The organism is Ruegeria sp. AD9 (assembly GCF_056542305.1).
This window is the reverse complement of record NZ_JBQFZP010000009.1, coordinates 1-57,671: the sequence shown is the minus strand read 5'-3', so window position 1 is coordinate 57,671 and position 57,671 is coordinate 1. Positions and strand designations below refer to the sequence as shown.

47 protein-coding genes (1 of these 47 running past the window's edge) are annotated in these 57,671 nt (G+C 59.2%); 19 read left to right on the top strand and 28 right to left on the bottom strand.

Annotation, left to right across the window (positions count from 1 at the left end; all coding sequences use genetic code 11):
- Positions 1-922, bottom strand: partial view of a magnesium transporter gene (gene mgtE, locus ACR0AM_RS13970; RefSeq protein ID WP_480474518.1) — the 5' portion only. The gene continues 443 nt to the left of window position 1, outside the view; 922 of the gene's 1,365 nt are visible here — the first part of the coding sequence; it begins with the start codon at positions 920-922; its stop codon lies off the left edge, out of view.
- Between the two features lie 96 nt (positions 923-1,018).
- On the opposite strand from mgtE, the gene ACR0AM_RS13965 reads away from it, so the two are divergent.
- Genes ACR0AM_RS13965 through ACR0AM_RS13950 form a run of 4 tightly spaced genes read left to right on the top strand, consistent with a single transcriptional unit; the run spans position 1,019 to position 3,745 of the window.
- Positions 1,019-1,297 carry a hypothetical protein gene (locus tag ACR0AM_RS13965; RefSeq protein WP_480474516.1) on the top strand — a complete coding sequence of 93 codons (279 nt, stop codon included), beginning with the start codon at positions 1,019-1,021 and terminating at the stop codon, positions 1,295-1,297.
- Between the two features lie 5 nt (positions 1,298-1,302).
- Positions 1,303-1,803: an ATP-dependent zinc protease family protein gene (locus tag ACR0AM_RS13960; RefSeq protein WP_480474514.1), complete on the top strand. Its 501-nt coding sequence runs from the start codon at positions 1,303-1,305 to the stop codon at positions 1,801-1,803.
- The gene (gene rimK / locus ACR0AM_RS13955; RefSeq protein WP_480474512.1) at positions 1,800-2,705 is read left to right on the top strand and encodes a 30S ribosomal protein S6--L-glutamate ligase; all 906 of its coding nucleotides are present in this window, start codon (positions 1,800-1,802) and stop codon (positions 2,703-2,705) included. Before ACR0AM_RS13960 ends, rimK begins: the two co-directional genes overlap by 4 nt.
- Positions 2,706-2,710: 5 nt before the next feature.
- Positions 2,711-3,745, top strand: a complete 1,035-nt coding sequence (locus tag ACR0AM_RS13950) for a succinylglutamate desuccinylase/aspartoacylase family protein (protein WP_480623220.1) — start codon at positions 2,711-2,713, stop codon at positions 3,743-3,745.
- A gap of 49 nt (positions 3,746-3,794) precedes the next feature.
- On the opposite strand, the gene ACR0AM_RS13945 is transcribed toward ACR0AM_RS13950, so the two are convergent.
- Both ACR0AM_RS13945 and ACR0AM_RS13940 read right to left on the bottom strand, forming a co-directional pair.
- Entirely contained in the window at positions 3,795-4,118 is a 324-nt protein-coding gene (locus ACR0AM_RS13945; protein ID WP_480623219.1) for an SPW repeat domain-containing protein, read from the bottom strand.
- A 60-nt stretch (positions 4,119-4,178) separates the two neighbouring features.
- The gene (locus tag ACR0AM_RS13940; RefSeq protein ID WP_480623218.1) at positions 4,179-4,427 is read right to left on the bottom strand and encodes an EF-hand domain-containing protein; all 249 of its coding nucleotides are present in this window, start codon (positions 4,425-4,427) and stop codon (positions 4,179-4,181) included.
- Between the two features lie 256 nt (positions 4,428-4,683).
- On the opposite strand from ACR0AM_RS13940, the gene ACR0AM_RS13935 reads away from it, so the two are divergent.
- Positions 4,684-5,550 (top strand): LysR family transcriptional regulator, encoded by an 867-nt coding sequence (locus ACR0AM_RS13935; protein WP_480494973.1) that lies wholly within the window; start codon positions 4,684-4,686, stop codon positions 5,548-5,550.
- Positions 5,551-5,888: 338 nt separating this feature from the next.
- Here ACR0AM_RS13935 and ACR0AM_RS13930 read toward each other — a convergent pair whose 3' ends face one another.
- The 4 genes from ACR0AM_RS13930 to ACR0AM_RS13915 all read right to left on the bottom strand — a co-directional run bounded on the left by ACR0AM_RS13930 (position 5,889) and on the right by ACR0AM_RS13915 (position 9,709).
- A complete protein-coding gene (locus ACR0AM_RS13930) occupies positions 5,889-6,533 on the bottom strand; it encodes a queuosine precursor transporter (protein WP_480494975.1) in 645 nt (214 codons plus the stop codon).
- 91 nt (positions 6,534-6,624) lie between these two features.
- Entirely contained in the window at positions 6,625-7,509 is an 885-nt protein-coding gene (locus tag ACR0AM_RS13925) for an esterase-like activity of phytase family protein (RefSeq protein WP_480623217.1), read from the bottom strand.
- Complete coding sequence (gene mepA, locus ACR0AM_RS13920) at positions 7,482-8,345, bottom strand: penicillin-insensitive murein endopeptidase (RefSeq protein ID WP_480474498.1); 864 nt, start codon at positions 8,343-8,345, stop codon at positions 7,482-7,484. The genes ACR0AM_RS13925 and mepA overlap by 28 nt, the downstream gene beginning before the upstream one ends.
- Positions 8,342-9,709 (bottom strand): MFS transporter, encoded by a 1,368-nt coding sequence (locus ACR0AM_RS13915; protein WP_480474496.1) that lies wholly within the window; start codon positions 9,707-9,709, stop codon positions 8,342-8,344. The genes mepA and ACR0AM_RS13915 overlap by 4 nt, the downstream gene beginning before the upstream one ends.
- A gap of 129 nt (positions 9,710-9,838) precedes the next feature.
- Between ACR0AM_RS13915 and ACR0AM_RS13910 the strand changes: the two genes are divergently transcribed.
- From ACR0AM_RS13910 to yaaA, 3 genes are all read left to right on the top strand, one after another.
- Entirely contained in the window at positions 9,839-10,126 is a 288-nt protein-coding gene (locus tag ACR0AM_RS13910) for a YggT family protein (protein WP_170382138.1), read from the top strand.
- Positions 10,127-10,204: 78 nt separating this feature from the next.
- The gene (gene recQ / locus ACR0AM_RS13905) at positions 10,205-12,244 is read left to right on the top strand and encodes a DNA helicase RecQ (protein ID WP_480623216.1); all 2,040 of its coding nucleotides are present in this window, start codon (positions 10,205-10,207) and stop codon (positions 12,242-12,244) included.
- Positions 12,245-12,276: 32 nt separating this feature from the next.
- A complete protein-coding gene (gene yaaA, locus ACR0AM_RS13900) occupies positions 12,277-13,047 on the top strand; it encodes a peroxide stress protein YaaA (RefSeq protein WP_480623215.1) in 771 nt (256 codons plus the stop codon).
- Positions 13,048-13,055: 8 nt separating this feature from the next.
- Here the strand turns inward: yaaA and ACR0AM_RS13895 are convergent, their stop codons facing one another.
- Positions 13,056-15,353: a response regulator gene (locus ACR0AM_RS13895; protein ID WP_480623214.1), complete on the bottom strand. Its 2,298-nt coding sequence runs from the start codon at positions 15,351-15,353 to the stop codon at positions 13,056-13,058.
- Positions 15,354-15,468: 115 nt separating this feature from the next.
- Between ACR0AM_RS13895 and ACR0AM_RS13890 the strand changes: the two genes are divergently transcribed.
- Together ACR0AM_RS13890 and pbpC are read left to right on the top strand one after the other, a co-directional pair.
- The gene (locus tag ACR0AM_RS13890) at positions 15,469-20,895 is read left to right on the top strand and encodes an alpha-2-macroglobulin family protein (protein WP_480623213.1); all 5,427 of its coding nucleotides are present in this window, start codon (positions 15,469-15,471) and stop codon (positions 20,893-20,895) included.
- A 36-nt stretch (positions 20,896-20,931) separates the two neighbouring features.
- Positions 20,932-22,989, top strand: coding sequence for a penicillin-binding protein 1C (pbpC, locus tag ACR0AM_RS13885; protein ID WP_480623212.1), 2,058 nt, complete (start codon positions 20,932-20,934; stop codon positions 22,987-22,989).
- Positions 22,990-23,009: 20 nt separating this feature from the next.
- On the opposite strand, the gene ACR0AM_RS13880 is transcribed toward pbpC, so the two are convergent.
- From ACR0AM_RS13880 to ACR0AM_RS13865, 4 genes are read right to left on the bottom strand one after another with little or no spacing between them, the layout of a single operon-like run.
- Complete coding sequence (locus ACR0AM_RS13880) at positions 23,010-25,052, bottom strand: hypothetical protein (RefSeq protein WP_480623211.1); 2,043 nt, start codon at positions 25,050-25,052, stop codon at positions 23,010-23,012.
- Positions 25,049-27,811: a DUF4159 domain-containing protein gene (locus tag ACR0AM_RS13875; protein ID WP_480623210.1), complete on the bottom strand. Its 2,763-nt coding sequence runs from the start codon at positions 27,809-27,811 to the stop codon at positions 25,049-25,051. Before ACR0AM_RS13875 ends, ACR0AM_RS13880 begins: the two co-directional genes overlap by 4 nt.
- Positions 27,808-28,683, bottom strand: a complete 876-nt coding sequence (locus tag ACR0AM_RS13870; protein ID WP_480623209.1) for a DUF58 domain-containing protein — start codon at positions 28,681-28,683, stop codon at positions 27,808-27,810. Before ACR0AM_RS13870 ends, ACR0AM_RS13875 begins: the two co-directional genes overlap by 4 nt.
- Entirely contained in the window at positions 28,680-29,687 is a 1,008-nt protein-coding gene (locus tag ACR0AM_RS13865) for an AAA family ATPase (RefSeq protein WP_480474483.1), read from the bottom strand. The genes ACR0AM_RS13870 and ACR0AM_RS13865 overlap by 4 nt, the downstream gene beginning before the upstream one ends.
- 64 nt (positions 29,688-29,751) lie before the next feature.
- Between ACR0AM_RS13865 and ACR0AM_RS13860 the strand changes: the two genes are divergently transcribed.
- Entirely contained in the window at positions 29,752-30,327 is a 576-nt protein-coding gene (locus ACR0AM_RS13860) for a DUF1285 domain-containing protein (RefSeq protein WP_480623208.1), read from the top strand.
- On the opposite strand, the gene ACR0AM_RS13855 is transcribed toward ACR0AM_RS13860, so the two are convergent.
- Entirely contained in the window at positions 30,310-31,164 is an 855-nt protein-coding gene (locus ACR0AM_RS13855) for a DMT family transporter (RefSeq protein ID WP_480474480.1), read from the bottom strand. The two genes, ACR0AM_RS13860 and ACR0AM_RS13855, sit on opposite strands and share 18 nt — an antisense overlap.
- Before the next feature lie 268 nt (positions 31,165-31,432).
- On the opposite strand from ACR0AM_RS13855, the gene ACR0AM_RS13850 reads away from it, so the two are divergent.
- Together ACR0AM_RS13850 and ACR0AM_RS13845 are read left to right on the top strand one after the other, a co-directional pair.
- On the top strand, positions 31,433-32,188 hold the full coding sequence (locus tag ACR0AM_RS13850) for a hydroxypyruvate isomerase family protein (protein WP_480474478.1): 756 nt from the start codon (positions 31,433-31,435) through the stop codon (positions 32,186-32,188).
- A gap of 62 nt (positions 32,189-32,250) precedes the next feature.
- The gene (locus ACR0AM_RS13845) at positions 32,251-32,481 is read left to right on the top strand and encodes a DUF2798 domain-containing protein (protein WP_480474477.1); all 231 of its coding nucleotides are present in this window, start codon (positions 32,251-32,253) and stop codon (positions 32,479-32,481) included.
- A 43-nt stretch (positions 32,482-32,524) separates the two neighbouring features.
- Here the strand turns inward: ACR0AM_RS13845 and polA are convergent, their stop codons facing one another.
- Both polA and ACR0AM_RS13835 read right to left on the bottom strand, forming a co-directional pair.
- Positions 32,525-35,326, bottom strand: a complete 2,802-nt coding sequence (polA, locus tag ACR0AM_RS13840; RefSeq protein ID WP_480623207.1) for a DNA polymerase I — start codon at positions 35,324-35,326, stop codon at positions 32,525-32,527.
- 126 nt (positions 35,327-35,452) lie between these two features.
- Positions 35,453-35,632 carry a zinc-finger domain-containing protein gene (locus ACR0AM_RS13835; RefSeq protein ID WP_480623206.1) on the bottom strand — a complete coding sequence of 60 codons (180 nt, stop codon included), beginning with the start codon at positions 35,630-35,632 and terminating at the stop codon, positions 35,453-35,455.
- A gap of 87 nt (positions 35,633-35,719) precedes the next feature.
- Between ACR0AM_RS13835 and ACR0AM_RS13830 the strand changes: the two genes are divergently transcribed.
- Positions 35,720-36,712, top strand: coding sequence for an ABC transporter ATP-binding protein (locus ACR0AM_RS13830; protein WP_480555160.1), 993 nt, complete (start codon positions 35,720-35,722; stop codon positions 36,710-36,712).
- On the opposite strand, the gene ACR0AM_RS13825 is transcribed toward ACR0AM_RS13830, so the two are convergent.
- Positions 36,709-37,173: a DUF1203 domain-containing protein gene (locus ACR0AM_RS13825; RefSeq protein WP_480623205.1), complete on the bottom strand. Its 465-nt coding sequence runs from the start codon at positions 37,171-37,173 to the stop codon at positions 36,709-36,711. The two genes, ACR0AM_RS13830 and ACR0AM_RS13825, sit on opposite strands and share 4 nt — an antisense overlap.
- Before the next feature lie 110 nt (positions 37,174-37,283).
- Between ACR0AM_RS13825 and ACR0AM_RS13820 the strand changes: the two genes are divergently transcribed.
- The 3 genes from ACR0AM_RS13820 to ACR0AM_RS13810 all read left to right on the top strand — a co-directional run bounded on the left by ACR0AM_RS13820 (position 37,284) and on the right by ACR0AM_RS13810 (position 41,756).
- Positions 37,284-40,202, top strand: coding sequence for an error-prone DNA polymerase (locus ACR0AM_RS13820; RefSeq protein ID WP_480623204.1), 2,919 nt, complete (start codon positions 37,284-37,286; stop codon positions 40,200-40,202).
- Between the two features lie 48 nt (positions 40,203-40,250).
- A complete protein-coding gene (locus ACR0AM_RS13815; RefSeq protein WP_480474472.1) occupies positions 40,251-40,664 on the top strand; it encodes a group III truncated hemoglobin in 414 nt (137 codons plus the stop codon).
- Between the two features lie 153 nt (positions 40,665-40,817).
- Positions 40,818-41,756, top strand: a complete 939-nt coding sequence (locus ACR0AM_RS13810; protein ID WP_480494993.1) for a DMT family transporter — start codon at positions 40,818-40,820, stop codon at positions 41,754-41,756.
- A gap of 44 nt (positions 41,757-41,800) precedes the next feature.
- On the opposite strand, the gene ACR0AM_RS13805 is transcribed toward ACR0AM_RS13810, so the two are convergent.
- Both ACR0AM_RS13805 and ACR0AM_RS13800 read right to left on the bottom strand, forming a co-directional pair.
- Positions 41,801-42,526, bottom strand: coding sequence for an NYN domain-containing protein (locus ACR0AM_RS13805; protein WP_480519540.1), 726 nt, complete (start codon positions 42,524-42,526; stop codon positions 41,801-41,803).
- Positions 42,527-42,621: 95 nt separating this feature from the next.
- Positions 42,622-43,734, bottom strand: coding sequence for an S-(hydroxymethyl)glutathione dehydrogenase/class III alcohol dehydrogenase (locus tag ACR0AM_RS13800; RefSeq protein ID WP_480623203.1), 1,113 nt, complete (start codon positions 43,732-43,734; stop codon positions 42,622-42,624).
- 130 nt (positions 43,735-43,864) lie between these two features.
- On the opposite strand from ACR0AM_RS13800, the gene ACR0AM_RS13795 reads away from it, so the two are divergent.
- The gene (locus ACR0AM_RS13795; RefSeq protein ID WP_480474470.1) at positions 43,865-44,155 is read left to right on the top strand and encodes an I78 family peptidase inhibitor; all 291 of its coding nucleotides are present in this window, start codon (positions 43,865-43,867) and stop codon (positions 44,153-44,155) included.
- Between the two features lie 66 nt (positions 44,156-44,221).
- On the top strand, positions 44,222-45,874 hold the full coding sequence (locus tag ACR0AM_RS13790; protein WP_480623202.1) for a DUF6504 family protein: 1,653 nt from the start codon (positions 44,222-44,224) through the stop codon (positions 45,872-45,874).
- 570 nt (positions 45,875-46,444) lie between these two features.
- Here ACR0AM_RS13790 and ACR0AM_RS13785 read toward each other — a convergent pair.
- From ACR0AM_RS13785 to ACR0AM_RS13740, 10 genes are all read right to left on the bottom strand, one after another.
- Complete coding sequence (locus ACR0AM_RS13785) at positions 46,445-46,897, bottom strand: SRPBCC family protein (protein WP_480474467.1); 453 nt, start codon at positions 46,895-46,897, stop codon at positions 46,445-46,447.
- A gap of 99 nt (positions 46,898-46,996) precedes the next feature.
- Positions 46,997-47,809: an XdhC family protein gene (locus ACR0AM_RS13780; protein WP_480623201.1), complete on the bottom strand. Its 813-nt coding sequence runs from the start codon at positions 47,807-47,809 to the stop codon at positions 46,997-46,999.
- 13 nt (positions 47,810-47,822) lie between these two features.
- Positions 47,823-49,013 (bottom strand): vWA domain-containing protein, encoded by a 1,191-nt coding sequence (locus ACR0AM_RS13775; RefSeq protein WP_480623272.1) that lies wholly within the window; start codon positions 49,011-49,013, stop codon positions 47,823-47,825.
- The gene (locus tag ACR0AM_RS13770) at positions 49,013-49,879 is read right to left on the bottom strand and encodes an AAA family ATPase (protein ID WP_480519530.1); all 867 of its coding nucleotides are present in this window, start codon (positions 49,877-49,879) and stop codon (positions 49,013-49,015) included. The genes ACR0AM_RS13775 and ACR0AM_RS13770 overlap by 1 nt, the downstream gene beginning before the upstream one ends.
- 104 nt (positions 49,880-49,983) lie before the next feature.
- Positions 49,984-52,401, bottom strand: coding sequence for an aerobic carbon-monoxide dehydrogenase large subunit (locus ACR0AM_RS13765; protein WP_480623200.1), 2,418 nt, complete (start codon positions 52,399-52,401; stop codon positions 49,984-49,986).
- Positions 52,398-52,892, bottom strand: coding sequence for a (2Fe-2S)-binding protein (locus ACR0AM_RS13760; RefSeq protein ID WP_480519526.1), 495 nt, complete (start codon positions 52,890-52,892; stop codon positions 52,398-52,400). Before ACR0AM_RS13760 ends, ACR0AM_RS13765 begins: the two co-directional genes overlap by 4 nt.
- 14 nt (positions 52,893-52,906) lie before the next feature.
- Complete coding sequence (locus ACR0AM_RS13755) at positions 52,907-53,740, bottom strand: FAD binding domain-containing protein (protein ID WP_480623199.1); 834 nt, start codon at positions 53,738-53,740, stop codon at positions 52,907-52,909.
- Between the two features lie 139 nt (positions 53,741-53,879).
- Positions 53,880-54,977 (bottom strand): MHYT domain-containing protein, encoded by a 1,098-nt coding sequence (locus ACR0AM_RS13750; protein WP_480495010.1) that lies wholly within the window; start codon positions 54,975-54,977, stop codon positions 53,880-53,882.
- An 85-nt stretch (positions 54,978-55,062) separates the two neighbouring features.
- Positions 55,063-56,556 carry a heme biosynthesis HemY N-terminal domain-containing protein gene (locus ACR0AM_RS13745; RefSeq protein WP_480623198.1) on the bottom strand — a complete coding sequence of 498 codons (1,494 nt, stop codon included), beginning with the start codon at positions 56,554-56,556 and terminating at the stop codon, positions 55,063-55,065.
- Between the two features lie 10 nt (positions 56,557-56,566).
- The coding region (locus tag ACR0AM_RS13740; protein ID WP_480623197.1) for a COG4223 family protein at positions 56,567-57,671 on the bottom strand (1,105 nt) is incomplete at its 5' end.

The following is a 57,671-nucleotide window of genomic DNA, read 5'->3' as shown; positions in this document are numbered from 1 at the left end:
AGGCGGCAATCACGCTGGCCGCGATTACGTTGAGCACGATGTTGGCCGACAGCCATTGAAGCCGCCGCCGCGCCCTGAGCGGCAAAGGCATCGATCGCAGTTCGTCTCCAAAGACACCATGGCGTTTCAGGCTTGCCGATTCCGCGCGCTTCAGCAGGGCCTCATTCACGGCAGAGCGGGAAACGACACCCACAAGATTCCCGTCCGTTTCGACAACCGGCAACCCAAGAAAAGGGTGCTCATCGAAAAGGTCCTCCAGTTCTTCCAGCGGCATGCTGGCCGGAACCGTGATAGGGGGCACCATGATATCGGTGAGTTTGATGCTTCGCCGTGTGGACAGCAGGCTGCGCAAGGACAGCACCCCGACAGGCACGCCATCGGAATTCAAAACGTAGGGGTGCTGGCCACGGTAACGTTCAAGGTCGTACTCTTCATGAGCGAAACGCCGCAGAACCTTTCCGACTGTATCGCCATCGGAAAAGGTGAAGGCTTCGGCCACCATCAGACCACCGGCGACATCGTCGTCATATTCAACCAGTCGCCGGACATCCGCCGCATCTTCCGGGTCCATCCGGGCAAGGATCGCTTCTGCATCGGCGTCTTCAAGTTCCCCGATGACATCCGCCTGAATGTCGGAATCCAGCTCGAGGATAATTTCGGCGGCCTGTTCGGAAACCATGCGCTCAACAAGATCGACCGCCAGCGCGTTTGGCGCTTCTTCGACCAGTTCGGCCGCACGTTCCGGTGGCAGCAACGAGAGCGCGGCGCTTCGCTGGTCAACGGGCAGGTTGAGCAATTCCCGCAAGGCATCGCTGAGCGAAAGCGGATCAAGCAGGTCTGCCAGCGCCGCCCCGTCGCGATTTTCCAACGCCAGCTGAAGCTGCGTCCCTGTTTCCCTTGGTAAGGAGTCCGTATCGCTCATCCGCCGACCTGTGGGGGTAAAAGTTTCTTACTTTCACCCATATAACAGAAAATATTTGCCTATAGACAAAAAAATTTCTGATTTGTAAGAAAGTGCATGCAGGAAAATGACTGGATATCAGCCGCAGCCGAACGTCTGGCCGCCTTGTACGATCAGGAGTTTGGCGGCAAGGTCAGCGGACGGTATCGCATTCCGGACAAGCTGGTGCGTCGGATCGCCAGGCGCAGGCGTTTGTATGAAACAGATATCCGCGCCCTGTCGATCGCGCTTTTTGAACTTGGGTACGTGTTAATCGATATGGATAGTTTTTACGTTGTAATGAGCGCGAATTCGTTTGTGAATTACCGGCGCGCCAATGATGACAGCGTGGCTTAGTCGCCATGGTCAAACAAACAGGATACCCCGAAGTCATAGGATGGCGCGAGCGGATCAGCCTGCCTGATTTCGGGATCGAGCATATTCCTGCAAAGATAGACACAGGTGCCAGAACCGCAGCCCTGCATGCCGTGGACCAGACCGTGTTCGAGGTTGATGGCGAACGATGGGTCGAGTTCATGATCCCGGTCCATAACCGCCGGTCATCGGGCCGGGTGCGTACGCGGGTTGTAGACGAGCGGGAAATCAAGAACACTGGTGGCATTCCGGAACGCCGGTTGATCGTCAGAACACAGCTTCTGCTTGGACGGCATCGGTGGCTAATCGACGTTTCGCTGGCCAATCGCGCGAGGATGGAGTTTGATCTGATCCTTGGCCGTACCGCCATTCGCAGGCGTGGGATCCTTGTCGATCCCGGCCACTCATATCTTCTGGATGCACGAAAAGACCCGAAAAAGATGAAGAGCAAGACAAGATCCAAGGACGCAGAAGGACGACATCAATGAAGCTTGTCATGCTTGCCCGAAATCCAAACCTGTATTCCCACCAGCGTCTGAAAGAGGCTGCTGAACAACGCGGGCACCAGTTGGATATCGTGAACACGCTACGCTGTTACATGAATATCGCGTCGCGCCGACCCGAGGTTTATTACGACGGTAAGAAGCTTGGGCGCTATGACGCGGTGATCCCACGGATCGGCGCTTCGGTCACATTCTATGGGCTGGCCGTGTTGCGGCAGTTCGAAATCATGGGTGTCTTTCCGCTCAACGAGTCGGTTGCAATTGGCAGATCCCGTGACAAGTTGCGGTCCATGCAGCTGATGGCACGTGACGGGATCGGATTGCCAGTCACCACCTTCGCGCATGACCCGAAACAGACCGACGAAGTTCTCAAACTGGCAGGGGACGCTCCGCTGGTGGTCAAGCTGCTGGAGGGCACGCAGGGCATCGGCGTGGTGCTTGCGGATTCAAACCGATCGGCAAAATCCGTGGTTGAGGCGTTTCGCGGTGCCAAGGTCAACATCATGGTACAGGAGTTCATCAAGGAAGCAGGCGGCACGGATATTCGTGCGCTTGTGGTCGGTGGAAAGGTGATCGCGGCGATGCAACGAAAAGGGGCAGAGGGCGAGTTCAGATCAAACCTGCATCGGGGTGGCAGCGCCAAGCCCATCAGAATCTCGCCCGAGGAACGCTCGACAGCCGTGCGTGCGGCCAAAGCGATGGGCCTGAATGTCTGTGGTGTCGATATGCTGCGGGCCAATCACGGTGCCGTGGTCATGGAAGTGAACTCCTCACCCGGGCTTGAAGGTGTTGAAAAGGCCACCGGCATCGATGTTGCGGGCAAAATCATCGAATTTCTCGAAAAGAATGCGGCCAAAGGCAACACGAAGACACGAGGCCGTGGGTAGAGGCGATGCGCGGTCCCTTTGAAATCGGGGGTTATCGCGTACCGCCCGGTACACGAACCACTCTGGATTTGCCGGTCAGCGTGCTGTCGGATCATACCCCAGTGAGCATGTCAGTACACGTGGTTCACGGCCGCCGCCCCGGGCCGGTCCTGTTCGTCAGTGCCGCCGTTCACGGCGATGAGGTGATCGGCGTGGAGATCGCACGGCGGCTGCTTCGGGCGCCACAGCTTGACAAGCTTGCGGGTACCTTGCTGGTTATCCCGATCGTGAATGCCTTTGGTTTCATGACACATTCCCGATACCTTCCTGACAGGCGCGACCTGAACCGATCCTTCCCCGGCAGCGAAGGAGGGTCGCTGGCCGGTCGGCTGGCGCATCTTTTCATGACCGAGATCGTCGAGCGGTCGGACCTGGGGATTGATCTTCATTCTGCCGCGATACACCGCACCAATCTGCCGCAGATCCGCGTCTCTCCGGCTTCGGATGTCACCCTCAAATACGCTGATGCGTTCGGTGCGCCTGTTGTGCTGATTTCAAAGCTGCGCGACGGGTCACTGCGCAAGGCCGCGCAAGAGCGTGGTGTGGATATCCTGCTGTTCGAGGGTGGTGAGGGTCTGCGTTTCGACGAACTGCCTGCGCGGGCGGGGGTTGCAGGCATCCTTCGGGTGATGAACGCAAAGGGAATGGTTGCCAAGCGTGGCATCGCCGCTGTGCGCGAAAAGCCTGTCCATGTCAGGTCAAGTTCGTGGATGCGCGCGCCCGCCGGTGGCCTGTTGCGGACTTTCAAAGCCGCCGGAGAATACGTCGCCGCTGGTGACCTGCTTGGACGCATTTCCGACCCGTTCGGAGAACTCAGGACCGATATCATCTGCGAAACCACGGGTATCATCGTTGGGCGTACAAATCTGCCTGTCGTTCATGAAGGCGACGCGTTGTTTCATATTGCTGAAACGACTGGTTCGGATGTCGAAATGCGGGTCGATACGATTGCCAGCCAGCTTGACGGCGATCCGATGTTCGATGAGGACGAGATCATTTAGATTTTGGAGCCAAAAGAAAACGCGGGGCAGTTGCCCGCCCCGCGCCAGCCTACAGGATCGCACGCAATCTGTTGCTCGCCAGCGCCTCCCAAGCGGCGAGCGCGATCAGCGCAGATCCCGTGAGCCAAGCATTTCCCACTGCCACACCATGACCGGTAAAATGCAGCACCTCCGGCGCGGCGATCAGTATTGCCCCGACCGCCAATACCGGAGCCACCCGTGCGAGAAGGTGGCCCCGGCCGCTAGCGCCTGACATGACCAACACACCAATACCGATCGTCATGAAGGCGAGCGACTCACGGTCAGACGAACCGTGAGCTAGGGTTTTCTGGCTGAACAGTACAAATGGGGACAGCACTAACCAGATACCCATCCCGGCAAGCATCCACCTGTAGGGTGGAGAGGGGTTTCTCATGTTCTTGGCAACCCCGGCTTATTCGTCACCTTTGGGATCAGGAAGCAACTCGGCTTCGATCGCGGCGACCATTTCTTCGTCATTGACGAAACCATCGGCATCCGTGTCAATTTCGGCAAAGCTCTCACTGGTAATATCGGGGTACTTTGTCTGTAGCTCGGTCAGCGAAGCCAGACCATCACCGTCCGTGTCCAGTCCTACCGGCAAGGCAGCGGCCGGAAGGGCAAGGAATGACGCGAGCAGAGCAACAACAGAAACTCGACTCATTTTGTTCTCCATCAGGGAATGGGCGGTTTACCCATTGAGGGGTTGGTGCAGCGCTAGGGTGTCGGAGGCTTATCTAAGGCAGACAGATTGCACCTGTTCCGCAGATCGGGTTGTCCACTTTGCGATGAAAACTGTTGATTGGCGGTCCGATCCGGTGGGGGCACTTTCGCGCTACAAAGCGTATATCGCACATTCGCATAGCGTTGAATAACGAATTTATATCGCCAATAATATCGAATATTCAAATAGGTGAACGATGGATATTGAACTCGCCCGAACCTTCCTTGCGGTCGTTGAAACCGGCACTTTTCTTGATGCGGCGGACAAGGTCCATGTTACGCAATCGACCGTTAGCATGCGAATCCGAACGCTCGAACAACAGCTTGGACAGCCCGTGTTTGAACGCAGCAAGTCTGGTGCGACCTTGACCATTGCCGGGCGGCATTTCCTCAAACATGCACAGGTTCTGGTGCGAACGTGGACCCAGGCCAAGCTGGATGCCGGTCTGCCTGCCTCGATGGCAGCTGCTTTGGAAATCGGCGCAACACCAAGCCTTTGGGACGGCTATCTGATCAACGCCCTTCCCGAGTTGATGGCGGCACTACCTGACGTCGCTATCCGGGCGACAGCGGCCCCGTCGGAAACACTCACGCGCGAGATCGAGGAAGGCAACCTGGATCTTGCCATCATGTACCGGCCGCGAAACGCACCTGGCTTGACCGCGCTCCAGCTTTTCGAGGACGAGTTTGTCCTTGTCAGCAGCGGCCCGGAAGCCCTCCCCGCTGATCTGGGTAACGCTTATATCCTGATAGACTGGGGCCCGGAGTTTCGCGCCGATCATATGCTGAACTTTCCAGGGCTTGATGCGCCGCGCCTTCAGTTGGGCATAGGCACCCTCGGCCTGCAATATCTTCGGTCGGTTCCCTCGGCCGGATATTTCCCAAGGCGCGTTGTCGAACCGGAACTTTGCAACGGGTGGCTCAAGCTGGTCGAAACGGCACCCAGATTCGCTTATGCCGCCTATGTCGTGTTCGATGAAAGTGAGGAAGAAGGATATCCAGGTCAGGCCGCTCGGCAGCTTTGCCAGACATCAAGTGCACGCGGCCAGGCACCGAAGCTTTGACAACACGTATTCACGCCTTTGCCGCGATCGGGTTCTAACATTGGATCGAACTCAGCCAGCCCCAGCGCATAGTGAATTTTGACCACCCCCAGAAGGTGACGGGAACAAAAAGGGCCGCCCCAGCAGGACGGCCCTTCGAAAGTTCAGGAGGTCGGGTCGGTTAGATCAATCGACCAGCCGGAGCGAGCGCTCCGCCAAGGGCTGCCCTAACGGGCGATCCCCCCGGTTGTTCCGACACCTCTCTCCAATCTCTTTCTTGACACTGGATCACCTCCTTTTCTATCTGTTGCGGTTGAAAAGAAGCGTGCCACAAGTTGTGCCATTCTCAAAGCGTTTTTTTACACAGGCTGCGCAGTCAGCCGCGCAACGATCACCTTGAACGGGATCAGGGCGATCAGCGCCAGTGAAAGCTTCACCATCCAGTCCGCAAAAGCCAGCGTCACCCAAAGCGGTGCCATCGGGCCGGACAGCATGAAAGGAACAGGTTCCCACGCCCAGTTGATTGCAGCGTCGGCATTGGCGCCGAAGAAGGTGACCGAAGCCGAAAAGGCAAGCGTGAAGAAGATCGCGGTATCCAGTGCCGACCCTACCAGCGTCGACACCAGCGGCGCACGCCACCAGCGACCACCGCGTAGGGAATTGAACACGGTAACATCCGTCAGTTGCGCGATCAGGAAAGCGGTTCCCGATGCAACGGCGATGCGCAGCGGTACGGCAGCATAGGTGAACCCGTCACCCTGCAACATGATCTGGCTGCCGATCAGCGAACAGATGACACCGGTGACAAATCCGGCAAACACGACCTTGCGGGCCGGACCAACGCCATAGACGCGGTTCATGATGTCAGTGACCAGAAAGGCCAGCGGATAGGTGAAAGCACCCCAAGTCAGCAGCCCGTCAAGGATCAGGAACTGGACCAGAATGTTCGAGGCCACAACAATGGCGGCCATGGCAATAATGCCGGGAATAAAGTTACGTTGCATGTTTTGATGCCCGTTTTGACAAGGTAGCGGCGACTTGGCCAAGGGACCGTCCCAAGGCAAGCCGTGCCTTTAGACCTTTGCCTGCGCCCTGTCAATCGGGCAGCAGGTATTCCACAAGTTCGGTCCGCTGCACCGCCAGAAAGTTGTCATCAGAGATCATCGTGGCGCGCAACAGGCCCTGCCCGTCGCGCCAGACCGACAATCCTTCGAGGTTGTCATGCGCGCCCGTTCCGGTTTCGAACAGGGTTTCCTCGGCGCCTGGGTTCTCGTTTACCACGACCCATCGCCGCAGTCGTGATCGGAAACCGACCAAGGATACCTTGCGTTCCAAAACGTAAAACCGCCCATCGGGACCGAAATCCGCGGCAACGGGTTTAAAGCCGCCACGCTGTGGCAGAACAAACGGGGTCGACCATGTGTCGCCATTCCAACGGTAAACCGGAATGTCCCCCTTAGCGGTGCGGTTCTTTTCCGGCAAAGTGTAAAGCCAGCCGCGTCCATCAATGGCCAGAGCTTCGAAAGAACCATTTTCGGCAAGGTTCCGGAACGCATTCGGGCGTGGCAATACGCGCGCGCTGGAGCCCGGCGCAAGGTAATAGGCGACACGGTGCACCCCTTCGAACGAGATGAATATCCCGCTATCCGGCGTCACTGCGATCCCTTCGGAGTCACCTACGCCGCCTTTCATGATGTGTCCTTGGCTGGACAGCACCGGCCATTGACCAAGAACGTGAATATCCGCGATCTGGCCTTCGCTCCGCTCAATCAGCGCAGTCACGATCCGCGCCCGGTCGCTAAGCGCAATCATATGGCGTCCGTCGTCCGAGATGTGAATCGCTGAAAACCCGCCAAACCAGCTTGCTGGATACCGCCAAACGAAACTATTCAGGTGGGCTGCGGATTTCACATCCAGCGCGGCGGCCACCGGGGCAAGAAACAGCGCTACACTCAGTTGGATTGCAAAACGGCGGAGCATTGTTGCGGCAAGTCGGACAGAACGTATTCCCGGCGTTTCTTCGGCGGCGGCGCATTCGGATCGGGTGGCGGCGGGTTCAGGATGTTGTGTACCCATTGACGGGCCTCAGCGCAGCCATCGCCCTTGGGGGGTGGGTCTTGATTCACGCAGCCCTTTGACCCTCTGGGACAGTTCAGTCGCACGTGGAAATGATAGTGATGTCCCCACCAGGGCCTAATCTTGCGCAGATAGTCGCGGTTCCCCTTTTCATCGTCGCACATCTGAACCTTGGCCCCAGGAAACACGAAGATCCGGGCGACGCGCTTGTCTTTTGCCGCTTCGCGCAACAGCGCATGATGCTGCTTGGTCCAGTTTCCGTTGACGTAAGCGCCATTGGAACGACGAAGAGAGATGGACGAGATATTTTCGCGCGACTTGCGGCTCAGGCGCATGTTATCGCCGGGCAACATCCAGACATCGATGTCCAGCCCCAACTGATGACTGCGATGGCCCGAGGTCATCGGCCCGCCGCGTGGCTGGCTGATATCCCCTATATAGAGACCGTTCCATCCCGGCTGGCTGGCTGCAAACCTGCTGAGGTCCTGAACGTAGTCAATCGTCTGCGGATGCCCCCAGTTGCGATTGCGCGACAAGCGCATTGCCTGCCATGTAGGCCCCGTTTCAGGCAGTTGAATTGCCCCCGCAGCACATCCGCGCGAATAACTGCCGAAAGCGGCCGGTTTTTGCTGGGAAGCTTGTTTCTGCGCCCCGAACAACTGCTTTGCCAGCGGTTCTGCCGCCGCAGTGCCTGCAAAAGCAAGCGCAGCCAAAACGATCAAAAAGCGTTTTATTTTCATCTGCTCTGATCCCCTTCAGGTCTCACCCAGCGCATCAGGAATAGACCCAGAATAAACAACAGAACGATGGGTGACACCCCCAGACGAGCGCTACCGGTCACCGTGGTTGCGATCCCGATCAGAAGTGGCGCAGCAAAGGCGGTGGCACGACCCGACAGACCATAAAGGCCAAAGCTCTCGACGGGGGTTGCCGGGTCCGTATGCCGGACCATCATCGACCGGCTACAGGACTGTAGAATGCCGCCCATGCCTCCGATCAGGATACCGCAGCCAAAGAAAACCACATCCGGCAAGCCTGACCCTTCGGACATGGCGATACCGAAAATCTGGGACCGGTCCATTGAGACGATGGTGATGCAGACAAGGATCAACACCCAGATCGCAACGATAATCACGGGCTTGGGGCCATATTTCTTATCCAGTTTGCCGCCCACCCAGGAAAAGGCCGCTGCGGCCAGAACGCTGACGATGCCGAAAACACCGATCTTGATCAGGTCCCATTCCAACACCAGCCGGGCATAGACCCCGCCAAAACTGTAAAGCCCGTTCAGCGCATCCCGATAGAACATGGATGAGCCCAGGTAACTGGCCAAACTGGTGCGATGGCGCAGGTTAGACACTGATTTTGCCAACAGTCGCAGCGCCTCGGCAACGCTGCCCTTTTTGTTTTTCGGTTCGTCGTCATGGACCCAAAGGAAGTAGGGCACCATGAACAGAATGAACCACCCAGCAGTAAACGGGCCAACAAAGCGCGTGCCCTGCTGTTGCGACGCATCCAGCCCAAACAAGGGGTCCATTCCGATCAGCGTTTTGCCGTTGGCCTGCTCCACAAACAGCGCAAGCATGATCGCCAGCGAGATCAGGCCACCGAAATAGCCAAAAGCAAAGCCCGAGCCGGAGATTTCGCCCACTTCGCTGTCATCACCCAGATCGGGCAGTTGGGAATTGATGAAAATCAGGGCGTACTCCGCACCGATGAAACCCAGACCGAAGGCAGACAGCATCAACCACATGTTCGAGCCATCGGGCATCGTGTACCAAAGCGCGCCGGAACCTACGGCGTACATCACGGAAAAGGCGAATATCCAGGGGATGCGCCGACCCGACACATCAGCCATCGCCCCCATCAGCGGCGCACCGAAGGCAATAATCAAACCGACTATGGTCATGCAGTTGGCCCAGACCACCTGTGCCTGTGCGTCTGCAGACCCTGCGTCCAGGCCGGATGCCAGATAATACTCCGCAGCGACGCCTGCGAAATAAGGGCCGAACACGAACGTTACCAAAAGGGTGTGATAGGGCTGACTGGCCCAATCGAAGAACCACCAGCCCCAGATACGCCTGCGCTTGGATATTTCTGCCATTTCTGCCCCTGTTTTCTTGTTGCGGTCATAAAACGGGGCTTTGGGGCAATTCGCAAGCGCAGAGTTCAGCCTACTTGCTCTTTGCTGAAAGGGTGCTTAGGTCTCGTCCAACAAGAAAACGGAGACCCCATGCTGTCGCTGATCCAAATCCTGCTGCTGATTCTGGACATTGTCTGGTTCATCATTCTGGCCCATGTGATCATGAGCTGGCTGATCAACTTTCAGGTGCTCAACCTGCACCAACAACTGGTCGCACAAATCTGGTACGGGTTAAATCGCATTTTAGAGCCTATTTACGGGCCGATCCGCCGCGTTCTACCTAATATGGGTGGGTTGGATTTGACCCCGCTGGTGGTGCTGATCGGCGTCTATGCCTTGCGGATCATCCTAATCAACAACGCGCCCTATTTCTACTGACCACTTGTTCACTGAATCTTAGTATGTGATTGTCCTGTCTTAAGAGCAGATAAACCTTAAAACAGGGCGCCCCCGCATATGTTCGACGCCGCACCCCTGCTGCGAGATGTCTTTGGATTCGACGCCTTCCGCCCTGGGCAGGAAGAGATTGTCGACGCCGTGAAGGCAGGTGAAAACGTGCTGGCGATCATGCCCACGGGTGGCGGTAAATCCTTATGTTTTCAACTGCCTGCCCTGCTCCGCGACGGGGTGACGGTGGTTATATCTCCACTCATAGCCCTGATGCGCGATCAGGTACGCGGCTTGCAAGAGGCCGGGGTCGAGGCCGGTGCGCTGACATCCGGCAACACGCCCGAGGAAACCGAGGCCGTTTGGGATGCGCTGGAGGACGGGCGGCTGAAGCTGCTTTACATGGCGCCCGAACGTCTGGCTGCCGGGTCTGCGCTTGGGATGCTCAATCGGATCAACGTCAGCCTGATCGCTGTGGACGAAGCCCATTGCGTCAGTCAATGGGGGCATGACTTTCGCCCTGATTACCTGCGGATCGGAGAGTTGCGGCGCGCCCTGAAAGTGCCGCTGGCCGCGTTTACCGCCACGGCGGACGCCGAAACGCAGGATGAGATTGTCGAAAAACTGTTCGATGGCATTGAGCCGCGCAAATTTCTGCGCGGATTTGACCGGCCAAACATTCATCTGGCCTTTGCCGCAAAGGACGGGCCGCGCAAGCAGATCCTTGATTTCGCAGATGCGCGCAAAGGCCAGTCCGGCATCGTTTATTGCGGCACCAGAAACAAAACCGAGGTGATTGCTCAGGCCCTGCGCGCCGAGGGACACTCGGCCTGCTACTATCACGGTGGAATGGACCCCGAAGATCGCCGCATTGTCGAAACCCGTTTCGCGCGTGAGGACGGGTTGATCGTCGTCGCCACAGTGGCTTTTGGCATGGGCATCGACAAACCCGATATCCGTTGGGTCGCCCATGCGGACCTGCCCAAATCGATCGAAGCCTATTATCAGGAAATCGGACGCGCCGGACGCGATGGCGGCCCGGCCGAAACGCTGACCCTGTTCGGCCCCGATGACATTCGCCTGCGGCGTTCACAAATTGACGAGGGTCTAGCGCCGCCCGAGCGCCGCATGGCCGATCATGCGCGCCTGAACGCCTTGCTGGGTCTGGCCGAAGCCTTGGAATGCCGCCGTCAGACATTGTTAGGTTACTTTGGCGAGACCACAGGGCCCTGCGGCAAATGCGATCTGTGCGACAGCCCACCCGAAGTTTTCGACGGCACAACTCCGGTACGTATGGCCCTGTCCGCGATCCTGCGGACCGAGGAGCGGTTCGGTACAGGCCATTTGATCGATATCCTGTTGGGAAACGAGACCGACAAAATCCGCGCCCGCCGCCATGAGGATTTGTCCACTTATGGCATCGGAAAGGATTGGACGCGCCCGCAATGGCAGGCCATTTTCCGGCAGATGATGGGCCACGATCTGGTCCGCCCCGACCCCGACCGTCACGGCGCATTGCGCATGACCGAGGCGGCCAGACCGATCCTGAAAGGCGAGGCGCAAATCAACCTACGCAAGGATACGTTGCGCAATGCGGTACGTCGGCCTGCGGTCAAGGCAATGGTTTCCGAAGAGGACGCCCCGCTGCTGTCCGCGCTCAAGGCCAAACGCCGTGCCCTGTCTGAAGCTGCACGTGTTCCGGCCTATGTGATCTTTCCCGACCGCACGCTTATCGAGATGGCCGAAAAGCGCCCTGTAACGCTGGACGATATGGCCCGGATCGGCGGTGTTGGCGCCAAAAAGCTGGAACGCTATGGCGATACGTTCCTTGAAGTAATCGCGGGCGAAGCAAGAAGCGTTCATCCGGCGCGCCGAAAACTGGCTGGACGCAATCAGGGTGAGATTTACGACCGTTTGATGGAAGTTCAGTCCTTGCTGTCGCGCGGTCCAGCCGGGATCGACAAGCCCCTGACCTGCTCGGCCTCACAATTGGCAAAAGTTGCGCAACTGCGCCCCGATGATCCCCGTGGAATTGCACAGGTGCTGGGTGATCGACGTCACGAAAGGTTTGGCGCCGCTTTTCTGGACGTGCTGCGTGAGGCGGGCTAGATACCCCCGAACAGGCAAGAAAGAGGGCGGATATGCTGATCGTGATTTCCCCGGCCAAACGGCTGGACTGGGCAGAGCGGAATGTCGGGGTAACGCAGCCCGATTTTCAGGAGGATGCGATCCGGCTGTCCAAAACCGCTCGCAACCTGACGCTGGGTGATCTGAAGAAACTGATGGACCTGAGCGACGATCTGGCACGCCTGAACCGCGACCGGTATCGCGCTTTTTCGGATGCACCCGACGCCAAGGTCACACGCCCGGCTGCGCTTGCTTTTGCTGGCGACACATATCAAGGGCTTGAAGCTGCTTCGCTGGACGAAGACGAGCTGTTATGGGCGCAAGACCACTTGCGCATCCTTTCCGGCCTTTATGGAGTGTTGCGGCCACTCGACGCGATACAGCCCTACCGGCTTGAGATGGGCAGCAAGCTGAAAACCCGAAGAGGGAAGAACCTTTACGAATACTGGCGCGATCAGCTCAGCAAGGCACTGAACGCGCAAGGAGCCGAAATTAACAGCGACATTCTGGTGAATTGTGCCAGTCAGGAGTATTTTGGTGCGGTGGATTTGAATGCCCTGAACCTGCGCGTCATCACACCGGTCTTCATGGAAGATAGGGGCGGCACCCCAAAGATTGTGAGCTTTTTTGCCAAAAAGGCACGCGGTGCCATGGCGCGGTATGTCATCCAACACCGCCTGACCGATCCTAAGGCGCTGCTGGATTTCGACAGTGGCGGCTATGAATACCGCCCTGATCTGTCGGAAGCGGATAAGCCCGTTTTCGTCAGACCATATGCGGCCTGAAACCCAGGTCACTTGAACTTGCAACCCGGTGTTAATCGCCTGAAGAGTCCGCCAGGCGAGGTTGGGTCCGGGTTTGCGCCACGCTCACGCCGGGCTTTGGCGCCGGGCATGGTGTCTGCGACCGAGCAGACGCAATCGGGTTGGTGTTGCAGGATCATCTGGTGAATGCGGTTCTTGTGTAGCGGTTTGGTCAGGTAGTGGTCCAAGCCGGCTGACAGAATTCCCTGATCATCCCCCGCCATGGCATGGGCCGTCAGGGCAACGATTGGAACGTGGCGACCAGTTGAAACCTCGAGCCTGCGAATTTCCGCTGTTGCCTGTTTGCCGTCCATCTTCGGCATGGAAATATCCATGAAGATCAGATCCGGCTCGAACTCCTGATAGATCTCAACCGCTTCAATCCCATTCGAGGCAAAGCGAAGATCGATATTCAGATCCTTGACCATCTTCTTCAGGATCAATTGGTTGGTGCGGTTGTCCTCGGCGGCAAGAACCCTCATGTGTCGGGGGTGCACAGATTCAGAATCTTGCTTTTTAGAGACTGTTTTGTCCACATCCAGAGCGCCCCTTTCCAACGATGTGCCGTCGAGTGCCATCAGCCTGCCATACAACTCGGATCGAGGGATGGGTTTCTGCAAGACACCGTCGATCAGGTCACGGGCAGGATGCGCGTGAATCAAACCGGGGCTTGCAGACATCACGACCACCGGAATGTCACCCCACCCGCGATCCCTGAGCGCGACCGCAAGATCCAGCCCATCCATATCCGGCAGATCGTGGTCACAAAGAACCAGATCAATCTGATCATTCATCTGTGACAGCGCCTCGGTCCCCGACGTGCAAACCGTCACCTCAGCCCCCAGTCGCCCAAGCTGTTTGGCAAGAATGGCCCGGTTCACGGCAAGATCTTCGACCAGCAGGACATGTTTCAAACAATCCGCCAGGTTCGGAGGTTCGGGTCGCGGGCCTTCTACCGTGGGCAGTGTCACGCGAAAACCGAAACAGGATCCCTGGTCCGGCTCGCTTTCGACCCAGACCGTGCCACCCATCAAGGTGATCAGCCGCTTGGTGATGGCAAGGCCAAGCCCGGTGCCTTCAAATTGGCGGTTACGCTCGTCTTCGACTTGATTGAACTCGCCAAAAATATGGCCGGTTTTTTCTGCGTCGATTCCAATACCGGTATCTTCGATCGCAACATGGATATCACAGATCTGCGCATCCGGATTGGGCACCCCTGTCACCCGGACCAGCACATACCCTTCGGAGGTGAACTTGACGGCGTTGCCGACCAGATTGGTCAGAACCTGCCGTATCCGACCAGGATCGCCCACAAAAAGGGTTGGCAAGAACAAGTCGTAATCAACCAGCAATGTTAGGCCTTTATCGCGCGCACTGGGCTGTAGCAGCATCGCAACCTCAAGAATGCAGCGTTCAAGATCGAACTGCTCCGGGTGCAGAGCCAGCTTGTCCGCCTCAATCTTGGAATAATCCAGCACGTCGTTGATGATCACAAGCAACGCCTCGCCCGAATTGCGGATCGTGTTGACGTATAGCCGCTGCTCTTCGTCCAGCGTTGTCTCGTCCAGCAATTCGGACATGCCAACGATGCCGTTCATCGGAGTACGGATTTCATGGCTCATATTGGCCAGAAAGGCCGACTTGGCCCGGTTTGCCGCTTCGGCTCGCTCGCGCGCCGCCTTAAGCTCGATTTCATGCCGGACCGACGCTGTGATGTTGAGAGCAAGGCTCACCATATCATTGCCGCTGCCGCGCTGGTCGATCAGGCGGATATAGTGACCGTTCCAAAGCTGCATAACGATTGGAGGCGGGTTGGCGCGGCTCCAGCGGGCCAGCATTCTGTCCTGCCAGTCTTCCGCGGATTCGTCCCCGATATCGACAATACCTTCTGACGTCAGCAAATGCAGAATGCGCGGGTATGATATTCCCGGCGCGACTTCGTCCAGACCTTCAAAAACGCTCAGATACGCGGTGTTTGCGCCGATCAGCCGGTTGTCACCGTCAAAAAAGGCAAATCCGTCCTGTATTGTCTGAATCGAGTGCCACAAGCGGCGTTCGGCAACCTCGATCTTGGCGTTGGCCACGCAGAGGTCGGATTTGACCTTTTCGTTTTCATCCCGAACGGTTTCAACCTCAGCCTGCGTTTCGCCAATTCGTTTGGTCAATGCCATGGCATGTTGACCCAGTTTGCGATTGGCTGCCGAAAGCTCGGCCTGTTTCAGGGCCAGCATCCGTTCAGCTGCCAAACGCGCGCGCCGTTCCTGTGCCAATTTATGTGCAAGAGTCATTTGATTGATTCCAGAACGCTCTGCGCACAGCATCCCGGCAGAGGATGAAAAACTGTTTAAGCCGTTGCACAACAGGCGCACGCCATGCAACGCTGTGCCCAAAGAGGAGGGCACCATGCGCCGCTTTGTTTTTATTTCAATAACTTACATCATTTCACTTTTAGTCTTGCCCAGCGCCACCCAGGCGCAGGATGCAGTGCCTGATTTCCGCTATGTCACGACGCGGGACGCAGATTTTTACGGCTCGGATCTGGATGCCCTTTTCGATACCGATCTGAAGTCCTGCATTCAGGCCTGTTCCGCCAATACGCTTTGCACTGCGTTCACCTACAACACCCGATCCAATGCCTGTTTTCCAAAAAGCGGTGTAAACCGGCAAGAGGCCTATCAGGGGGCAGTATCTGCGCAGAAAGTAACTACCCCAGATCAGACCCAAGCATTGGCTGATGCGCGTGCAAACGCGTTAAGCGCACTTGGTGCCGCCGACCTGAAGCAAGCCGTTGATCAGGCGCGCGATCTGGGCTTTGTTCATATGGCGCAAGGTAACGACCTGCAGGTTGTTCTGGACGCGGCACGCAGCGCCGGCAGCCCGCGACTGGCAATGATTTGGACTGGTGTGGCCGTATCGCTCAGTGACGCGCCCGATCTATGGGTGGAATACGCGCGCTTGTTATTGGCGATAAACCCTACGGACCGGAGTGAAGGGCGCGATCTGCACAACCGTGCGCTGAATGCCGCAACCAATGGCTATTTGCGCGCGGACGCTCCCGGCACGCAGATTGCCGCCCTGATGACATTGGCCCGCGCCCTGGAAGAGGTCGAGCGCGGGCGCGATATGATCCCCGTGCTGCGGCTGGCCCAGGAAATCCAACCGCGCGAGGATGTACTGGCCGCGCTGAATGATGCCATCGGGAAATACGGGTTTCGCGTGGTCGACAGTTCTGTTGAAAGCGACGCCGCCGCGCCGCGGATCTGTGTTGAGTTTTCGGAACCGCTGGTCAAGGCAGGGGTCGACTATGACCCGTTTGTCCAGCGCAATGATGACGGGTTGGTGGTACAGGCTGAGGGCAGGCAGCTTTGCGTTGACGGTGTCGCCCATGGTCAGCGTTATCACCTGACGCTACGCGAAGGCTTGCCCTCCGCCTCGGGCGAGGCGCTGAACCGCAATGTTGAGCTTGCCCATTACGTGCGAGACCGGGCGCCTTCGGTCCGGTTTCCCGGGCGCAGCTACGTTCTGCCGAAATCCGCTGATGCTGCGTTGCCCGTTGAAACGGTCAACGTCACCGAGCTGAACTTGATCCTGCGGAGGGTCAGCGACCGGAACCTGTTGCGCGCGGTTCAGCAGGATTTCTTCGGTCGCCCGCTCAGTGAATGGCAGGAAGCAGAATTTTCCGATGAAATTGCCGAGGATATCTGGACCGGTACCGCCGAAGTGGCCAACGAACTGAACCAGACCATGACGGCGCGCCTGCCAATAGCCGAGGCGATCGCGGATCAGCCCGCCGGCATCTATGCGCTGACCGCCCGTGTTCCGGGGGCTGATCCCTATGACGACCCGGGCGCAACGCAATGGTTTGTTCTGTCCGATCTTGGGATCAGCAGCGTGCTTGGCACCGATGGATTGCACGTCACGGTGCGCGGGTTGAGCGACGCGGCACCCCGTGAAGGTGTCGAGGTTTCACTGGTCACAAGCGCAAATGCGGTCATCGCCCAAGCGCGAACGGATGAATCAGGTTATGTCATGTTCGATCCCGGCCTGACACGGGGCAAGGGGGCAAGTGCGCCCGCGCTGGTGATGGCATCGACCGGGGACAGCGACTTCAGCTTTCTATCCCTGACCGATCCTGCCTTTGACCTGTCAGATCGTGGTGTTGAAGGGCGTGCACCTGCGGGGCCGGTCGATGTTTTTCTAGCCACGGATCGCGGCGCATATCGGGCCGGAGAGGTGATACACCTCACCGCCTTGTCGCGCGATGGTGAGGCGCAGGCTATCGAGGGCCTGCCCCTGATTGCGATCCTGTATCGCCCTGACGGCGTGGAATACCGCCGAACCGTCTCGGATGGCGGCGTCGCCGGGGGGCATATCTTTGCCCTGCCTGTTGCGGCAGATGCACCACGCGGCGCTTGGCGGATCGAGATCAGGTCTGATCCCAAAGGCGATGCGCTGGCGCGACAAACAGTGCTGGTAGAAGACTTCCTGCCGGAACGTATAGATTTTGAGCTGACCCTGCCGGACGCGCCCCTCCGTCCTGGCGACAGCCCTCCGCTTTCGATCGACGCGCGCTATCTGTTTGGTGCGCCGGGGTCGGACCTGAGCATCGACGGTCAGGTTATCGCACGCCCGGCGGACACAGTGCCGGGCTACGACGGGTATCGCTTTGGCCGCTATGACGCCGAGACATCGATCAAAAGCACCTATTTTGGTGACACGCGTACAGATGCAAACGGCAAAGCATCGATTGCCGTTGAAATCCCTGTGTTAGAGACGGAAAGGAAACCAATTGAAGCCGAGGTTATTGCGCGACTGGCTGACGGCTCAGGCCGCCCTGTTGAACGTCGCCTGAGCGTTCCTGTCCTGCCGCCGCAACCTGTGATCGGTGTCAAACCCCTGTTCGAGGACGTACTCCCCGAAGGTACCGAGGCCGCGTTTCAGATCATCGGCCTTGCACCCGACCTGAGCCCCAGCCCGATGCGCCTGCGCTGGACGCTGAACAAGATCGAAACGCGGTATCAATGGTATCAGCTTTACGGAAACTGGAATTGGGAACCGACAACCAGACGCACTCGCGTTGCCACCGGAGAGATTGACGTCGCCACTATTCCTTTGACGTTGTCCCAGCCCGTGGACTGGGGCCGTTATGAACTGGTGGTCCAACGTATTGATGGCACCTTTACGGAAACCGCTGTCGATTTCCACGCAGGCTGGTATCAGGCCGCAGATGCTTCGACCACGCCTGACCGGCTTGAGATGTCGCTGGATCGCGACAGCTATCGCGCCGGGGAAACCGCACAGCTGCGCATTGTTCCGCGCATGGCAGGTATCGCCCAGGTCGAAGTGCTGTCGAACCGCCTGATCCATCGCCAGATGGTTGCCGTAGAGGAGGGCGAGACAGTTATCCCGATAGAGGTGACAGAAGATTGGGGGGCAGGTGCCTATGTCACGGCCACGGTGATCCGACCGGTGGATGTTGCGGCCGGTCAGAACCCGGCACGCGCCATGGGCGTCGCCTATGCTGCCATTGATCCTGCGGATCGCACGCTGTCGGTTGCCATTGATGTGCCCGAGGTAACCTCGCCCCGTCAAACACAGAAGGCCCTTGTTAGGGTCGAAAATTTTATAAGCGATGATCCAGTGTGGCTGACCCTTGCCGCAGTGGATGTGGGCATCCTCAACCTGACGGGGTTCGAAAGCCCAAACCCGCAAGAGTACTATTTCGGGCAACGTCGGCTGGGTGTGGACCTGCGTGATGTTTACGGCCGGCTGATCGACGGCATGAACGGAGCGATGGGTACGGTTCGCTCTGGCGGCGACAATGACAACGGGATGCGCCGCCAATCCCCGCCACCGACGCAAGATCTGATGGCGGTGTTCAGCGGCCCGGTTCAGGTCGGTGCGGATGGAAAGGTTGAGGTCGACATCCCCCTGCCCGCCTTCAATGGTACGGTCCGACTGATGGCCGTCGCGTGGTCACAAAAAGCCGTCGGGCAGGCCGAGGCGGACATGATCGTCCGCGACCCGGTGGTGGTTACGGCCAGTCTGCCGCGGTTTCTGGCCCCAGGCGATCAAAGCCGGATGCGTCTTGAGATCGTCCATGCGGATGGCGCATCCGGAGACATAGCGCTTGGCCTGACCACCACTGGTGGGCTGGAACTAGGCCCGGTACCAGCACGCTTTCAGCTGGAGGATGGTGGTAAAGCGGTGTTCGACATCCCTGTTACAGCCCATGTCATTGGCGATCCAGAGATCAGCGTTTCCATCACCACGCCAGACGGGCGCGATCTGTCGCAAACCCTGCGGATGCCGGTGCGGGCCAACGATCGCGTAATTGCCCGGACACGGCGCTTTGCGCTGGGTGCGGGTGACAGCTTTCTGTTTTCGCAGGATGTTTTTGATGGGTTTCAACCCGGCTCGGCCAAGGCCATCCTGTCCGCCGGAGCACTAGCAAAGTTCGATATACCCGGCCTGCTGGATCAGTTGAACCGTTACCCTTATGGCTGCACCGAGCAGATCACCAGCAAGGCGCTGCCGCTGCTTTACCTGTCATCTGTTGCGCAGGCCTCGGGGCTGGGCAATGACCCGGAGGTGAATCAACGCATCACGGAATCAATCCGAAGCATCCTGTCTCGTCAGGCTGCGAACGGTGCCTTTGGCCTGTGGCGCGCAGGCAACGGTGATTTCTGGCTGGACGCCTATGTGACCGATTTCCTGTCGCGCGCCCGTGCGCAGGGGAACCCGGTGCCGGATCGGGCTTTTGCGCAGGCCATGGATAACCTGCGCAATCGGGTCAATTATGCGCCGGATTTCGACGAAGGTGGCCAGGATATCGCTTATGCCCTGATGGTTCTGGCGCGGGAAGGCGCGGCGGCGATGGGCGATCTGCGCTATTATGCGGATGTCAAAGGGGATGCTTTCGACACGCCGTTGGCCGCCGCACAACTGGGCGCTGCGCTGGCGTCGTACGGGGACCAGACCCGCGCAGACGCGATGTTCGCCCGTGCGGCGCGGATGCTGCACCAGGTGCCGAACGATCAGGAAAACCACTGGCGCGCGGATTACGGCACCCGCCTGCGGGATGCGGCGGGCCTGCTGACCCTGGCGGTAGATGCAGGCAGCGAGGCGATTGACCGCAACGCATTGATCCAACGGGTAAGCACGGGCCGCACTCCCCTGTCCACGCAAGAGGCCACATGGTCCCTGCTGGCGGCGCACGCGCTGGTGTCTGATCCATCCGGCTCCGGCTTGACGGTCAATGGCGTGTCAGTTTCCGGCCCCTTTGTTCAGGTACTACAATCCGGGCAGGCGGAAGAGGTCAACATCACTGCAACCGACGGTCAGACAACCGATATCACCCTGACGGTGACCGGGATCCCCGAGGATCCGCCTGGGGCCGGTGGCACCGGCTATGCTATTGAACGGCAGTATTATTCGATGGACGGCGATCTGATTGACGCGGGCCGATTTGCCGTGGGGGACCGGTTCGTCACGGTTCTGACGGTCACGCCGTTTGAAAGGGGTGGGGCGCGTCTGATGGTGGACGATCCTCTTGCCGCCGGGATCGAGATCGACAACCCGAACCTGCTGCGATCGGGCGATGTACGGTCGCTGGACTGGTTGAATCTGTCTGATGCCACGCATACCGAGTTCCGATCGGACAGGTTCCTGGCTGCGGTTGACCTGTCGGGGCACCAGACCGTGACGCTGGCTTACGTCGCCCGTGCCGTCACACCGGGCGTGTTCCACCATCCGGCGGCCTCGGTCGAAGATATGTACCGCCCCCAGAACCGCGCACGAACGGCGACGGGACGGGTCGAGGTGCAGTGACCGGCCATCGTTCATATCCTTGTTTGGGCGGCGCTCATGCCTAGGGTGCCGCGCCTGTTATTTGCGCTGGCCGGTGCCCTCTATCTGGCGGCGTTGGCGCGGGATGGTGTCGACCGCTGGGTCGACGCCACGGTGCTGCCGCCCGTTCTGACTGAAACTTCGGTCGAGATGCGGGATCGTAACGGTGACCTCCTGCGTGTGTTTCCGGTTGCAAATGGCATCTGGAGGCTGCAGCCCGGCGCGGTCGATCCCAATTTCACCACCATGCTGGTCCGGTACGAAGACAAACGTTTCTGGACCCACGCGGGCGTGGACCCTGTCGCGTTGCTGCGCGCAGCCGGGCAAAGCCTTTGGAATGGGCGCGCGGTTTCAGGCGGTTCAACCCTGACCATGCAGGTCGCGCGGCTGATCGAAGATGGATCGACCGGACGCTGGAGTGGAAAATTTCGACAGATTAGGGTCGCATTGGCGTTAGAGCGGCAGCTGAGCAAGACACAGATCCTGAACCTCTACCTGACCCATGCCCCCTATGGCGGCAATCTGGAAGGTATCCGTGCCGGTGCCCGCGCATGGTTCGGCAAAGAAGCGACCCGGTTGACTGCCGCACAGGCGGCCCTACTGATCGCTTTGCCGCAATCCCCGGAAGCGCGACGCCCGGATCGCAGACCCGAGGCAGCCCAAATTGCCCGAGATCGGATTTTGCACAGATTGGAGCGCCACGGCGTATTGACCAAGGCTGAGATGCACGCAGCCCTGACGGAAACCATTCCTGATCGAATGATCCCGTTTCCGCGCCTTGCACCCCATCTGACCGACCGCGTGAAAGGCCAAACCCTTGCAAACGGTGTATTTGATCTGACCCTGGATGCAGGGGTGCAAGCCCGGTTGGAAACTTTGGTCGCTCGGGCCGCGGCGCGCATAGGGCCGCGCGTGTCCGGAGCCCTGATCGTAGCAGATCATCGCGACGGCAAGATTTTGGCCTCGGTCGGGTCAGCCGGGTATCAGGATGCACGACAAGGGTTCGTGGATATGACCCAAGCCGTGCGGTCGCCCGGATCGACGCTGAAACCTCTGGTTTACGGGCTGGCATTCGATCAGGGGTTGGCCCATCCGGAAACCCTGATCAGCGACAGCCCGGTGATGTTCGGGCGTTACGCCCCGCGAAACTTCGATGGCGTTTTCCGGGGCGATGTAAGGGTTCGGGACGCGTTGCAATTGTCGCTGAATATCCCTGTCGTGCGCCTGACACACGAGCTGGGCCCTGCGCGCGTGATGGCGGCATTGCGGACAGCAGGATCAGAACCGCGCCTGAGCAGTGGTACACCCGGATTGGCAATATCCTTGGGTGGTGTCGGGCTGAGCCTGCATGATCTTGTACAGATCTACGTGACGCTGGCCGCTGGTGGGCAAGGCCCGATCCTGCGCCATGACGCTCTGGCTGATGCACGGCTCACCTCTCGTGTTTTGTCCGAAACCTCGGCATGGCAGATTGCGGATGTCCTATCCGGGATCACACCACCCACGGGCAGCACTTCAGGGACGCTGGCCTTCAAAACGGGGACCTCTTATGGGCACCGCGATGCCTGGGCCATTGGCTTTGACGGGCAACATGTCATCGGGGTCTGGCTGGGACGCGCGGATGGCACACCTGTTCCCGGCGCATTCGGAGGGGACGTTGCCGCGCCGCTTCTGACCGAGGCTTTTGGCCTGTTGAAACCCGAACTCACGCCCTTGCGCCCACCGCCGCCATCAACACTGTTGGTTGGCGCGGCGCAATTGCCGCAACCGTTGCAACGTTTCCGGCCCCGCGCGGCGGCTTTCGAAACGGACCAAACCGCACCTGATCTGTTGTTTCCACCGGAAAACGCTCTGTTAGAGACTTTCGGTAGCCCTCTGACAGTGAAACTACGCGGTGGTGTCGGGCCGTTCTCCGTTCTGACTAACGGCGTGCCTGTATTGACCGGGCAACGGCAACGAGAATTCGAAATTCCCAATCCCGGACCCGGATTTACCTCGCTTGTTGTGGTGGATGCACAGGGCCAATCCGACCGGGCCTCGTTCCGGATCGACCAGAGCGCGCCCGGTTCCCGTTAAAAAACAGCAACGGGCCAGCGTTAACGCCGCCCTTCCCGCAGCCAACCACCTAGCAGGAACCCCCCAGCCAGCAGCAAGACAAGCCAGGGTGGCAGCAACCCGGCCTGCGTGACATCCCGCGTTTCATACGCGTTGCGTGGGGTCAGCCCGATCCAGCCCCGACCGGCGGCGGGGCGTCCGGCGCGCACGTTGCGGATCGATGGCAGCCCATCTTCCAGCCGGATCACACCGCCCCGCAACCCGGCCAGCACCGGTTCGAGGACATCACCTGTCGCGATGGTACGCTCGAACTCTTTCGGTGCAGCAGGGCCAAGGCCGATCACAGCCATGTGGTCACCTTCCTGCAAGCGATAAAGGCCGATCTCAGGGCCGTAATACTGCGCTTCAAACCGACCCGGAGAAACCTCTTTCAAAGTAATCTCCAACGTCTCGCCATTCGGCAAGGTGACTGTTACAGGGCCGACCTCTGTCCCAAGCGTCTGACGAATGATGCGCATGGACTGACCGTTGGCCTCGGCCCACAACGCCTCTTCTTCCAGTTCCGGTTCTTTCATCATCCAATGGGCCAGCCTGCGCAACAACTCCAGCTGCGGGCCACCTCCTTCGAAACCGCGACTCCAAAGCCAGGCGTGGTCGGACGCAAGCATCGCAACGCGCCCTTCGCCAACACGGTTCAGGACAAGCAGCGGACGATCCTCGACCCCGGTCATCAGCACGTCGCCCGAGCGGTGTTTCACGTCGATCTGACGCAACCACGCCCCCCAATCCTCGGACTCTCCAAGATTGGTCGTGACCGGGTGACGATGCCCCAGATCACTGACCATCGGCACATATCGTTCCTCGATCACCCGCGCGGTTGGCTGGGCCGGCAGAACTGGCGCCAAGGGAGAGCGGAAGATGCTGTCGGCACCGGCGAAATCGGGACCGGCGGCAACCAGGACCGCGCCGCCTTCGTTGATGTAGCTTGTGACATTGTCCAGATAGATCGCAGGCAGAATCCCGCGCCGCTTGTAGCGGTCAAAGATGATCAGGTCGAAATCGTTGATCTTTTCCAGAAACAACTCGCGAGTCGGAAAGGCGATCAGCGACAGCTCGTCAACGGGCACACCGTCCTGCTTTTCAGGCGGGCGCAGGATAGTGAAATGCACCAGATCAACAGAACTGTCAGATTTCAACAAGTTACGCCACGTGCGACCACCCGGATGCGGTTCACCCGAGACCAGCAGCACACGCAGGCGGTCCCTTACGCCGTTCATCTGGATCAGGGCCGTGTTGTTGCGATCAGTCAACTCGCCTTCAGCCTGAGGGACAGAAAACTGGATCACGTTGCGCCCACCATGGGGCAAAGTGACGGGCAGTTCGACATCGCGACCGATTGGAATGCTGAACTGCTCGGGCTCGCCCCCATCCACCGAAATTTCCAACGGCGCTGATGTTGCACCTGCAGGGGCTGCTCCGCTGTCCTCCACGCGCAGGGTCAACGTCACCGATTCACCAATGATGGCGAAAGCAGGGGCGTTTCGGACAATAAGCCTGCGATCCCAGTCGCTTTCCCGCCCCGTTTGCAGCAGGTGCATCGGTGCGGGCAGATCCAGGGCCTGATCGACATCATGCACAATCCCGTCGGACACCACGAGGATACCGGCGATGCGCGCGCGCGGCTCTTCCGCCAGGGCTTCGTTCAGGGCTGCCATGATCTGCGTGCCCTCATCGCCTTCACCATCGCCGACCCGGATGCGTCGCAGTTCTGTATTGTCGCGTGCCTCGATCTCAGCGGCCAGATCTTCTGCGGCCATTGCCGTTTGTACCACCCGGTCTGAAAGCGTCTGGCTGGCGCTTTCATCCTCGAACATCAGAACGATATCTGTCAGCGGTGCACGATCCTCAATCTGGTAGACCGGGCCGGACAGCGCAGCGATGATCACCAGCACCGCCAACCCACGCAAGGCCCATCCCGACAATCCGCGCCACAAGGCCAGCGCGACCCCGGCCACGGCAATCATACCCACGACAAGCAGTATCGCCCACGGGATCAGCGGATCAAAGATGACGGTTCCTGTCATTGTCCCAACCTGTCCAGAAGGGCGGGCACGTGAACCTGATCGGATTTGTAGTTCCCCGTCAGCACATGCATCACCAGATTGACACCAAAACGATTGGCCAACTCGCGTTGCCTTTCCCCGGCATAACCGCGCCCGACGGGCAACAGGGCCTGCCCGTTGCGATCCACCGCCCAGGCACCGGCCCAGTCATTGCCGCCAATGACCACCGGCGTCACATTGTCGTTCAGATTGCGGAAGGGCATCCCGTCGATCTGTTCTGCATCCAGCGGCGCGGCTTCGACCCAAACCTCGGTGCCTGAATATCGGCCCGGAAAATCCTGTAGCAGGTAGAACGTGCGTGTCAGAACATGATCGCGCGGAATCGGCTCTAATGCGGGTATATTCAGCGGTCCGGCCAGTTGTTGCAGTTTGCGGCCATTTGGGCTGGAGGCACCGAAACCCGCGATATCCGCGTCACGCGTGTCAAACAGGATCATCCCTCCGGACCGCAGATAGGCGTTCAGCTTGACATAGGCCTCGGCCGAAGGTTGCGACTGGTTCGCCGAGATCGGCCAATAAAGCAACGGAAAGAACGCCAGTTCATCCCGTTCCAGATCAACGCCGATGGGGTCTGCCGGTTCAACCGATGTGCGATAGAGGAGGGTTTGACCAAGCCCCCGCAACCCGGCTTGCGCAATATCATCTACTTGCGCATCGCCAGTCAGGACATGCGCCAATACCAGTTCGTGGGTCGCAGCCAATGCAAACTCGGTGTCCTCAGGCGTTTGTGCGTGACCTTCGGGTACCAGAAGGAAACCGGCCAGCGCCAAGGCCGTCGTCCGGGCCAGACCCAACCTGCCCGACAAAGCAAGCGATGCAATAACATCGATCGTCAGCAAAACCAGCGCAAGGCTGAGCAACAGACCGCCGAGCGGCATTTCCGTGCTGACCTCCTGCCCTTTGATCGGCACATTTGCGGGCCAGACAACAGGACGCAGCTGAGTTTCTTCCGAGACGACGTTCAACGCCAGCTTCTGCTTGCCACTTTCATAAAGACCCGGGCGCAGTTCCGGCCCGATCTGGCCCGATATCAGCTCAACCCCGTCGACACCGGCCAGGGTTCCGGCATCTGACAATGTGCCAAACCCGTCCATGATCTGTACCGGCTCCCATGTTGTTCCCAGTAACTGAGCCTCTTGCCGTGACTTTGCGGCCGAGGCCACGGCCAGCCGATCCAGCATTTCAACGAACAGGCCCGACAGTGGCAGGCTGGACCATTCTGCATCGGCGGTCACATGGAACAACACCACCTGCCCCAATCCCAGCGCCTTACGTGTCACCAAAGGCGTGCCGTCAGACAGCGAGGCAATCACACGATCCGCCAAGTTAGGGTCTGGTTGCGCCATGACCTGAGTGGAAACGACCACGTCATCAGGGATGTCCAATCCATAGAAAGGCGAGGTTTCGGGGAATGGTGCCAGGGTCTTGGCCTCACCCCAGCTCATCGCGCCGCCGACAGATCGCCCACCGCTGCGCAGCCGCGCAGGCAGCAGGGTGTCTTCGGTGTCACGCCCAAGATCGCTGGCCGCCATACGCGGGCCGGCAAAGCGCAGCAGCAAACCGCCCTGTTCGACCCATTCAATCAGGTCCGCCTTTTCAGGTTCCGACATCTGGGCCACATCTGACAGAACAATGACATCCGGATTGGCGGGCAGAACCTCAGTCAGACCGCCATCGACGAAATCCGCCGTGGGGCTCAGGACCTGAGTCAGATAATGCAGGGGTGACAGCAGCTCCAGACCTTCGCGGTTCAAACTCCCGGCAATCAGCGCGACCTCACGGCGACGCAGGCTGTCATCGGTCAAGGTCACGGTCCCGGCGGACCTTTGGCCCTGGATTTCGAACCGCGTGATCCGGGCGCGGAGTTCGGATGGCAGCGCCAGATCGACCTGCGCCGATGAATCCCCGGCTTCAAGGGTCAGTTCCACAGAATGCAGCACTCGGGCAGTTCCCGCCGGGTCGCGCCCTTGTGCCAATACTGTCACACGTTCCTCGGGGCCGGGGCCTGCGCGCTGCACTGTCACTTTGATCAGCCCATCCTGATAAGCCGCTGGCAGGATCGCCATGGGCCGGGACGCCGCCTGATACACCACGACATCGCCACGAGCCTGCAAGCTGGAGACCAGCGCCGCATGATCCACATAATCCAGCCGGTCACTGAACCAATGGGTGTCAAAACCCCCATCAATCGAATTTAACGCCGCAATGGCCTGTGCGATCTGAGGTTCGGTCGGCTGCCATGGGTTGGGCATCAGTCCCGGCAAATGTCCCCGCCAAGCCTCGGCCCCCTGAAAAACGGGTGTTTCCGGTTCGGTCAGGCGCAGGATAGCCACCGTGCGCCCTGCGCGACCGGCCTCGGTCAGTTGCGCATCGATCTGATCCAGCGTGGCCGACCATCGGGTCGCGCCTGCCCAACTGGCGTCCAGCACCATCAGCAGCGGCCCGGACCCGATCTCATCCCGCGACGGGTTCAGAACCGGACCGGCCAGACCTATGATCACCGCCGCAGCTGCCAGCATCCGCAGCAGCAAGAGCCACCACGGCGTGCGGTCCGAAACGCTTTCGTCATCCTTCAGGCCCAGCAGCAGCGTCACCGCCGGGAACATCCGGCGGATCGGCGCGGGCGGCACCGCGCGCAGGATCAGCCACAGGATCGGCAGGGTCAGAAGACCCAGCAGCACCCATGGAGCGGTAAAGCCGATGCCTGCCAGAACCGTCATCGCGTTCCCCCGTCCAGCGCACGGTATATCCACAACAGTGCCGCTTGTGCGCTATCGCCCGTGTGATGCAGGCCCATTTGCCAGCCAGTCGCCCGGCAAAGTTGCGTCAGCGCATCCTTACGGTGGGCGAGGCGTTGCAGATAGCGGTCCCGCAGCTCTGCCGCCTTGAGCGTTTCGTGTCGGACGGACCCACCGACGCTTTCGAAAATCGTACGTCCACGATAGGGAAATGTCTCTTCTCCCGGATCAAGCACCTGAAGGATCACGCCGCGAACACCACGGTCGGCAGCTTTGGTCAGGGCCAGTTCAACTTCATCCATTGGACCAAGAAAATCTGAAATGAACACGGCACGGGCATGCGGGATCATGGCGCGATGTTCGGGTGGCGCGTAATCCGATTGATCATCCTCGGACCAGGCTTGCGCCAGCCGGATGATCTGTGCATTGCCACGCCGGGGTGGCAAGGTCGTCCCTGTCAGGCCCACACGTTCACCGCCGCGGACCAGCAAGATGGACGTTGCAAGTCCCAATAGCCGGGCGCGATCCGCCTTGGTCGGCAACGATATGTCGGACGCAAACCGCATCGACGCCCCCTGATCGACCCAAAGCATTACCGATTGCGCGATCTGCCATTCGCGTTCCCGCACATATTGCTGATCTCCACGCGCCGAACGACGGTGGTCGATCATCCGGCGGCTGTCCCCGATCTGCGCAGGGCGGTATTGCCAAAAATCATCCCCCATGCCAGAGCGCCGCCGACCATGGTCTCCCAGCAGAACGGTGCCAGCCAGATGTTCGGCCCGCGCCAAAAGGGGCGGCAGCCGCGATGCCTCGGCCTCGGATCTTTCGCGAAGGGTCAGCGCGGCATTCACGCCGCCGCCTCGGTCCGGATCAACCCGACAGCGGTCGAGTCGATCAGGTCAGCCAGACTGTCACCGCGTGCCCGTGCCGCAAAGTTGAGAGCCATCCGGTGGCTAAGCACCGGGCGCGCCATATCCAGCACATCCTCGGCATTGGGTGCCAGACGCCCCTGCAACATCGCACGTGCCCGAACCGTCATCATCAGCGCCTGCGCAGCGCGTGGACCAGGACCCCACGCGACGGTTTCGGCAACCCGTTCGGATATGCCAGCTTCTTCCGGGCGGAAGGCCCGCACCAGATCAAGGATCAGCTCCACAACCGAGTCCCCGACCGGCATCCGACGCAACAGGACCTGCGCTGCCAGCAGTTCTTCCTTGCTGAAAATCTGGTACGCTTTGTCTTCTTCAACACCGGTCGTGGCCAGCAGAATATCCCGCTCGGTCTGGCGGTCGGGGTATTCTACATCGATCTGCACCAGAAACCGGTCCAGCTGCGCTTCGGGCAGGGGATAGGTGCCTTCCTGTTCGATCGGGTTTTGCGTGGCCAGAACATGGAATGGCACACCAAGGGAACGGTCCTCACCGGCTACTGTCACCGTACGCTCCTGCATCGCTTGCAGCAGCGCGGATTGCGTTCGCGGGCTTGCCCGGTTGATCTCGTCCGCCATCAGCAGCTGACAGAAGATCGGGCCGGGAATGAAACGGAAATGGCGGCTGCCATCGTCGGCCGTATCCAACACCTCGGACCCGAGAATGTCAGCGGGCATCAGGTCGGGCGTAAACTGAATGCGATTGCCATGCAGGCCCATCACGGTCGACAGTGTCTCGACCAACCGTGTCTTACCCAAGCCCGGCAGACCGATCAGAAGCGCGTGACCACCGCACAAAAGCGCAGCCAGAGTCAGGTCCACGACCCTTTCCTGCCCGATGAAGCGGCGGGTGATCGAGGCCTTGGCCTCTTGCAGCTTGTTTTCCAGCGCTTCGATCTCGGCTACGAGGTCGGCAGGTTCGTTCATGACTTTCCCTTCCGTGGACGAATATGATTGAAGTGTATCGCGCTGAGAGGAAATGGCAAAAGCAATGAGCGGACAAAAACCTGTGAAACCCTCGCCCGACGGACTAGCCGCATCGGTAAAAGCCGCCAAAACCCGGGGTTTACCGCCCGTTCACCTGTGGAATCCCCCGTTTTGTGGCGATCTGGACATCCGTGTCGCAAAAGATGGTACATGGAGTTATTTAGGCTCGCCCATCAATCGGTTCGAGCTTGTGAAGCTTTTTTCCTCAATTCTTAAGAAAGAAGACGGGAAATACTATCTGGTCACGCCGGTTGAAAAGGTGGGAATCACTGTCGAAGACGCGCCTTTTATCGCCGTGGATTTCGAGCAAACCGGCGAAGGTCACACGCGGAACCTGACCTTTCGCACACAAGTGGACGACGTCGCTGTTGCAGGGCCCGCGCATCCGATCCGGATTGTTATCAATCCTGAAACAGAAGAACCGTCACCCTACATACTGATCCGCACGAACCTCGAAGCGCGCATAGATCGCAAAAGCTTCTATCGCCTTGTCGAGATTGGTAGCCACTATGAGGGCTGGTTTGGTGTCTGGTCAGGCGGGCGGTTCTTCCCGCTGATCCCTTCAGCCGATTTTGGTTGACCGCGGTGCGCGGTCCTGAGCCAGCACGACGGCCAAAGCGACCACGCCCGCGCCCAGCGCACGGGTCCAGTTCCAGCCCTCCCCCAGCATCAGCATGATCAGCATCACGTAAAACGGGGCAATATTGATGTGAAACGAAGCCAGCGCCACGCCCAGCTTTCCCACAGCCGAGATGAACAACACCTGGCTGAGCCCCAGTGATATCAAGGCATAGATCCCAAGCATCCCCCATTGCTGTCCATCAATGGCCGCGGTTGGCAGCACATCCATGCCCAGCTGGGCCGCCCCAAAACTCAGCACCGCGGCCATGAGCAACCCACCGACGAAGGTAATCGTGCAGCGCCCGATCTGACTAAGCTCCGGGAAGTCGCGCGCAGTGGCCATGCTACCCCAACAAAACAGGCCCGTTGCAAGGATCGCCAGAACCGCACCCAGCCCCAGCTGTTCGGGCGCGGCGGTGCTGGTTGCAATCAATCCACCCAGAACCGACACCAGAACACCCAACGCAAAGGTCCACTTCAGCCGTCGGGTTCCTGCCATCAGTTCCAGTACTGTTGCAAGCAAGGGCGCACAGGATGCAATGATCGCGACCGTCACCGGATCCGTCATTTTCTGCGCGACGATCAGCAAAAACATGGCAAAGCCAAAACCAAAGCCGCCGACAACCATCGCCCGACCCCATCTGGCGCGTAACACTCTGCTTGGACCGTCCAGCAGAATCCAGACCGGAATCAGAACGGCAACCGCCAGCACCAGGCGCGCGGTCAGCAATGCAACAGGGGGCCAGGTTTGCAGCAGAACTTCGGCCGCCGGGAAACCCGCTGCCCAGGTAATCATGGAGGCAACCGCCAACCCATTCCCTGACAACGCAGAGTTTTGACCGCCGGGCAGAGCAGTAGTTGCCCCGCGTACGGGTTCCGGGCTCATCGCCATTGGATTCGAACCTTTTGTTAAGGCGGCACCCGTAATGACGCGCCGCGCTGAGCGGACCCTTGCTGATTCGGTGCAGGCGATCTGGTCGATTTTCGACAATCTGTCGTTTTCGATCCCTTCCCCAAAAATCATCCCTTGGTTATGGTCGGATAACCACAACCGCTGACCGCCTATGCCCAAATTTGCCGCCAACCTTTCGCTTCTGTTTACCGAAATACCTTACCTGGAGCGGTTTCAGGCGGCGGCAGATGCCGGGTTCACCGCAGTCGAGGTTTTGTTTCCCTACGACATCGCCGCGACGGAAACCCGTCGCGCTTTGCTTGCCAGCGGGTTGGAGCTTGTGCTGATCAACGCGCCACCGCCCAACTACACCGGCGGTGCGCCGGGTTACGCAGCGATCCCCGATGGTCAATCGCGGTTCCAGTCGGATATCCGCCGTGTCCTGCGATATGCCGGGGTGCTGCGCCCCGGCCTGATCCACATCATGTCCGGATACGCCACAGGGCCGGATGCATTGAATTGTTTAGTGCAAAACCTGCAATGGGCCGCCGAATTCGCCCCACAGCAAAAATTCACCATCGAACCGCTCAACCCGGTTTCACAGCCCGGGTATTTTTTGAACGATTACGATCTGGCAGCAGATGTGCTCAACCAGGTGGATCGCCCGAATGTCGGCCTGCAATTTGACAGCTTTCACGCTCATATGATCCATGGCGACGCGCTGGCTGTCTGGGACCGCTTTCATCCGCAGGTGGTCCATGCCCAAGTTGGCGCAGCCCCGAATCGCACGGAACCGGGTCGCGGACCAACGGATTTCAAGGCCTTGTTCTCGACCATGGACGCGGTAGGTTATAGCGGCTGGGTCAGCGCGGAATACACACCCACAACACAACGCACCTGCGACACACTTGACTGGATGCGGGACTGACACTGGTAATTTTCATTCAAATACCGCACATCAGCGGCATTGTGACCATTAGGATGCCTGCCATGATACCAGCCCGCTATGCCCGTGCCGTTTTCAGCCTGATCATGTCCGGCCTCATGTCCTTGATTGTAACAGGGATCGCGACGGTCAAAGCGATTGGGTTTAACCCTGGCACAGTTGGCGACTGGATGGCGTCCTGGGCTTTTTGCTGGCCCATCGCCTTCACCGTAATCCTGCTGTTTGGCCCGTCTGTGCAACGAATGGTGAACCGCATGGTCAGGCCACAGGGCTGACCCGCTGCTAGGACAGCCCGCCGAGACCTGATGAACAACGCCGCTAGTGCGCCTCGGCCCAGTTCGCACCCTTCCCGGCATCCACGACCAGCTTCACATCCAGCTTGACCGCAGGATCCGAGGCGCCCTCCATCACGTTACGGGCCACGTCGATCACCTGATCCACCGCATCTTCGGCCACCTCGAACAACAACTCGTCGTGAACCTGCAACAGCATCCTGGCAGGCAATCCGGCGATCGCGTCCGGCATTCGCACCATCGCGCGCCGGATCACATCCGCCGCAGTACCTTGAATTGGTGCATTGATCGCCGCCCGGCGCGAGAACCCGGCATGTGGCCCCTTGGCATTGATCTCGGGCGTGTGGATCTTGCGTCCGAACAGGGTTTGCACATAGCCGTGCTCTTTCGCGAATTCGACTGTGTCGTCCATATAGCGGCGAATGCCTGGGAAACGTTCGAAATAACGATCAATAAAGCCCTGCGCCTCGGCCCGTGGAATACGCAGGTTCCGGGCCAGTCCAAAACCCGAAATGCCGTAGATCACACCGAAGTTGATTGCCTTTGCCTGACGGCGGATATCAGGCGTCATCTCACCCAACGGCACATCAAACATTTCGGACGCAGTCATGGCGTGAATATCCAGCCCGTCCGAAAACGCCTGTTTCAGAGCCGGAATATCAGCGATATGGGCCAGAATCCGCAACTCGATCTGGCTGTAGTCGAGGCTGACCATCACATTGCCCGGCTCGGCGATGAATGCCTCACGAATACGCCGCCCTTCTTCTGTCCGCACCGGAATGTTTTGCAGGTTCGGATCGGTCGAGGCCAGACGCCCCGTGTTCGCTCCGGTGATCGAATAAGACGTATGCACCCGGCCTGTGTCGGGGTTGATATGGGTCTGTAGCGCGTCGGTATAGGTCGATTTCAGCTTGCTCAGCTGCCGCCAGTCCAGAACACGGCGCGGCAACTCGTGTTCGGTTGCGAGGTCTTCCAGAATATCTGCCCCGGTCGAGTATTTCCCGGTCTTGCCTTTCTTCCCGCCTTCCAGACCCATCTTGTCGAACAGGATTTCGCCCAACTGAGCGGGTGATCCGACATTAAAGCGTCCCCCGGCCAACTCGTGAATTTCAGCCTCTAACCCGGCCATTTTCTGGGCAAATGCGTTGGACATCCGGCTCAGGACATCTCGGTCGACCTTGATGCCATGCATCTCCATCTCGGCCAGCACCGGCACAAGCGGCCGTTCCAGCGTCTCATAGACCGTTGTCACCTGCGCCCGATGCAATTGCGGTTTGAACAGCTGCCACAAACGCAGGGTGATGTCCGCATCTTCGGCGGCATAGGCCGTGGCCTCGTCAATCGCGACCTTGTCGAAGGTGATTGCCGACTTCCCCGACCCCAGCAGCGGTTTGATCGGGATCGGTGTGTGGATCAGATAACGTTCGGACAGAGTGTCCATCCCATGCCCATGCTCACCGCCATGCATGGCGTAGGACATCAGCATCGTATCGTCGAGGGGTGCCACGTCGATGCCATGCCGCCTGAAGATCTTGGCATCATATTTCACGTTCTGCCCGATCTTGAGGACCGACGGATCCTCAAGCATCGGTTTCAAAAGCCTCAGGGCTTCTTCCAATGGCATCTGCCCCTCGGCCAAAGCATCCGACCCAAACAGATCATCCGCTGATCCATCGCGGTGGGTCAACGGGATGTAACAGGCTTCTCCGGCCTCGACACACAGCGAAATACCCACCAGACCGGCAATCATCTCGTTCAGGCCCGTGGTCTCTGTGTCTACAGCAACCCAACCACGCTCATAGGCCTGGTCAATCCACTTTTGCAGGGCCGCTGCATCACGCACGCATTCGTATTTCGAACTGTCAAACGGGATCACCTCGGCCTCGACCTCTTCCACCGCTGGCGCAGGGGCGTCGGCAATCACCGGAGCCTCAACCCCCAGCTTGTCAGCGATACGCTTGGTGAGGGTGCGGAACTCCATCTCGGCCAGAAACGCCAACAGCGTGTCTGCATCGGGGTCCCTCACCTCAAGGTCATCCAAGGTGAAATCCAGCGGAGTATTCTCATCCAGTTGAACCAGTTTCTTCGAAAGCTCGATCTGGTCTCGCATTTCGATCAGGGTCTGGCGGCGTTTGGGCTGCTTGATCTCATCTGCCCGGTCCAGCAGGGTTTCCAGGTCGCCGAATTCATTGATCAGCAAGGCCGCCGTCTTGACCCCGATCCCCGGCGCGCCAGGAACATTGTCGACGCTATCACCAGCCAACGCCTGAACATCGACCACACGTTCCGGTCCGACCCCGAACTTCTCGACCACGCCATCCCGGTCAATGCGTTTGTTCTTCATCGCATCCAGCATTTCGACGCCGTCACCGACCAACTGCATCAAGTCCTTGTCGGAACTCACGATGGTCACGCGGCCACCGGCATCCCGTGCCTGAACAGCGAGGGTCGCGATGATGTCGTCAGCCTCATAGCCCTCCATCTCCTTGCAGGCGATATTGAACGCTTTCGTCGCCTCACGGGTCAGTGGCATCTGTGGGCGCAGGTCCTCGGGCATCGCCTCGCGGTTGGCTTTGTAGAGGTCGTAAAGATCGTTCCGGAAGGTATGGGAGCCCTTATCAAAGATCACCGCCACATGGGTCGGCGCATCTGGCCCCGTATTTCCCTCGACATATTTCTGCAGCATGTTGCAAAAGCCCGAAACAGCCCCAATTGGCAACCCATCCGACTTGCGGGTCAGTGGCGGCAGCGCATGATAGGCCCTGAAAATAAAGGCCGATCCATCGATCAGATGCAGGTGACACCCTTTTCCGAAATTCGTGGTCATTTCGCGCCCTCTCTGATCATTTGCGAAAACACTAATGCCACGGGCGCAACGATAGAGCCACCCGCACCGCGGCCGCAATCTTCATCTTTTCATAAATACTCAATGCCCGCACCGGGCAACACGGGCTCAGGCGTCAGTCTGATGCCCGGCCAGAACATATTTGCAGTCGCAATAGGGGCACTCGACCCAGCCAGTGTCTTCGGGGATCTGCAGCCACACGCGCGGATGACCCAACGCACCGTCGCCGCCATCACAGGCAACACGGGCGGTTTCGACGATCTTGGTTTCCGGCGCTTCGATGGTCACGGCTGGCGATCCTTCTTCGGTTGTCGGCCTCGCGGGCATGTATTAGGTGCGTTTATGAGCGATGATCAAACCGGGGGCAAGTGCCACATGTATGACGCGGCAATCAGGATCGAAGGGCTGCGCAAAACCTATCGCGGTGGCAAGGGTCAGCCCGAGAAACATGCGCTGAATGGCATTGACCTGACCGTCCCGCGCGGCTCGGTTTTTGGTCTGCTGGGTCCGAACGGTGCAGGAAAATCGACCCTGATTAACATCCTGGCTGGTCTGGTGGTGAAATCGGCGGGCCGCGTAGCGATCTGGGGCTTCGATCAGGATCAGAATCCACGCCAGTCACGATCGGCCATTGGTGTGATGCCGCAAGAGCTGAACCTCGACCCGTTTTTCACCCCGCGCGGCGCGCTTGAGGTTCAGGCTGGTCTCTATGGTGTTCCGAAATCCGAACGGCGCAGTGATCGGATTCTGGAACTGGTCGGTCTCAGCGACAAGGCCGAGGCCTATGCCCGCACTCTCTCGGGTGGAATGCGGCGGCGGTTACTGTTGGCCAAGGCACTGGTGCATCACCCGAAAATCCTTGTGCTTGATGAGCCGACAGCAGGTGTGGATATCGAACTGCGCCAAATGCTCTGGGCCAATGTTCGCAAGCTGAACGAACAGGGCATGACCATCATCCTGACCACCCACTACCTGGAAGAAGCGCAGGAGATGTGCGACGAGATCGCCATTATCAACCACGGTGAAAAGGTCGCGCAGGACAGCACCGCCAACCTTTTGGGCCGCATGGATAGCCGCACTATGGTGATTGTGCCCGACAGCCCGATCATTGATCTGCCTGCGTCAGAAGGCGTCGAGGCAGCTCTCCGCGATGATGGCAGCCTTGTCCTGCAATACCGAAACATCCAGACCAGCGCCGAGCAGGTTCTGGAATCGGTGCGCGCCGCGAATATCCGCATCCGCGACGTCCGCACCGAAGAGGCCGATCTTGAGGATGTATTCCTTGCCCTGACCTCGTCCCGTACCGAGGATCATCCGGCGGATGATCAGGATCAGCCACGCCGGGGCATCCACCGGGTCAAGCTTTAGGCGCGGTCTATTCGCGCCTGATAGCAGTTATTCCGCGCAGACCGCACGTGAATATAGGCGACGTCGGATCGGGAAAAGATTTCCCTGACTTTTGCGCCGATCTGGTCCGTCGGCGTGACCGCCCCGGTGCCATAGACGATCCTGTCATCCGCACCGTAGCCCTTGATCAGATAGTCGGGCGAGGTGGTCAGAATTTCGGGCAGCGCGTCTTCCTCGTACCGTTCACACGGTGTTGCACACAGAAAGATCGGGCCGGTTTCCGCATAGGGATGTGTCTCTGAAAAGGGCCGATGCGCCAATATTAGCATCTCATCGCCCTCTGGAATATGTCGCAGGCAGTGGCGGCACGGGTTACCTGTACCCGTCGACACAGCGCGCTCCGGCGTTGAACCATATGCATCCGGGCCACCCGCCTGAAGAGCGCGTACATCGTTTGTGGGCAAAGCGGTGATTTTGAACATCTCGGATCTCCTTTTTTGCTGACCATGCCCGTGTGACCGGACCCAATCGACCCGTTTCCTGCGCAAAGGACTCGAAAAAGAACAAAACGTGAATATAATATGGAATCGCCATGTATGCCGAGCTGTCGATCACGTCGAATTTTACCTTTCTCACCGGGGCCTCGCACCCCGAGGAGTATATGGAGCGTGCCGTCACCCTGGGTCTGCCTGCCATTGCGATTGCCGATGACAACTCGGTCGCCGGGATCGTCCGCGCCCATACTCAAGCACGCGAGATCACCCGCAAGGTCCGCGAACGGCTGGCGTGGGAGGCGCAGAACACATCCATCGGTCCACCCTGCCCCGATCACATCCCCAAGCCGCCCTCCTATCCCATCCACGCGGTTCCCCGCCTGATCCCGGCGGCGCGGCTGATCTTCACCGATGCGCCCACTGTCACCGCCTTACCCCTGAACCGACAGGGCTGGGCCAACCTGTGCCGCATCCTGTCCAGGGGTCGCCTGCGCGCCGAGAAAGGCGATTGCATCCTGCACCTGTCTGACCTGCTCGAATTTTCCGATGGCCTCCACCTGCTGCTGTGGCCACAGACAGCGGGCTCTCCAGGCGGCGCGGGCGCGTGGCGGACACAGGCGCAGCAGCTGACGCGCCGCTTTGCCGGGCGGATGCATCTGTTGATGCACCCTCGGTATGATGGCGCCGATGGTTCGTATTTCTCTTTATTAGAGATTGAGGCAAAACAGCTTGGCATCCTCACGCTCGCCAGCGCGACACCGCTGATGCACCACGGCACCCGCCGCAAACTGGGCGATGTGCTGACCGCCATCCGCCTGCGCCGCAAAGTGGACGCATTGGGCCGGGACGCTTTGGCCAATGGTGAACAGCGCCTGCGCTCCGAGGCCGAGATGCTACGCATCTTCAAGGGTCATGAAGGTGCCGTTGCCCGCGCCCATGTGCTCAGCGAAGAGTTGAAGTTCTCGCTGGGTGAGCTGCGTTATGAATACCCCAGCGAGGGCAGCGAACAGGAAACCCCGACCCAGCGCCTGCACCGTCTGGCGCATGAGGGGCTGAAATGGCGCTATCCCGCCGGGGCGTCCGAAAAGGCGAAAAAAATGCTGGCGCATGAGCTGACGCTGATCGGCAAGCTGAAATACGAACCCTACTTCCTGACCGTCCGCGATATCGTCCATTTCGCCCGTTCGCGCAGCATCCTGTGCCAGGGGCGCGGGTCAGCGGCCAATTCGGTCGTCTGCTTTTGCCTCGGCATCACCGAGGTCAGCCCCGAGATGGGCACCATGGTGTTTGAACGCTTCGTCTCCGAGGCGCGCGATGAACCGCCAGACATAGACGTCGATTTCGAACATGAACGCCGCGAAGAGGTGATCCAGCACATCTATGACCGCTATGGCCGCGAACGCGCAGGCCTTTGCGCCACTGTCGTGCATTATCGCGGCAAACGCGCAATCCGCGAGGTTGGCCGCGCCATGGGCCTGACCGAAGACACGATCTCGGCACTTTCCTCACAGCTTTGGGGGTTTTTCTCGGCCTCGGGGCTTGAGGCACAACGGATGCGCGAAATTGGCCTCGACCCCGAAGATCGGCGCCTGAAACAGACTTTAATGCTGGTTTATGAGATCGACGGCTTTCCTCGTCACCTCTCGCAGCATGTCGGCGGGTTCATCATCACCGAGGGTCGGCTGGATGAGCTTGTCCCCATCGAAAACGCCACGATGGAGGGCCGCACTGTCATCTGCTGGGACAAAGATGACATCGACAGCCTTGGCATCCTTAAGGTCGATGTCCTCAGCCTCGGGATGCTCACCTGCATCCGCAAGGCGTTTGACCTGATCGGCCAGCATCACCAGACCAGCTACACCCTTGCCACCCTGCCGCCCGAGGATCCGGTGGTCTATGACATGCTCTGCAAGGCGGACAGCATCGGCGTGTTTCAGGTGGAATCACGTGCACAGATGAACTTCCTACCGCGAATGCGGCCGCGTAATTTCTATGATCTGGTGATCGAGGTTGCCATCATCCGCCCCGGCCCCATTCAGGGCGACATGGTCCACCCCTATATCCGCCGCCGTAATGGCGAGGAGGAGGTCTGCTTCCCCTCGGACGCGCTGGGCGAGGTATTGGGCAAAACGCTGGGTGTGCCGTTGTTTCAGGAACAGGCGATGCAGATCGCCATTGTCGGCGCGGGCTTCACCCCGGAACAGGCCGATCGGCTGCGGCGGTCGCTGGCAACCTTCAAGAAACATGGCAATGTCAGCGAATTCCGCGCGCTCTTTTTGCGCGGGATGAAACGCAACGGGTATGAACAGGATTTCGCGGAACGTTGCTTTTCCCAGATCGAAGGCTTCGGCTCGTACGGTTTCCCGGAAAGCCACGCGGCCAGTTTTGCGCTGCTGGTCTATGCCTCTGCCTGGATCAAATGCCACCATCCGGGCATCTTCGCCTGCGCCCTGCTGAACTCGCAGCCGATGGGGTTCTACGCGCCGGCCCAGATTGTGCGGGATGCGCGCGAACATGGGGTGCAGGTGCGCCCGGTCTGCATCAATGCCAGCTTTTGGGACAATGTGATGGAGCCTGATGGCCATGGCGGTCTGGCGCTGCGGCTGGGCTTTCGCCAGATCAAGGGCCTGAGCGAGGAAGACGCCAGCTGGCTGACCGCCGCACGCGGCAACGGCTACACCCAGGTCGACGATGTCTGGCGCCGCGCAGGCCTTGGGCCGTCGGTGATCGAACGGCTGGCCGAGGCTGATGCCTTCGCCGCCTGCGACCTGACCCGGCGCGAGGCGCTCTGGCAGGCTAAGGCAATTGCCACCGCCAAACCTCTGCCACTGTTCTCGCAGGACTTGGAGGGCGAGGCGCTGGATGAACCCAAGGCTTACCTGCCACAGATGACGCTGGGCGAGCAGGTGGTCGAAGATTACGTCGCCACCCGCCTCAGCCTGCGGGCGCACCCGGTGGCCCTGCTGCGGCATCTGCTGACGCCGGATGGGCGCGACAAAACCACCTCTGTTCCGTAACGCCGGAACACCCTATCTGCCGAAAACAGAGTCGAAATTCAGGCTGTCATGACCAGACCCATCCTTCCCCCGCGCTTTCCCGCGACGCCCGAGCAGATCAACGCGCAAGTTCGCGCCTTTTATGCCCGTGTCCGGCAAGACGCGGTTCTTGGGCCCGTATTCGCAAACCACGTCACCGACTGGCCCGCGCATGAGGACAAGATCGCCGCCTTCTGGCGCAATGCCATCCTGTATGAGCGCTGTTATGACGGTAATCCGCAACGGGTCCATATCGAACGGCCCGATGTGAAACCGGAATTCTTTGCCCATTGGCTGGATCTGTTCGAAGAGGTCGCCACCCGGACCCTGCCCGCGGAAACGGCCACCCCATGGGTCGCCTTGGCCCGCCGCATCGGTGTCGGTATGAAGGCAGGTGTTCAATCCGCACGACAGCCCAAAGATGCGCCGCCGATCCTGCGATGATCCCAGATCATGGTGGTTTTGACATGTTAGCGGTAAAATAAGGGCTATTCGTGCCCTCAGAATAGGGTTAAGCAGCAATAAAGACAGCCGGGAACCCTGCCTGCGCTGCCACGATGTATCGTCACCACACCAACATAGGCCGAGGCCGGATCGATGAGCGCTCAAAACAACACCCTTCGGGGGCTTGGCTATGCATTTCTGGGATTTGCCGTCTTTGCCAGCCACGATGCGCTGATCAAGGTGCTGGGCGGCACCTATTCAGTGATGCAGATCATCTTTTTTGCCACGCTGTTTTCTTTCGTTCCAATGGCGGTCACGATCCTGACCGACCGAACGACGGGAAACTTTCTGCCGCATCACCCATGGCTGGTATTGCTGCGCTCGGGCCTGATGGTTACGGCCATGTCCTGCGCATTTTACGCGTTTTCGGTTCTGCCACTGGCCGAGGTCTATTCCCTGCTGTTTTCTTTCCCGCTGATCGTCACGGTACTGTCGATCCCGATACTGGGTGAAGTGGTCCGCGTCCAGCGCTGGGCTGCGGTTGGCGTCGGCCTAATTGGCGTCCTGATCGTTCTGCGCCCCGGTGCAACGGATATCACATTGGGCCATATGGCCGCCCTGATGGCCGCCTTCTGCAGCGCCTTCGCCTCGGTTCTGGTGCGCAAGATCGGGAATGAGGAACGCTCGGCCGTGCTGATCCTCTATCCGATGCTATTGGCCATCGTTGTGATGAGCCTTGCCCAACCGGCTGTATATCAGCCGCCTTCCCTGCTGCATCTGGCGATGATGGCGCTGGTCGGGGTGTTCTCGGTCATCGCGCAACACCTGATCATTCTGGCCTACCGCGCCGCGCCCGCCGGTGTCGTCGCCCCCAGCCAGTACAGCCAGATCATCTGGGCAACGCTGTTTGGCATGATCTTCTTCGACGAGCGCCCTGACATCTGGGTCGCCGTCGGGGCCAGCATAATCATCGCGTCCGGCGTCTATGTTGTTTGGCGAGAAAGCCGGGCCAACACCACCTCGGTCAACACCCCGGTTCTGCGGGTTCGTTCACCCCGGGCAGACACAGGGGCAACACGGCCTGGAAAGTAGGTCATGATTAATAGTGGAAATCATCATAAACACAAAAAACGCAGTCAGCTGGCTTTGAGCCTGATCCTGAAGCCACCGTTTATTCCTTCTTCTTCGAATTTTCCCGTTGCACGCACCAAATCGCTCAGCTTCGCGTAGCCGTAGGAACGGGGATCGAAGTCAGTGTATATTTTGCTAAGCTGGCTTCCCACTTGCGCCAGCTTAACCCATCCATCCGGCTCATCGGCGTTTTGAACAACGTTGCGAATGAGCTGGTAAGCATGATTCAATTCTTTCCTTTGCTTTGAGCTTTCGGTCTTCTTTGCCTGTAGGGCATCCTCCGCTTGTTTCTCGATGTTTTCTATATAAATAAACCTGTTGCAGGCAGCGACAAATGCTTTGGGCGCTTTACGTTCCCCGATACCAAAAACGTCTAGCCCCTGCTCACGGATGCGGCTGGCAAGGCGCGTAAAATCACTATCTGAAGACACCAGAACAAATCCACTGAACCGATTGCTGTGAAGGATATCCATCGCGTCAATAACAAGAGCTATGTCGCTGGAGTTCCTTTTGGATGTGTTAGCGAATTGCTGGTGTGGAACAATGGCGTATTGCGCCAAAGATTTGCAGTCCCATCCTTGGGGCGACCCACCGGAAAAATCTCCGTAAATCCGTCTTAACCCCGCCTCACCTAAAGTGGCGATTTCTTCAAAGATCCCAGCGGCATGCTTTGCAGGCACATTTTCAGCATCAATCAAAACCGCTAGCCGGTCCGTATCCCCTTTAGTCAAATCAATTCCTCAACACAAAATTTAATTCGTAATGAGGAATGTAGGAACGAAAAAAGGCGGGCAAAAGACCGCCTTGCGCAATTATTTCAATTTTATCAATAGATAACCACCGATCGAATGCTTTCGCCCTTATGCATCAGGTCGAAGCCGTGGTTGATGTCGTCCAGACCCATGGTGTGGGTGATCATCGGGTCGATCTCGATTTTGCCTTCCATGTACCAGTCGACGATCTTGGGCACGTCCGTGCGCCCACGCGCACCACCAAATGCGGTACCGCGCCACGAACGGCCGGTGACCAGCTGGAATGGCCGGGTCGAGATTTCGGCCCCTGCAGGTGCCACGCCAATGATGATCGACTCACCCCAGCCCTTATGCGCCGATTCAAGTGCTGCACGCATCACGCCGACATTGCCTGTGGCGTCAAACGTATAATCCGCACCGCCCTTGGTCAGGTTGACGAGATACGGCACCAGATCGCCTTCAACCTCTGACGGGTTCACGAAGTCGGTCATACCGAACCTGGTGGCCATTTCCACCTTGGAGGGATTCAGGTCGACGCCGACGATCTGGTCTGCTCCGGCCAGACGCAGGCCCTGAATGACGTTCAGGCCGATACCGCCCAGACCAAACACGATTGCACGGCTGCCGATTTCCACCTTGGCCGTGTTGATGACCGCGCCGATACCGGTTGTGACACCACAGCCGATATAGCAGATCTTGTCGAACGGCGCATCCTCGCGCACCTTGGCCAGCGCGATTTCAGGCAGAACCGTGTGGTTCGAGAAGGTCGAGCAGCCCATGTAATGCAGGATCGGATCGCCATCCAAGGTCGAGAAACGAGAGGTGCCATCGGGCATCAGACCCTTGCCCTGTGTTTCCCGGATCGCCTGACACAGGTTGGTCTTGGGGTGCAGACAGTATTCACACTCGCGACATTCGGGGGTGTAAAGCGGGATCACATGATCGCCCGGCTTCAGGCTGGTCACTCCTGGGCCGACCTCGACCACCACGCCTGCGCCTTCATGGCCCAGAATGGCCGGAAACAAGCCTTCGGGGTCGGCACCCGACAGAGTGAATTCGTCGGTATGACAGATGCCGGTGGCCTTGATCTCGACCAGAACCTCGCCCGCCTTGGGGCCTTCGAGGTTTACATCCATCACTTCCAAAGGTTTGCCTGCCTGAATGGCGACGGCGGCATGGGTACGCATGCTACTTATCTCCCTGTCACTTTTGCCCCGACCCTGCGTCAATTACAGGGTGTTTTCAACCGTGCTTTCATGGCAGGTTGGCTAATTAATTGATATTGCAGAAACGACATTGCCAGAATGAGGAACGCCAATGCATCGATTTTTCCCGATCCTGATCTTTCTGGCGGCCTGCGCTGAGACCCCGCCCGCGCCCGAAGACGCTTTGCTGCCACCGGAACCTGCCCCGGTCGATCTGGCCTTTTGTCAGGGCGAAGATTTTTCGGATACCGTTGGCCAGCCTGTTTCAACCATTCAGGCAAACCTGCCCGCGCGGTCGCGCGTGCTGGGGCCGGATGACATCGCCACGCAGGATTACCGCATCGACCGGCTAAACGTATACGTGAATGGTGACGGGATCATCCAGCGGCTGACCTGCGGATAAGGGCGGACTCGACTCAGGCATCGATTCTCACTTAAGAACAAAGTAAGAACGTTATGATGCTTGAAAATGCCCAAACGCCGAATACTTTCGCTATGGTTCCCCCGTCTGGGGGCTGAACGGCTGATCCGCGCTGCGCGGGGGCTGCATACCGGACCTTTGGCCATCGTGGCCGAGCAGTCGAACATGCAGGTTATTACCTCGGTGAATGCCGATGCGCAGGCTGCCGGGCTGCGTATCGGCCAGCCGGTGCGGGATGCTCATGCCATGTGTGCCAACCTGATCACGCGCCACCGTAACGCCCCGGCCGAAGCCGCGTTCCTGGCCGCATTGCGTCGCTGGGCGGGAAAGTTCAGCCCATGGGTGGCCGAAGAGCCCCCGGACGGGCTGATCGTCGATCTGTCAGGTTGCACCCATCTGTTTGGCGGAGAGGAGGCGTTGCTGAACGTTCTTGAAACCGACTGCGCGGATATGGGCCTCAGCGTACAGATGGGCATCGCCGACACGCTGGGCGCAGCCTGGGCTTTGGCGCGCTATGCGGGGCAAGCGGCCACATCCGACCGCAATGGCGACGCCATCAGTCAGGAGGCCCGTGCCACCCGCGCCCGGGCGGGCAAACGGCGGCACTGGACCAAAGGCGGCACCGCGCCGCAAGTGAGGGCCCTGGGCGGAGGCGCGCGGATCGCACCGCCGGGGCAATCTTATGGCGCACTCAGCCCCCTGCCCATCGCCGCGCTGCGGTTGGACGATCAGGTTGTCGTGCAGCTGAACCGTCTGGGCCTGCGCCGCATCGGCGATCTGCTGGGCCAACCCCGCGCCAGCCTTGCGCGGAGGTTTGGGCGCGGGCTGGTTCTGCGGTTGGATCAGGCCATGGGCAGCGCGCCCGAGCCTGTCTCGCCCGCCCGCCCGCCGCATCACTTCGCGGTCCGGATGACCCTGCCCAACCCGATTGGTCTGGTTGAGGATGTCATGGCTGCGGTTGATCGGGTTCTGCCAACGCTTTGCACCAAGCTGGAAGAAAAGGGGCGCGGTGCCCGCACCCTGCGGCTGGAGGCACACCGTGCCGATCAGGCGGCTGAGGTTATCGAGGTCGGTCTGGCCCGCCCAACTTACGATAAACACCGCATTCGCCCTTTGTTAGAGATGAAAATCGACAAGATCGACGCAGGCTACGGCATCGACATGCTGCGGCTTGAGGCGGTGCAGACGGAACCCATCCACGCCCGTACCGTGGCCGGCCATGCCGAAGCCCGCCGTGTGGCCCGCAACCGGCTGGCGGGCAATACCGCCGTGGATGACCTGATCGGCAAGCTGGGCGCGCGGGTGGGGCTTGAGGCAATCACCCGGCGCCATCCCGCGGCCTCGCACATCCCTGAGAAAACGGCGCAAACGCTGGCGGCGGCATGGTCGGAACCTGCCCGCGACTGGCCTGTGCCGCCACGCCCCCGCCCCCTGCTGATGTGGCAGCCTGAGCCGGTAATGGCCCCGGAAACCCCCGACGTGCCCAGCGCCTTTCGCTGGCGCGGACGTAACTGGCAGCTGGCGCAGGCCACCGGCCCGGAACGGATCGCACCAGAATGGTGGCTGGATGACCCGAACTGGCGCAGCGGCGTGCGGGACTACTGGGTTGTGATGACACAGCAGGGCGAGCGGTTGTGGCTGTTTTACGGCCATGGCGGAACCATGTCTGCAGGCTGGTTCTGTCACGGGCAGTTTGGTTAGGGTCTATTTCCCTCAGTAAATCTACAGATCCGGCGAGTGGCATTGCCGTTTGTAAACAGCCAATCCCGTCCAGACCTTGCCATCAGAAGAAAATGAACTCGTCCACCGGTATCTGCACCAACCTTCTCGTTGCGCCTGCCATGTTTACACTTGAACCGTCCGGCGTTGCAGCGTCCTGACGGCCTCCGTCTTCAATTTTCAAACGGGCGCGCTCAATCTCGCCCCACAAGAAAAAAAGACCGTCCCGTTTGCCTACAAGACCGGCAGGTATCGTGGTCCGCAAAACACGAGTTTTTGCCTGTGACATCTGCTCTCTTACTGCCTCCGGTGTTTTCCACCTTTTACAGAAAATCTACCGGTTATTTCGGGAAAAGCCAATTTTTTATGGGCAGAACCCAATTTTCAACCCTCCGTTGACAGGCGTGTTCGCAGCTCTCGCTGAAGAGCGTTGTCTTGACTGAGAATTTGCAGATACCGCCGATTGCTACTCCTTCGGTTGACGGCGGGTTTCCCCGCCTTGTCGACAGTGGTCCCTGCTTTGATAACCTCTCGGCTATGGAACGCTCCGGTTCATGCAGCCGACTGCTCTGACACGATCTCTCCGAACCGCGTAAAAAACTTTGCCGACAACTTCTTGGCGGTTCCCGCAATCAACCGACTGCCGAGCTGAGCAATCTTGCCACCAACATCAACCTTCGCCGTGTATTTCAGCACGGTTTCGTCCCCTTCTTCGGTCAACGATACGTCTGCGCCGCCCTTGGCAAATCCAGCCGCCCCGCCCTTGCCTTCACCCATCAAGGAAAACCCATTTGGTGCATTGGCCGTGTCCAATGTGACCTCACCTGCAAAGCGCGCTTTGACCGGGCCTATTTTCAGAACAACTTTCGCCTCAAGCTCGGTTGGTGATTTCTGCGTCAGTTCCTCACATCCCGGGATGCATTCCATCAATATGTCGGGATCGTTAAGCGCGCGGTAAACGACGTCCCGTGGCGCTGCGATACGGATTTCATCAGTCAGTTCCATTCAGGTCTTTCCTTTGTTCAACAACATCTTCGGAATACGCACGTTGCAACCTTGGCTATCCTTTGTTCCAGCCACGCAGGCCACATGCGGTAAAGGCGTTCAAGCAAGCTTTTCATCATGCGACACCTTTGCTGCCTTTTCACCGTTCCGCCACATCACGATCTCGGCCAAAATCGACAGGGCGATCTCATGCGGGTCTATGGCATATATGTCCAAGCCCGCCGGAGATTTCAGGCGCGCAACCTTCAAAGGGTCCAATCCCTGGGCGATAAGCTTTGCAGTCAGGGCAGCTGCCTTGCGGCGACTGGCCACCATCGACACGCGTGCCGCGTCGGTTTCCAATGCCGCCTTCAAAGCGGACGCATCGCTGCGCCCCTGCGCAGCCACCACGACATAGTCCCGCGGCTCCACGCCCAGCGCATCGACCTGTTCCAAGGCGAACCGCACATGGTTTCCAGCAATATCAAGCCCATCCTCGACAACCGTACGAAACCCCGCCAAAGATCCATGCGCCGCCAGAGCTTTGGCAATCAACCCCTCGCCGAAAATCACCAGCCGGGGCGCGTGTTGATAGGGCTCGACCAATAGATCAACTGTACCGCCGGACGGGCACCCACTTTTGAACGTTTGAACACCATCGGGATCCGTCATGTTCACCACCTTTTCTGAAGGTTTGACACGGATAATCTGCGGCGCCCCGGAACCCCAAGCTTGTTGCGCCGCTGCCCGGACTGCGCGTTGCACACAAGCCCCACCAAGATGACCCAGAATTTCACCCGCCTGGGTAACCGCCGCCTTCCCCCCAGCTTTGGCCGAGGTCGCATCCGCCGTGCGCAAAACCGTCGCCACACAAAAGGCCTCTCCGGTTCCGCGCAGCTGATCGATGGTGTCAAAAATGTCGAAATTCGCCAAGGTCAGACTCCTTTCACAGCTTTTGGAACTGCAGCTCAAGCGCCGCCAATGCATCCAGCGTATTGGCCGGTAAATGCGCATCCAGATAGGGTTCAGCCGCCTGCATCGCTGCCGCAATTGGTTGATAGCCCTTCCAGCCCTTCAAGGGGTTCAGCCAGACGATACGGCGTGCCTTGCGCCTGATACGCGCAAGCATATCCCCCAGAGCCTGCGGATCAGAACTGCAATATCCGTCCGACAGGATCAGAACGACAGTACGCCCGTTCAGTGCCCGCGCGCCGTATCCCGACAGAAATCGCTCAAGACTGCCGGAAATATCGGTGCCGCCGCCGAAGCCTTCGGCCATCAGCGACAACCGACCCACGGCCCGGAGAGTATCATGGTCGCGTAACGCATCTGTAACCCGCATCAATCGCGTGTGAAACAAATACGCATCTGCTTTGATCCCGCTGCCGATCAACCCTTTCAGGAAAGCCAGAAACACACGTGAGTACACGGTCATCGAGCCGCTCACGTCGCACAATGCCACAATCTGCATCGGGCGCGGCGGCCGCGCTCGGCGATACAGGTCCAGCGGCTCACCGCCTCGCGCCAGACTGGCGCGCTGTATTCGGCGCATGTCCAGAACAGCCCCGCGCAACGCCCGTTTCCGGCGGCGCGATCGCCTGTCCCGAAAAGCCCGCGCCAAGGCCAGCGCGGCTGTTTCAGCCTGCTTTAGGGCCTCGTCGTCCATTAACTCTCGCAAATCCCGGCGTGACAGGTTGGCCGTTCGCGTGGCGATCAACTTGCCGTCCACCCCTTCGGCTTCCCCTTCACCGCAGTCAGGCATAGTGGCCTCTTGTGCCGACCCGGATCGTGGTTCGTCTTCAGCTTGAGTTCTGGTCTGCCAGATCATTGGCTTGGCGGACTGCACCCGCACATGCTTGTTTTTCGCTTTTCCCGAACGCTGCGCACCAGCGTTGAACCAATAAGCATCGTACAGTTCATCAAACCTGCGCCAATCGTCCGCGTCTCCGGTCAAGACCGCGCACATGGCTTGCCGGGCTTGATTGGCATCCGTTGCATCCACTTCGGATAGGGCGGCAAGCGCGTCCCCCGCATCCAACGCGCCCAATTGCATGCCATTCATGCGCAGATGCGCTATGAAACCCGACATGCGGTCGGCAAGGCCCAAAGCCCGGGCGGGAAAGCGCGTAACCTGCATCACGCGACCTTTCCGATCAAGCGATCCATCACCTCGGGCGGTGCCGCACTGTAGTCTGCGGCAGTCTTCAGCAAACACACCAGCGTCGCCTGCACGTCTTCGCGGGATTTGGCCAGATCATTGACACCCAACCCGGACAGGGCCGCTGCCCAATCCAGCATCTCGGCGACGCCCGGTTTCTTCTCAAGGTCTTCCTGACGCAGCGCCTGCACAACCCCAATGATCTGACGCGCCAGAATCCCCTCAATTTCAGGCAGTCGTGCCCGCAGGATCGCCAATTCGGTCTCTCTCGAAGGATAGTCAAGAAAGCTGTACAAACATCTTCTGCGCAGCGCATCCGACAAATCCCGCGTCCCGTTGGCCGTCAGAATGACGACAGGCCGAACTTGTGCCTGCACAGTTCCCAGCTCGGGTATCGTGATCTGAAAGTCTGACAGGATTTCCAGAAGGTAGGCTTCAAACTCCTCATCCGCCCGATCAATCTCATCAATCAACAGAACCGGAGGTTTTGTTTCCGAGATAGCCTCTAACAAAGGCCTTTTCAGCAAATATTCATCCGAAAACAGCTGCGCCTCCGCGACGCCACCCTGCGCTTCGCTCGCCCGGATCGCCAATAGCTGTCTTTGATAATTCCATTCATAGATGGCATGGCTGGCATCCAGACCTTCGTAGCACTGCAGACGTATCAATCGCGTATCGCGCCAGGTTGCCACCGCTTTCGCAACTTCGGTTTTCCCCACACCCGCCGGCCCCTCCAGCAACAACGGGCGCCCAAGTTGTTGCGCGAGATGCAACGCCATGGCCAACCGATCATCGGCAACATAGCCCTGCGCAACCAACCCGTTCTGCACATCTTTCAAGGTCAAAACCAGGATCCTATCTTCATCTGGCCCCAAATATCCCGGGGGAGGTTCGGAGGGGGCAGAGCCCCCTCCGTCGGTCGGACCGGCAACAGCCGGTCCGATCCCATTCACCCATGCATCCCCAGACCATTGGCAATCTTCCAAATCCGCCAGTGGTCGTGCGGCATATGGCTCTGCACCAGTCCAAAGGGTCGGAACGCGTCATGCACTGCGTTCGAGAACGCGGGCACACCGCCGACATTTGGGCTTTCCCCCACACCCTTTGCGCCAATCGGATGGTGCGGGGACGGGGTCACCGTATGGTCGGTAGTATAGTTCGGCGTCTCCCACGCGGTCGGCAGGAAGAAGTCCATCAGCGTACCGGTTTTCACATTGCCCATGTCATCATAGGCAATCTCCTGACCCATCGCGATGGCCAACGCCTCGGTCACACCGCCATGGACCTGACCCTCGATGATCATCGGGTTGATCCGGGTGCCGCAGTCATCCAGCGCATAAAACTGCCGGACTTCCCATTCACCAGTATCCACGTCAATCTCCATGACACAGATATAGGCCCCGAAAGGATAAGTCATATTGGGCGGGTCATAGTAACTGACGGCCTCCAGACCCGGCTCCAACCCGGGAATGGCCTGATTATAGGCGGCGAATGCGATTTCCTTCATGGTCTTGAACCGCTCAGGCGCGCCTTTGACAGCGAAGCGATCCACGTCCCATTCGACATCGTTGTCGTGCACCTCCAGCAGATAGGCCGCGATCATCTGGGCTTTTGCCCGAATTTTGCGGGCCGCCATTGCTGTGGCCGCGCCTGCGACCGGAGTAGACCGGGACCCATAAGTCCCAAGCCCGTAAGGTGCAGTATCCGTGTCACCCTCTTCCAGCGTGATGTCATCGGCGGGCAGGCCGATTTCACTGGCGATGATCTGGGCAAAGGTTGTGGCATGGCCCTGGCCTTGGCTGATCGTTCCAAGCCGCGCAATCGCTGATCCGGTCGGATGAATGCGAATCTCGCAGCTGTCGAACATCCCCAGCCCGAGGATATCGCAGTTCTTCACCGGTCCGGCCCCGACGATTTCCGTGAAATGTGTCAGACCAATGCCCAGCAGCTTGCGCGTTTTTCCTTCCTTGAAATCCGCAATCCGCTGTGCCTGTTCCGCCCGCAGACCCTCATAGTTCACAGCCTTCAGCGCTTTGTCCCAGGCCGTGTGATAATCGCCCGAGTCATATTCCCAGCCCAGCGCGGATTGATAGGGGAACTGATCTGCCTTGATGAAGTTGATCCGACGCAACTCGGCCGCGTCCATGTTCAGCTTGATGGCCAGAACCTCGATCATGCGTTCGATGAAATAGGCGGCTTCGGTCACGCGGAAGGAACAGCGATAGGCCACACCGCCCGGCGCCTTGTTGGTATAGACACCATCCACTGCCAGATAGGCAGTCGGGATGTCATAAGACCCGGTGCAGATATTCATGAACCCGGCAGGGAATTTGGTCGGGTCGGCACACGCGTCGAAACCGCCGTGATCCGCCGTGGTGTGACACCACAATCCAGTGATCTTTCCATTCTTGGTGGCGGCAATCTTCCCCTGCATCCAGTAGTCACGGGCAAAGGCAGTGGACATCAGGTTTTCCATCCGGTCCTCGACCCATTTCACCGGTTTGCCGGTAACGATCGAGGCCACCACCGAGCACACATAGCCTGCGTAGGCCCCCACCTTGTTGCCAAACCCACCACCGATATCGGGGCTGATCACGCGGATATTGTGCTCGGCCAGCCCAGAGATCAGCGACACTACTGTCCGGATTGCATGAGGGGCCTGGAACGTTCCGTAGAGCGTCAGCTTGCCGGTCACCTTGTCCATCGACGCCACGCAACCGCAGGTCTCAAGCGGGCACGGATGGGTGCGGTGGTAATAGATCATCTCTTCGGCGACCACGTCTGCCTCGGCCAGCACAGCTTCGGTCGCGTCCTTGTCGCCCTGTTCCCACGTGAAGATGTGGTTGTGATGCTTACGCGGCCCATGTGCGCCTTCGGTCTGACCTTCCAGATCTTCGCGGAGCACCACGTCCGACTTCAACGATTCGAACGGGTCCGTGATAACTGGAAGCTCTTCGTATTCGACCTCGACCAGTTCAACGGCATCCGCCGCGACATAGCGGTCTTCGGCCACGACATAGGCAACTTCCTGGCCCTGGAACAGCACCTTGCCATCGGCAAGCACCATCTGCTTGTCACCGGCCAGTGTCGGCATCCAATGCAAACCCAAAGGCGACAGGTCTTCGGCGGTCAAAACGGCGATCACGCCGGGCAGTGCCAAGGCCGCCTCTTTGTTCACGCTGACGACGCGGGCATGGGCGTAAGGAGATCGCACAAAATCACCAAACAGCATCCCGTCCAGCTTGATGTCATCGACGTAATTACCCTTGCCCTGGGTGAAACGCACGTCCTCGACGCGCTTTCGGGCGCAACCTATACCTTTGAGGTTGGCAGCGCGTTCTTCGGGGGTCAGAGTCTGGTCGTTCATTCCGCGGCCTCCTTCTGTGCATTGAGCAAGTCAGCCGAAGCCGAGATCGCCTTGACGATATTCTGGTATCCTGTGCAGCGGCACAGGTTTCCGGCCATACCGAAACGGATTTCCTCCTCGGTCGGGTTCGGATTCTCCTGCAACAGACGATGCGCCCGGGTGATCATGCCCGGCGTGCAGAACCCACATTGCAGTCCGTGATGTTCGCGAAACATTTCCTGCAACACTCCAAGGCTGCCATCATCATTGGTCAGCCCTTCAACGGTTGTGATCTCAGCACCGTTTACTTGCGCTACAAAGGCGGTGCAGGATTTGACCGACTTGCCGTCGATATCAACGGTGCAGGCGCCGCAGTGGCTGGTTTCACACCCGATATGCGGGCCGGTGATTTTCAGGTCTTCCCGCAGGAAGTGGATCAGCAGCGTGCGTGGCTCGGTCAGACCTTCTACCTGCTTGCCGTTTACGGTCAGTTTGACATGCATTTTAGACATTGGTTCCCTCCCCCTCAGCCCGCGCGGCTTTGCGCACGATCGATGGCACGGCGCAGCACCACGGCGGCCACGTGTTTCTTGAATTCGACGGGGCCGCGGTTGTCAGCGACCGGATCGATCGCGTCTAGCATTGCGGCAACGCACCCTTCGACATCGCCACCGGCCAGCGCGGTGCTGGCCTCATCCGACCAGATGGGCGTGTCGGCCAGATTGGTCATCGCAACCGAGGCCTGACCGTTGCCAACCATCACAGCCGCGGCGGCGGTCGCATAATCCCCTATCTTGCGCTTTTGCTTTTGATAGGCCTGCCCCACGCCCGTACCCGGTACAGGGATCGAAATCCGGGTCAGGATTTCTTCATCTTCGCGGGCGGTAAAATACGCGGCCTCATAAAAATCACGCGCGGCAACTGTCCGCTTCCCGTCCGGGCCGGACAACTCGAACGAGGCGTTCAAGCACTGCATCAGCCCCGGCATGTCATTGCCCGGGTCACCATTGGCCACATTGCCACCGACAGTACCCATGTACCGCACTTGCGGATCCGCAATCTGAAGAGCCGCCTCGCGGATCAGCGGAATGGCACCGGCCAGATCCCCATGGGTGATCAGCTCGTGCTGCGTGACCATCGCACCCAAAGTAACGGTGTCAGGCCCGACCTCAATCCCCTTAAGCTCTTCGATGGCCTGAAGATCGACCAGATGACCCATCTCGGCCATGCGAAGCTTCATCATCGGGATCAGGCTATGCCCGCCCGCGATCACGCGCGCCTCGTCCCCGTATTCCTGTAGAATGCCGATGGCCGAGGCAATGTCGCCTGGCCGGTGATACTCAAAGCCGGCTGGTATCATGTTTTTCCTCCCTGGGTCCGGGCGATATGCCTTGGGGGACCTGAGGTAAGGAAAGAACGGCGGATTTAACTGATCCAGTTAAGGAAAACGGAGCGCGCGGCTTGTTTCACGAAATGCGAAAGAACTGCACGAGTTGCGCCTACAATCCCAGTGCTTCGCGAATATCCGTCAGGCGGGACCGGCTGACCGGCACCTTGCTCAGCGCGTCAACGCCATCGAAATAGCAGGTGCCATTGTCCTTGTGACGTTCAAAGCGCGAGACGTGTTTCGGGTTCACCAGATAGCTACGATGCGCCCGCAGGAAGCCTTCGGGCAAAAGTCGCGTTTCCGCATCCGTGATCGACCAGGGGCAGAACAGTTTCTCTGCATCCATATAGAGAACCGTATAATGCCCCTCGGCCCGAATGGCGGCGATCCGCGCGGGATGCGCAAAAAAGGTCTGGCCTTCGCGCTCATACGGAACACCAGCGCGCATTGGGGCGGGTTCCGACACAGGTCCCGAGGCAGGTGCAGCAGGTGCAGCCACGGGCTTTGGTTCTATGAACGTGATACCGGTCAATAGGAAAGCGCCACAGATCAGGAAAACGGATACCGTCACCCCCATTGCCAAAACCTGATTATCCAGCGCTGGACCCGCCCCGCCGAGGCTGTCGCTCGCGACGAAATCAGTCAGGCCCGTGGCAACAAAATGCATTGTGAACACCGCCAGCCCGAAACAAACCGTACCAAGCAGGATGTTCCGTTGTGTCCGGTTGCCATAAGCCACCCAAATTGCAGCCACCGACAAGATTACTGATGCCAGTGCTGACAGAGCAACATCGAAAATGTCATAGACAGGGCGGCAAAGCTGCATACCAGCCATCCCGACAAAGTGCATCGCGACGATGCCCAGCCCGACAATCACACCAGATCCGATCATCGTCTGAACCGAGCGAGGCCGGAAATGCAGCAGCAGCAAGGCCAGCCCGACCATCAGGATCGCGACCAGTGCCGACATCAGAGTGATCAAGGCATCATAGTAAAACAGAATTGGCAGTTGCAGCCCCAGCATCGCCACGAAATGCATCGACCAGATGCCGCCGCCCAGAATGACAGCGGCCAATGCCACCACGAACTTGCGCCGCTGGCTATCCAGCCTTGACGCGCCGTGCGTCAGGTACAGACCCGTGAACCCGGCCATGAGCGCCACGGCAAGCGAAGCCACCACCAACCAAGTGTTGTGAGAGTAGTCCAGCATTTGGATTTGAACGCCCTCCCCGACGCGAGGATGACGTTAGCAAACCGAATTGATTGCGACAATTCACAGTTAGCAACAGCAGGGCTCAGACCTGTTTCTGAGCCTCTGCGTCGTCCGCCACCTCTACAGCATCCACTGAGACTTCAACCACATCATCGTCTTCCGCAGGCTCGACAGCTTCGGGTTCTTCGGTCTGGCTCTCAAGTGCACCGACGATCAGGGGCAGCATGTGAACCCCGGTCGCTGTTGCAATCTCGGGTGTCTGTGGCGTTTGCCAACTGAGCGTATCGAAGCTGTGGCAGTTCTGACAAACAGGTCCCCATTCGGGTTGAATGTCATGACAGTTGTCGCACACCCATTGCGGGCCGCGCGGCGCGTTCAGTGCCTTGGCAAGCCAGCCTTGGACAACAGCGTCGGTGGCACCCTCGCCGCGTTCAATGGCGGCCATCAATGTATAGGCGCGCGCGTCACCCCGTTTTTCCACGACATCACCCAGGGCACGGCGGGCTTCGGGGAAGTCTTCGGCCACAATGTTCAGTTCGGCCAGGATTAGACGGGTTTCCAGATTTTCGGGATGGGTGCGGGTCAGCGCCGTGAAACGCCTGACCCGTTGTTCCGGGGTTTCATCCGGCGCGATCTCGGCAAAGGCATGGGCCAGATCCGGATGTGGGCGAACTTCCCACGCTTTTTTCAGGATCTTGGTCGCTGCCCGGGACTTGCCCTTGGCGATATACGCGCGGGCCGCCATGGCGGCGGCAGGCACCAGGTCGGGCGACAGGCGATTGGCTTCGATCGCGCGCTCTTGTTGCTCGACAGTCGCGCCTTCATCCAGGATTCCCTTGGCTTCGGACAGCGCCAGAACCGCATCGCGACGTTTGAATACGTCGCGCGGCAGATACCCGGCTTTCAACTTGGACGTCAGCGTCGACCGGGCACCAGCCCAATCCTGCGCCTTGGTCTGCAATTTCAGCAGTACGTCCTGTGTCTCTTCGTGGCGCGGTTTGATGGCCAGCGCCTTTTCGGCCAGCTTGCGGGCGGTTTCATCATCTCCCTCGGCCAGCTTTTGTTTCATGATACCGCGCACACCGACAAACCGGGTCGCACTGTTTGTCACCAGTTTCTTGTAGGTGTCCGAAGCTTTCTTGGTGTCACCCGTCATCTCGGCAGCCTGCGCCACCAGAAGATCCGTCAGTTCCGGCTTGTTCAACAGCTTTTCGGCTTTACTGGCCTTGGTCATGGCAATGCGCCCCTCGCCCGAGGCCAAAGCCATCAACCCATCGGCCAGCGCCTGATAGCCGCGCTGTTCCCGGCTGCGGTCGAAATACCGCGACAGGGCGGTTTCGTCGCCGTTGAGGAATTTGAGCGTCGCAACCAACAGACTAAGCAGTTTGAAGAACAGCCAGACCGCAAATACCAGAACACCCAGCGCAATCACTGACTGAAGCGGCCCAAGGGTGAATTCCGTGCCCGCGACGGTGATCTGCACCCCACCGCTGGTTTGCATCAGGAAGTGACCGCCCAGCGCCAGCAGGCCGATAATCGCAACAAAAACGAGGATCTTAAACAATGACCACAGCATGGCAGGTCCTTCAGTTCGAGTTCAGGCTGGAAGCCAGCGTATTCACGGCGTCAATGGCGGAGGCTCGTGTCCCGGCCGCCTGCTCCCAATCGGCCATCGCAGCCTGCGCCACTTCGGGAAGTGATTTCAGTTCATTCAACGCTCTGGTCAGGTCGCCATTCGCAAGCTCAGCCTGCGCACGCGACAGAACAGCGTCTGGACCATCACCTTGCTGAGGCGTGACGGAACGGGCACCCGTTTGACGTTGCAGGAAGGCGACCAAACCCGTTCCTTTGTCGGCCTCGCGCGCCCCGGCCAATGCATTTCGCGCCGCAGGCTCGAACGACGCCCGTAGCGCGGTCAGAGTTTCCACGCCTTTTTCCGACGGGCCGGACAGGGCGTCCGGTACATTCACACCGCCTGCCTTCAGTTCAGCAACCAGTTCCGAAAAAGGCTGGCCGGTGTCCAGCTGTCCACGCAGACGCGCCAGAATGGCAGCATTCATTGCAGCTTGTGCATCTGCCGAGGCTTTCGCTTCGAGAGCCTGAGCGTCCGAAACCATTTTTTCGACTTCAGCCCGTTGCGCCGCCAGCGAGTCCTGAAGTTTCTTCAGTTCCGCCTCAAACGCGGCGGTTGCCTCGGGCGAGGCAGTGGAGGCGATCGGGGCTTTTTCCAGCGCAGCGACCCGGTCCGTCAATGGCGCGACCTGACCGGACAGCGCATCAACCGAGGATTTTACCGTGCCGAGGTCGCTCTCAACCGGTGTCAGCTTGTCCGACAACGTTTTGACCTGATCTGCCAGTCCAGACACATCAGGGCTGTTTGCAAGCGCCTGTGACAGCTTGGCGATCTGGTCCGACTGTTCTGTTAGCTTTGCTTCCAGCTCTGCCAGCGCTCCCGAGTTGTCCGGGCCGGTTGGCAACAGCCCTCCATTGCCCAGCGCGAAACCTGCAACGGCGGCCAGCGCCCCACCCAACAGGGCCGGAACGAAACCGCCGCGTTTTTCAACTACGCGTTCGACGGTCTTTTCAGCGACCGGGGCTTCGGCTTCGGCTTCGGCTTCGGCTTCGGCTTCGGCTTCGGCTTCGGCTTCGGCTTCGGCTTCGGCTTCGGCTTCGGCTTCGGCTTCGGCTTCG

Coding starts and splice junctions, on each gene's coding strand:
- pbpC (WP_480623212.1), top strand. CDS start 20,932: ATGCCTAGGGTGCCGCGCCTGTTATTTGCGCTGGCCGGTGCCCTCTAT.
- yaaA (WP_480623215.1), top strand. CDS start 12,277: ATGCTGATCGTGATTTCCCCGGCCAAACGGCTGGACTGGGCAGAGCGG.
- polA (WP_480623207.1), bottom strand. CDS start 35,326: ATGACCACGAATTTCGGAAAAGGGTGTCACCTGCATCTGATCGATGGA.
- recQ (WP_480623216.1), top strand. CDS start 10,205: ATGTTCGACGCCGCACCCCTGCTGCGAGATGTCTTTGGATTCGACGCC.
- mepA (WP_480474498.1), bottom strand. CDS start 8,345: ATGAAAATAAAACGCTTTTTGATCGTTTTGGCTGCGCTTGCTTTTGCA.
- ACR0AM_RS13765 (WP_480623200.1), bottom strand. CDS start 52,401: ATGAACGACCAGACTCTGACCCCCGAAGAACGCGCTGCCAACCTCAAA.
- ACR0AM_RS13745 (WP_480623198.1), bottom strand. CDS start 56,556: ATGCTGTGGTCATTGTTTAAGATCCTCGTTTTTGTTGCGATTATCGGC.
- ACR0AM_RS13755 (WP_480623199.1), bottom strand. CDS start 53,740: ATGATACCAGCCGGCTTTGAGTATCACCGGCCAGGCGACATTGCCTCG.
- ACR0AM_RS13825 (WP_480623205.1), bottom strand. CDS start 37,173: ATGTTCAAAATCACCGCTTTGCCCACAAACGATGTACGCGCTCTTCAG.
- ACR0AM_RS13940 (WP_480623218.1), bottom strand. CDS start 4,427: ATGAGTCGAGTTTCTGTTGTTGCTCTGCTCGCGTCATTCCTTGCCCTT.
- ACR0AM_RS13965 (WP_480474516.1), top strand. CDS start 1,019: ATGCAGGAAAATGACTGGATATCAGCCGCAGCCGAACGTCTGGCCGCC.
- rimK (WP_480474512.1), top strand. CDS start 1,800: ATGAAGCTTGTCATGCTTGCCCGAAATCCAAACCTGTATTCCCACCAG.
- ACR0AM_RS13960 (WP_480474514.1), top strand. CDS start 1,303: ATGGTCAAACAAACAGGATACCCCGAAGTCATAGGATGGCGCGAGCGG.
- ACR0AM_RS13860 (WP_480623208.1), top strand. CDS start 29,752: ATGAGCGGACAAAAACCTGTGAAACCCTCGCCCGACGGACTAGCCGCA.
- ACR0AM_RS13750 (WP_480495010.1), bottom strand. CDS start 54,977: ATGCTGGACTACTCTCACAACACTTGGTTGGTGGTGGCTTCGCTTGCC.
- ACR0AM_RS13785 (WP_480474467.1), bottom strand. CDS start 46,897: ATGGAACTGACTGATGAAATCCGTATCGCAGCGCCACGGGACGTCGTT.
- ACR0AM_RS13760 (WP_480519526.1), bottom strand. CDS start 52,892: ATGTCTAAAATGCATGTCAAACTGACCGTAAACGGCAAGCAGGTAGAA.
- ACR0AM_RS13880 (WP_480623211.1), bottom strand. CDS start 25,052: ATGACAGGAACCGTCATCTTTGATCCGCTGATCCCGTGGGCGATACTG.
- ACR0AM_RS13845 (WP_480474477.1), top strand. CDS start 32,251: ATGATACCAGCCCGCTATGCCCGTGCCGTTTTCAGCCTGATCATGTCC.
- ACR0AM_RS13830 (WP_480555160.1), top strand. CDS start 35,720: ATGTATGACGCGGCAATCAGGATCGAAGGGCTGCGCAAAACCTATCGC.
- ACR0AM_RS13910 (WP_170382138.1), top strand. CDS start 9,839: ATGCTGTCGCTGATCCAAATCCTGCTGCTGATTCTGGACATTGTCTGG.
- ACR0AM_RS13950 (WP_480623220.1), top strand. CDS start 2,711: ATGCGCGGTCCCTTTGAAATCGGGGGTTATCGCGTACCGCCCGGTACA.
- ACR0AM_RS13875 (WP_480623210.1), bottom strand. CDS start 27,811: ATGACGGTTCTGGCAGGCATCGGCTTTACCGCTCCATGGGTGCTGCTG.
- ACR0AM_RS13935 (WP_480494973.1), top strand. CDS start 4,684: ATGGATATTGAACTCGCCCGAACCTTCCTTGCGGTCGTTGAAACCGGC.
- ACR0AM_RS13895 (WP_480623214.1), bottom strand. CDS start 15,353: ATGACTCTTGCACATAAATTGGCACAGGAACGGCGCGCGCGTTTGGCA.
- ACR0AM_RS13915 (WP_480474496.1), bottom strand. CDS start 9,709: ATGGCAGAAATATCCAAGCGCAGGCGTATCTGGGGCTGGTGGTTCTTC.
- ACR0AM_RS13930 (WP_480494975.1), bottom strand. CDS start 6,533: ATGCAACGTAACTTTATTCCCGGCATTATTGCCATGGCCGCCATTGTT.
- ACR0AM_RS13775 (WP_480623272.1), bottom strand. CDS start 49,013: ATGCAGGTTACGCGCTTTCCCGCCCGGGCTTTGGGCCTTGCCGACCGC.
- ACR0AM_RS13850 (WP_480474478.1), top strand. CDS start 31,433: ATGCCCAAATTTGCCGCCAACCTTTCGCTTCTGTTTACCGAAATACCT.
- ACR0AM_RS13790 (WP_480623202.1), top strand. CDS start 44,222: ATGCCCAAACGCCGAATACTTTCGCTATGGTTCCCCCGTCTGGGGGCT.
- ACR0AM_RS13865 (WP_480474483.1), bottom strand. CDS start 29,687: ATGAACGAACCTGCCGACCTCGTAGCCGAGATCGAAGCGCTGGAAAAC.
- ACR0AM_RS13925 (WP_480623217.1), bottom strand. CDS start 7,509: ATGCTCCGCCGTTTTGCAATCCAACTGAGTGTAGCGCTGTTTCTTGCC.
- ACR0AM_RS13815 (WP_480474472.1), top strand. CDS start 40,251: ATGACCAGACCCATCCTTCCCCCGCGCTTTCCCGCGACGCCCGAGCAG.
- ACR0AM_RS13810 (WP_480494993.1), top strand. CDS start 40,818: ATGAGCGCTCAAAACAACACCCTTCGGGGGCTTGGCTATGCATTTCTG.
- ACR0AM_RS13890 (WP_480623213.1), top strand. CDS start 15,469: ATGCGCCGCTTTGTTTTTATTTCAATAACTTACATCATTTCACTTTTA.
- ACR0AM_RS13855 (WP_480474480.1), bottom strand. CDS start 31,164: ATGATTACCTGGGCAGCGGGTTTCCCGGCGGCCGAAGTTCTGCTGCAA.
- ACR0AM_RS13795 (WP_480474470.1), top strand. CDS start 43,865: ATGCATCGATTTTTCCCGATCCTGATCTTTCTGGCGGCCTGCGCTGAG.
- ACR0AM_RS13800 (WP_480623203.1), bottom strand. CDS start 43,734: ATGCGTACCCATGCCGCCGTCGCCATTCAGGCAGGCAAACCTTTGGAA.
- ACR0AM_RS13820 (WP_480623204.1), top strand. CDS start 37,284: ATGTATGCCGAGCTGTCGATCACGTCGAATTTTACCTTTCTCACCGGG.
- ACR0AM_RS13945 (WP_480623219.1), bottom strand. CDS start 4,118: ATGGGTATCTGGTTAGTGCTGTCCCCATTTGTACTGTTCAGCCAGAAA.